The organism is Oscillospiraceae bacterium NTUH-002-81, assembly GCA_032620915.1.
GTDB lineage: Bacteria > Bacillota > Clostridia > Lachnospirales > Lachnospiraceae > JAGTTR01.
The window spans coordinates 155,001-212,671 of sequence record CP136052.1; the positions used below are offsets into that span (position 1 = coordinate 155,001).

53 protein-coding genes, 3 tRNA genes, 1 rRNA gene, 1 pseudogene and 2 riboswitches (2 of these 60 cut by a window edge) are annotated in these 57,671 nt (G+C 52.8%); of the genes and pseudogenes, 50 read left to right on the forward strand and 8 right to left on the reverse strand.

Annotation, left to right across the window (positions count from 1 at the left end; translation table 11 throughout):
• The 12 genes from RJD28_00770 to ribE form a co-directional block, all read left to right on the forward strand.
• Nucleotides 1–2,385: ribosomal RNA gene (locus tag RJD28_00770) — 23S ribosomal RNA — on the forward strand; it begins 510 nt to the left of the window's first position.
• A gap of 259 nt (nt 2,386–2,644) precedes the next feature.
• Nucleotides 2,645–2,716, forward strand: a tRNA-Asn gene (locus RJD28_00775).
• 135 nt (nt 2,717–2,851) lie between these two features.
• Nucleotides 2,852–2,981, forward strand: a riboswitch (NiCo riboswitch).
• 104 nt (nt 2,982–3,085) lie between these two features.
• Nucleotides 3,086–4,285: a cation diffusion facilitator family transporter gene (locus tag RJD28_00780; protein WNV58134.1), complete on the forward strand. Its 1,200-nt coding sequence runs from the start codon at nt 3,086–3,088 to the stop codon at nt 4,283–4,285.
• Between the two features lie 128 nt (nt 4,286–4,413).
• A tRNA-Glu gene (locus RJD28_00785) sits at nt 4,414–4,485 on the forward strand.
• A 4-nt stretch (nt 4,486–4,489) separates the two neighbouring features.
• A tRNA-Cys gene (locus tag RJD28_00790) sits at nt 4,490–4,560 on the forward strand.
• 178 nt (nt 4,561–4,738) lie between these two features.
• Nucleotides 4,739–4,990, forward strand: coding sequence for a kinase to dihydroxyacetone kinase (locus tag RJD28_00795; protein ID WNV58135.1), 252 nt, complete (start codon nt 4,739–4,741; stop codon nt 4,988–4,990).
• Between the two features lie 9 nt (nt 4,991–4,999).
• On the forward strand, nt 5,000–5,608 hold the full coding sequence (locus RJD28_00800) for a hypothetical protein (GenBank protein WNV58136.1): 609 nt from the start codon (nt 5,000–5,002) through the stop codon (nt 5,606–5,608).
• A gap of 110 nt (nt 5,609–5,718) precedes the next feature.
• Nucleotides 5,719–6,342, forward strand: coding sequence for a hypothetical protein (locus tag RJD28_00805; GenBank protein ID WNV58137.1), 624 nt, complete (start codon nt 5,719–5,721; stop codon nt 6,340–6,342).
• Between the two features lie 189 nt (nt 6,343–6,531).
• A riboswitch (FMN riboswitch) is annotated at nt 6,532–6,671 on the forward strand.
• 252 nt (nt 6,672–6,923) lie between these two features.
• Nucleotides 6,924–8,009 (forward strand): bifunctional diaminohydroxyphosphoribosylaminopyrimidine deaminase/5-amino-6-(5-phosphoribosylamino)uracil reductase RibD, encoded by a 1,086-nt coding sequence (gene ribD / locus RJD28_00810; GenBank protein ID WNV58138.1) that lies wholly within the window; start codon nt 6,924–6,926, stop codon nt 8,007–8,009.
• Nucleotides 8,010–8,657: a riboflavin synthase gene (locus RJD28_00815; GenBank protein WNV58139.1), complete on the forward strand. Its 648-nt coding sequence runs from the start codon at nt 8,010–8,012 to the stop codon at nt 8,655–8,657.
• A gap of 58 nt (nt 8,658–8,715) precedes the next feature.
• Nucleotides 8,716–9,951, forward strand: coding sequence for a bifunctional 3,4-dihydroxy-2-butanone-4-phosphate synthase/GTP cyclohydrolase II (locus RJD28_00820; GenBank protein WNV58140.1), 1,236 nt, complete (start codon nt 8,716–8,718; stop codon nt 9,949–9,951).
• A gap of 145 nt (nt 9,952–10,096) precedes the next feature.
• Nucleotides 10,097–10,558: a 6,7-dimethyl-8-ribityllumazine synthase gene (gene ribE / locus RJD28_00825; GenBank protein WNV58141.1), complete on the forward strand. Its 462-nt coding sequence runs from the start codon at nt 10,097–10,099 to the stop codon at nt 10,556–10,558.
• Here ribE and RJD28_00830 read toward each other — a convergent pair.
• Nucleotides 10,542–11,192 carry an HAD family phosphatase gene (locus tag RJD28_00830; GenBank protein ID WNV58142.1) on the reverse strand — a complete coding sequence of 217 codons (651 nt, stop codon included), beginning with the start codon at nt 11,190–11,192 and terminating at the stop codon, nt 10,542–10,544. The genes ribE and RJD28_00830 overlap by 17 nt on opposite strands.
• A gap of 169 nt (nt 11,193–11,361) precedes the next feature.
• On the opposite strand from RJD28_00830, the gene RJD28_00835 reads away from it, so the two are divergent.
• The 12 genes and pseudogenes from RJD28_00835 (at nt 11,362) to RJD28_00890 (ending at nt 21,025) form a co-directional block, all read left to right on the forward strand.
• A complete protein-coding gene (locus tag RJD28_00835) occupies nt 11,362–11,763 on the forward strand; it encodes a hypothetical protein (GenBank protein ID WNV58143.1) in 402 nt (133 codons plus the stop codon).
• Nucleotides 11,672–12,439 carry a class B sortase gene (srtB, locus tag RJD28_00840; GenBank protein WNV58144.1) on the forward strand — a complete coding sequence of 256 codons (768 nt, stop codon included), beginning with the start codon at nt 11,672–11,674 and terminating at the stop codon, nt 12,437–12,439. The genes RJD28_00835 and srtB overlap by 92 nt, the downstream gene beginning before the upstream one ends.
• Before the next feature lie 192 nt (nt 12,440–12,631).
• Complete coding sequence (locus RJD28_00845) at nt 12,632–13,351, forward strand: NAD-dependent protein deacylase (GenBank protein WNV58145.1); 720 nt, start codon at nt 12,632–12,634, stop codon at nt 13,349–13,351.
• 143 nt (nt 13,352–13,494) lie between these two features.
• Complete coding sequence (locus tag RJD28_00850) at nt 13,495–14,322, forward strand: NAD-dependent protein deacylase (protein ID WNV58146.1); 828 nt, start codon at nt 13,495–13,497, stop codon at nt 14,320–14,322.
• A 19-nt stretch (nt 14,323–14,341) separates the two neighbouring features.
• Nucleotides 14,342–14,525, forward strand: a pseudogene (locus tag RJD28_00855) (DUF951 domain-containing protein).
• Nucleotides 14,526–14,642: 117 nt separating this feature from the next.
• Nucleotides 14,643–14,930 (forward strand): 30S ribosomal protein S6, encoded by a 288-nt coding sequence (rpsF, locus tag RJD28_00860; protein WNV58147.1) that lies wholly within the window; start codon nt 14,643–14,645, stop codon nt 14,928–14,930.
• A 25-nt stretch (nt 14,931–14,955) separates the two neighbouring features.
• Nucleotides 14,956–15,399, forward strand: coding sequence for a single-stranded DNA-binding protein (locus RJD28_00865; protein ID WNV58148.1), 444 nt, complete (start codon nt 14,956–14,958; stop codon nt 15,397–15,399).
• Nucleotides 15,400–15,465: 66 nt separating this feature from the next.
• Nucleotides 15,466–15,726 (forward strand): 30S ribosomal protein S18, encoded by a 261-nt coding sequence (gene rpsR, locus RJD28_00870; protein WNV58149.1) that lies wholly within the window; start codon nt 15,466–15,468, stop codon nt 15,724–15,726.
• Nucleotides 15,727–15,931: 205 nt separating this feature from the next.
• On the forward strand, nt 15,932–17,977 hold the full coding sequence (locus tag RJD28_00875; GenBank protein WNV58150.1) for a DHH family phosphoesterase: 2,046 nt from the start codon (nt 15,932–15,934) through the stop codon (nt 17,975–17,977).
• A 2-nt stretch (nt 17,978–17,979) separates the two neighbouring features.
• Nucleotides 17,980–18,426, forward strand: coding sequence for a 50S ribosomal protein L9 (gene rplI / locus RJD28_00880; protein ID WNV58151.1), 447 nt, complete (start codon nt 17,980–17,982; stop codon nt 18,424–18,426).
• A 227-nt stretch (nt 18,427–18,653) separates the two neighbouring features.
• Nucleotides 18,654–20,012 (forward strand): replicative DNA helicase, encoded by a 1,359-nt coding sequence (gene dnaB, locus RJD28_00885; protein WNV58152.1) that lies wholly within the window; start codon nt 18,654–18,656, stop codon nt 20,010–20,012.
• A 149-nt stretch (nt 20,013–20,161) separates the two neighbouring features.
• Nucleotides 20,162–21,025: a helix-turn-helix domain-containing protein gene (locus RJD28_00890; GenBank protein ID WNV58153.1), complete on the forward strand. Its 864-nt coding sequence runs from the start codon at nt 20,162–20,164 to the stop codon at nt 21,023–21,025.
• Nucleotides 21,026–21,166: 141 nt separating this feature from the next.
• Here RJD28_00890 and RJD28_00895 read toward each other — a convergent pair whose 3' ends face one another.
• The 5 genes from RJD28_00895 to pflB all read right to left on the reverse strand — a co-directional run bounded on the left by RJD28_00895 (nt 21,167) and on the right by pflB (nt 25,068).
• On the reverse strand, nt 21,167–21,337 hold the full coding sequence (locus RJD28_00895) for a 4Fe-4S binding protein (protein ID WNV58154.1): 171 nt from the start codon (nt 21,335–21,337) through the stop codon (nt 21,167–21,169).
• Nucleotides 21,338–21,477: 140 nt separating this feature from the next.
• Nucleotides 21,478–22,245 carry a pyruvate formate-lyase-activating protein gene (gene pflA / locus RJD28_00900; GenBank protein ID WNV58155.1) on the reverse strand — a complete coding sequence of 256 codons (768 nt, stop codon included), beginning with the start codon at nt 22,243–22,245 and terminating at the stop codon, nt 21,478–21,480.
• Between the two features lie 213 nt (nt 22,246–22,458).
• A complete protein-coding gene (gene grcA3, locus RJD28_00905; protein ID WNV58156.1) occupies nt 22,459–22,701 on the reverse strand; it encodes an autonomous glycyl radical cofactor GrcA3 in 243 nt (80 codons plus the stop codon).
• Between the two features lie 17 nt (nt 22,702–22,718).
• On the reverse strand, nt 22,719–22,985 hold the full coding sequence (locus RJD28_00910; GenBank protein ID WNV58157.1) for a hypothetical protein: 267 nt from the start codon (nt 22,983–22,985) through the stop codon (nt 22,719–22,721).
• Between the two features lie 37 nt (nt 22,986–23,022).
• Nucleotides 23,023–25,068, reverse strand: a complete 2,046-nt coding sequence (pflB, locus tag RJD28_00915; protein ID WNV58158.1) for a formate C-acetyltransferase — start codon at nt 25,066–25,068, stop codon at nt 23,023–23,025.
• A gap of 258 nt (nt 25,069–25,326) precedes the next feature.
• Here pflB and RJD28_00920 point away from each other — a divergent pair, with 258 nt between their 5' ends.
• The 12 genes from RJD28_00920 to RJD28_00975 all read left to right on the forward strand — a co-directional run bounded on the left by RJD28_00920 (nt 25,327) and on the right by RJD28_00975 (nt 38,496).
• Nucleotides 25,327–25,812, forward strand: a complete 486-nt coding sequence (locus RJD28_00920) for a MarR family transcriptional regulator (GenBank protein WNV58159.1) — start codon at nt 25,327–25,329, stop codon at nt 25,810–25,812.
• Nucleotides 25,802–26,404 (forward strand): MATE family efflux transporter, encoded by a 603-nt coding sequence (locus RJD28_00925; GenBank protein ID WNV58160.1) that lies wholly within the window; start codon nt 25,802–25,804, stop codon nt 26,402–26,404. Before RJD28_00920 ends, RJD28_00925 begins: the two co-directional genes overlap by 11 nt.
• Nucleotides 26,358–27,134 carry an MATE family efflux transporter gene (locus RJD28_00930; protein WNV58161.1) on the forward strand — a complete coding sequence of 259 codons (777 nt, stop codon included), beginning with the start codon at nt 26,358–26,360 and terminating at the stop codon, nt 27,132–27,134. The genes RJD28_00925 and RJD28_00930 overlap by 47 nt, the downstream gene beginning before the upstream one ends.
• A 163-nt stretch (nt 27,135–27,297) precedes the next feature.
• Nucleotides 27,298–29,136: a glycosyl hydrolase family 18 protein gene (locus tag RJD28_00935; protein WNV58162.1), complete on the forward strand. Its 1,839-nt coding sequence runs from the start codon at nt 27,298–27,300 to the stop codon at nt 29,134–29,136.
• Between the two features lie 111 nt (nt 29,137–29,247).
• Entirely contained in the window at nt 29,248–30,114 is an 867-nt protein-coding gene (metF, locus tag RJD28_00940) for a methylenetetrahydrofolate reductase [NAD(P)H] (protein WNV58163.1), read from the forward strand.
• 20 nt (nt 30,115–30,134) lie between these two features.
• A complete protein-coding gene (locus RJD28_00945; GenBank protein WNV58164.1) occupies nt 30,135–30,803 on the forward strand; it encodes a vitamin B12 dependent-methionine synthase activation domain-containing protein in 669 nt (222 codons plus the stop codon).
• Between the two features lie 199 nt (nt 30,804–31,002).
• On the forward strand, nt 31,003–33,402 hold the full coding sequence (locus RJD28_00950; protein ID WNV58165.1) for a homocysteine S-methyltransferase family protein: 2,400 nt from the start codon (nt 31,003–31,005) through the stop codon (nt 33,400–33,402).
• Nucleotides 33,399–34,391 carry an N-acetylmuramoyl-L-alanine amidase gene (locus tag RJD28_00955; GenBank protein WNV58166.1) on the forward strand — a complete coding sequence of 331 codons (993 nt, stop codon included), beginning with the start codon at nt 33,399–33,401 and terminating at the stop codon, nt 34,389–34,391. The genes RJD28_00950 and RJD28_00955 overlap by 4 nt, the downstream gene beginning before the upstream one ends.
• Nucleotides 34,392–34,603: 212 nt before the next feature.
• Nucleotides 34,604–35,458 (forward strand): shikimate dehydrogenase, encoded by an 855-nt coding sequence (locus RJD28_00960; GenBank protein ID WNV58167.1) that lies wholly within the window; start codon nt 34,604–34,606, stop codon nt 35,456–35,458.
• A gap of 63 nt (nt 35,459–35,521) precedes the next feature.
• Entirely contained in the window at nt 35,522–36,220 is a 699-nt protein-coding gene (locus RJD28_00965) for an N-acetylmuramoyl-L-alanine amidase (protein WNV58168.1), read from the forward strand.
• A 76-nt stretch (nt 36,221–36,296) separates the two neighbouring features.
• The gene (locus RJD28_00970; protein WNV58169.1) at nt 36,297–37,811 is read left to right on the forward strand and encodes an L-threonylcarbamoyladenylate synthase; all 1,515 of its coding nucleotides are present in this window, start codon (nt 36,297–36,299) and stop codon (nt 37,809–37,811) included.
• A 199-nt stretch (nt 37,812–38,010) separates the two neighbouring features.
• A complete protein-coding gene (locus RJD28_00975; protein WNV58170.1) occupies nt 38,011–38,496 on the forward strand; it encodes a dCMP deaminase family protein in 486 nt (161 codons plus the stop codon).
• Nucleotides 38,497–38,668: 172 nt separating this feature from the next.
• Here the strand turns inward: RJD28_00975 and RJD28_00980 are convergent, their stop codons facing one another.
• Nucleotides 38,669–38,911, reverse strand: a complete 243-nt coding sequence (locus RJD28_00980; GenBank protein ID WNV58171.1) for a TIGR03905 family TSCPD domain-containing protein — start codon at nt 38,909–38,911, stop codon at nt 38,669–38,671.
• A 203-nt stretch (nt 38,912–39,114) separates the two neighbouring features.
• On the opposite strand from RJD28_00980, the gene RJD28_00985 reads away from it, so the two are divergent.
• From RJD28_00985 to RJD28_01030, 10 genes are all read left to right on the forward strand, one after another.
• Nucleotides 39,115–39,816, forward strand: a complete 702-nt coding sequence (locus RJD28_00985) for a 5'-methylthioadenosine/adenosylhomocysteine nucleosidase (protein WNV58172.1) — start codon at nt 39,115–39,117, stop codon at nt 39,814–39,816.
• 223 nt (nt 39,817–40,039) lie between these two features.
• On the forward strand, nt 40,040–41,023 hold the full coding sequence (locus RJD28_00990; GenBank protein WNV58173.1) for a hypothetical protein: 984 nt from the start codon (nt 40,040–40,042) through the stop codon (nt 41,021–41,023).
• Between the two features lie 82 nt (nt 41,024–41,105).
• Entirely contained in the window at nt 41,106–42,452 is a 1,347-nt protein-coding gene (locus tag RJD28_00995; GenBank protein ID WNV58174.1) for a glucose-6-phosphate isomerase, read from the forward strand.
• A 371-nt stretch (nt 42,453–42,823) separates the two neighbouring features.
• Complete coding sequence (locus RJD28_01000) at nt 42,824–43,777, forward strand: D-2-hydroxyacid dehydrogenase (protein ID WNV58175.1); 954 nt, start codon at nt 42,824–42,826, stop codon at nt 43,775–43,777.
• Nucleotides 43,778–43,810: 33 nt separating this feature from the next.
• Nucleotides 43,811–45,265: an MFS transporter gene (locus RJD28_01005; GenBank protein ID WNV58176.1), complete on the forward strand. Its 1,455-nt coding sequence runs from the start codon at nt 43,811–43,813 to the stop codon at nt 45,263–45,265.
• A gap of 154 nt (nt 45,266–45,419) precedes the next feature.
• Nucleotides 45,420–47,111 (forward strand): ATPase, T2SS/T4P/T4SS family, encoded by a 1,692-nt coding sequence (locus tag RJD28_01010; GenBank protein WNV58177.1) that lies wholly within the window; start codon nt 45,420–45,422, stop codon nt 47,109–47,111.
• A gap of 16 nt (nt 47,112–47,127) precedes the next feature.
• Nucleotides 47,128–48,195 carry a type IV pilus twitching motility protein PilT gene (locus RJD28_01015; GenBank protein ID WNV58178.1) on the forward strand — a complete coding sequence of 356 codons (1,068 nt, stop codon included), beginning with the start codon at nt 47,128–47,130 and terminating at the stop codon, nt 48,193–48,195.
• Nucleotides 48,196–48,224: 29 nt separating this feature from the next.
• A complete protein-coding gene (locus tag RJD28_01020; protein WNV58179.1) occupies nt 48,225–49,439 on the forward strand; it encodes a type II secretion system F family protein in 1,215 nt (404 codons plus the stop codon).
• 349 nt (nt 49,440–49,788) lie between these two features.
• Entirely contained in the window at nt 49,789–50,241 is a 453-nt protein-coding gene (locus tag RJD28_01025) for a prepilin-type N-terminal cleavage/methylation domain-containing protein (GenBank protein WNV58180.1), read from the forward strand.
• A gap of 93 nt (nt 50,242–50,334) precedes the next feature.
• Nucleotides 50,335–51,069, forward strand: a complete 735-nt coding sequence (locus RJD28_01030; GenBank protein ID WNV58181.1) for a prepilin peptidase — start codon at nt 50,335–50,337, stop codon at nt 51,067–51,069.
• 115 nt (nt 51,070–51,184) lie between these two features.
• Here RJD28_01030 and RJD28_01035 read toward each other — a convergent pair whose 3' ends face one another.
• Nucleotides 51,185–51,373 (reverse strand): hypothetical protein, encoded by a 189-nt coding sequence (locus RJD28_01035; GenBank protein WNV58182.1) that lies wholly within the window; start codon nt 51,371–51,373, stop codon nt 51,185–51,187.
• Here RJD28_01035 and pilM point away from each other — a divergent pair.
• The 4 genes from pilM to RJD28_01055 all read left to right on the forward strand — a co-directional run.
• Complete coding sequence (pilM, locus tag RJD28_01040; protein ID WNV58183.1) at nt 51,354–52,976, forward strand: pilus assembly protein PilM; 1,623 nt, start codon at nt 51,354–51,356, stop codon at nt 52,974–52,976. The two genes, RJD28_01035 and pilM, sit on opposite strands and share 20 nt — an antisense overlap.
• 12 nt (nt 52,977–52,988) lie before the next feature.
• On the forward strand, nt 52,989–53,810 hold the full coding sequence (locus RJD28_01045; GenBank protein ID WNV58184.1) for a hypothetical protein: 822 nt from the start codon (nt 52,989–52,991) through the stop codon (nt 53,808–53,810).
• A gap of 85 nt (nt 53,811–53,895) precedes the next feature.
• Nucleotides 53,896–55,476, forward strand: a complete 1,581-nt coding sequence (locus RJD28_01050) for a prepilin-type N-terminal cleavage/methylation domain-containing protein (protein ID WNV58185.1) — start codon at nt 53,896–53,898, stop codon at nt 55,474–55,476.
• On the forward strand, nt 55,476–57,671 hold the 5' portion of the coding sequence (locus tag RJD28_01055; protein WNV58186.1) for a hypothetical protein. The gene runs 228 nt beyond the window's last position; 2,196 of the gene's 2,424 nt are visible here — the first part of the coding sequence; it begins with the start codon at nt 55,476–55,478; the stop codon falls past the right edge of the window. Before RJD28_01050 ends, RJD28_01055 begins: the two co-directional genes overlap by 1 nt.

Below are 57,671 nucleotides of genomic sequence, written 5' to 3' on the forward strand. Positions count from 1 at the left end.
AAAAGGACCCCGGGAGGGGAGTGAAAGAGAACCTGAAACCCTGTGTTTACAAACTGTGGAACCGCTTTATATGCGGAACCGCGTACTTTTTGTAGAACGGTCCGGCGAGTTACATGATCTGGCAAGGTTAAGCACTTAAGGTGTGGAGCCGAAGGGATACCAAGTCTTAATAGGGCGTCAAGTCAGATCAAGTAGACCCGAAACCGGGTGATCTATCCATGTCCAGGCTGAAGTTGCCGTAAAAGGCAATGGAGGGCCGAACCCACATCCGTTGAAAAGGGTGGGGATGAGGTGTGGATAGGGGAGAAATTCCAATCGAACCCGGAGATAGCTGGTTCTCCTCGAAATAGCTTTAGGGCTAGCCTCATACAAGTCTTGCGGAGGTAGAGCACTGAATTTCCTAGGGGGCGTCAAAGCTTACCGAAGAATATCAAACTCCGAATGCCGTAAAGATGGTGTATGGGAGTCAGACTGCACGAGATAAGTTGGGTAGTCAAAAGGGAAAGAGCCCAGACCTCCAGCTAAGGTCCCAAAGTGCGTGTTAAGTGGAAAAGGATGTGGGATTTCAAAGACAACCAGGATGTTGGCTTAGAAGCAGCCATACATTAAAAGAGTGCGTAATAGCTCACTGGTCGAGAGGTCCTGCGCCGAAAATGTCCGGGGCTAAAACACGACACCGAAGCTGAGGAATGATACTTTTAGTATGATTGGTAGAGGAGCATTGCATGCGAGACGAAGCAGTACCGTAAGGAGCTGTGGATTGCATGGAAGAGAGAATGCCGGAATGAGTAGCGAGAAGAAGGTGAGAATCCTTCTGGCCGAATATCTAAGGTTTCCAGAGTAAAGCTGATCTGCTCTGGGTAAGTCGGGGCCTAAGGCGAGGTCGAAAGACGTAGTCGATGGATAACAGGTTGAAATTCCTGTACCTCATAATAACAGAACTGTGGGGACGCAGAAAGAGAGCACGGGCCGGGGATGGAAGAACCGGTACAAGCGAGGTAGGAGGTTTGTTGGAAAATCCGCAAATCAATCCGAAGGCGTGATGTGGACCGAAATCTAGTAGGGAAGCGTGTGAGCTGGCTGCCAAGAAAAGCCGCTATTGTTTATTATGAGCCCGTACCGTAAACCGACACAGGTGGATGAGGAGAGAATCCTAAGGCCGACGGGAGAAGCATTGTTAAGGAACTCGGCAAAATGACCCCGTAACTTCGGGAGAAGGGGTGCCTCTGTAACAGGAGGCCGCAGAGAATTGGCCCAAGCAACTGTTTAGCAAAAACACAGGTCTATGCAAAACCGCAAGGTGAAGTATATGGGCTGACGCCTGCCCGGTGCTGGAAGGTTAAGGGGAGGGCTTAGCGTAAGCGAAGGTCCGAACTTAAGCCCCAGTAAACGGCGGCCGTAACTATAACGGTCCTAAGGTAGCGAAATTCCTTGTCGGGTAAGTTCCGACCCGCACGAAAGGCGTAATGATTTGGGCACTGTCTCAACAATGGACCCGGTGAAATTGAAGTACCAGTGAAGATGCTGGTTACCCGCGCCAGGACGGAAAGACCCCATGGAGCTTTACTCTAGCTTGATACTGGGATTCGGTATTGCATGTACAGGATAGGTGGGAGGCTATGAAAGAAGGACGCCAGTCTTTCTGGAGCCGCTGTTGGGATACCACCCCTTGTGGTACTGGGTTTCTAACCTGCCGCCATGAACTGGCGGAGGGACAATGTCAGGTGGGGAGTTTGACTGGGGCGGTCGCCTCCGAAAGGGTATCGGAGGCGCTCAAAGGTTCCCTCAGAATGGTTGGAAACCATTCGTAGAGTGCAAAGGCAGAAGGGAGCTTGACTGTGACACCGACGGGTGGAGCAGGTACGAAAGTAGGACTTAGTGATCCGGTGGTATAAAGTGGGATTGCCATCGCTCAACGGATAAAAGCTACCCTGGGGATAACAGGCTTATCACTCCCAAGAGTTCACATCGACGGAGTGGTTTGGCACCTCGATGTCGGCTCATCGCATCCTGGGGCTGTAGTAGGTCCCAAGGGTTGGGCTGTTCGCCCATTAAAGCGGTACGCGAGCTGGGTTCAGAACGTCGTGAGACAGTTCGGTCCCTATCCGGCGTGGGCGTAGGATATTTGAGAGGAGCTGTCCTTAGTACGAGAGGACCGGGATGGACTGACCTCTGGTGCATCGGTTGTTCACCAAGAGCATGGCCGAGTAGCCAAGTCGGGACGGGATAAACGCTGAAGGCATCTAAGCGTGAAGCCCCCCTCAAGATGAGATATCCCAGCGAAAGCTGTAAGACCCCTTGAAGACGACAAGGTAGATAGGGCAGAGGTGGAAGTGCGGTAACGCATGCAGCTGACTGTCACTAATAGGTCGAGGGCTTGACCAAAGAACTTGGAGAGCGGCATGGAGCAGCTGGAGGCGGAGAAGAATGTTTACATTCTGAGACGCTGACAGATGGGACATGACATTCGCGAAGCGAAAGGCAGCGAGAAGAAGCGAAGCGGATTCGAGCTGACCGCCGCGGAGTGTTCAAAGAGTGCGTTGGTCGTTCGAACGAATGAAGATGAGTTCGAACTTCCGACAGTGGTTCAGGAAAAACGGATGTAATACAATATGTGGTTTTGAAGGTACATGCCTTTTTATATTCCTCGATAGCTCAATGGTAGAGCATTCGGCTGTTAACCGAAGGGTTGTTGGTTCGAGCCCAACTCGGGGAGCTAAAGATTCGATCATATGGTCGGATCTTTTTTTATTGTCATAAACAAAGCAAGATCTGCAATTACAGTTAGTGTTGACTTAAACGACTTTTCTATGCTACCATTCATATAGCACATTTGCACTGCATAACCGCTACAGTACAAACTGAGCAGGCGACAAGAACTTCACAGATACAGGGAAGCTCCTGTTGGCCGGGCCATATATGGCAGCAGATGAATTTATTTTTGCATATTTTCGGAAAACAACAGCATCTGTGGGACAGTAGTTACGATTGTTCCATGGGTGTTTTTTTTATACAAATATATAAAAATATAGTGGAATCATGACGGGGAAACAGCAATATATTTATATTCATTGGGGGACTAAAAATGGGAAAGAATCATATACTAAATCGACTGATCCATCTGGCGGTAAAAGACAGCGAGGATATACAGGATCCGAAAGCACGGCTGGCTGTGGGAAAACTGTCCGGCGCCATAGGCATTGTGTGCAATCTGATCCTGGCAGGCAGTAAGCTGCTGGTGGGGATGCTGGCGTCTTCCATGTCTATCATGGCAGATGGCCTGAATAATCTGTCTGATGCGGCCAGCTCCATCGTGACACTGATCGGCTTCCGGCTGGCAGAGAAGCCTGCGGATGCAGACCATCCCTACGGGCATGCCAGATACGAATATCTGTCCGGCCTGGCGGTGGCCGTGATGATCATTCTGATCGGATTTGAGCTGGCGAGAAACTCTGTTGAGAAAATTTTGCATCCGACGGCGGTGGAATTTTCTCTGGTAACTGGCGTCGTGCTGATTTTCTCCATTCTGGTAAAATCCAGCATGTTCTGGATGAATGAAAATCTGGGAAAAATGATCCACTCCAACACGTTGGCAGCGACCGCTGCGGACAGCCGCAACGATGTCATCACCACCGGTGCGGTGCTTCTGGCTTCCCTGGTGGAAGTTTTTACCGGATTCCAGATTGATGGATTTATGGGATTGGCAGTTGCGCTTTTCATTCTGTACAGCGGTGCCAACCTGGCGAAGGAAACGATTTCTCCGTTGCTGGGAGAGGCGGCCAACCCGGAACTGCAGAAAATCATCGTGGACTGCGTGACATCCTGTCCGAAGGTGCTGGGCTGCCATGACCTGATGGTGCATGATTATGGCCCGGGCCAGCGTTTTGCCAGCGTGCATGTGGAGATGGACAAGGACGAGGATCCATTGGTATGCCATGAGCTCATCGATGGTATGGAGCGGGATTGCCTGAACAATCACGGCATTCACCTTGTCATTCACTACGACCCGGTGGTAACGGACAATCCGCAGCTGGAACGGATGAAAGAGATTGTGGCATCTATACTGAAAGTGCGCGATACGCATATGACGATCCATGATTTTCGGATGGTGCCGGGAGAAAAGCATATCAATCTGATTTTTGATATTGCGCTGCCCACAGAACTGCAGGGAAAGGAAAAAGAAATCCAGGGTGCGCTGGAGGAGGCACTGAACAATTTGGGAGACAGTACTTATCAAACCGTCATTACCTTCGATCCCATCGCTTTTAACGGTGGAGAAGCATAAAAAACGGGTCAAAAAACGCAGGGAAAATAATTGGAAAATCCCTTGCAAATACGCAAAATATATGATATGATAATGTCTGCTGTGACGGAAAGGATTGTGTTAGATTTTCTTCGTTTTGGCAGACATATGGCTCCATGGTCAAGCGGTTAAGACACCGCCCTTTCACGGCGGTAACAGGGGTTCAAATCCCCTTGGAGTCACTGTGGCGACATAGCCAAGTGGTAAGGCGTGGGTCTGCAACACCCTGATCACCAGTTCAAATCTGGTTGTCGCCTCTCGAAAACCTCGATAAAATCGGGGTTTTTTTGTACTTAAAATGTATGTAAGTGTATGTAACCCTCAAATGATAAAACTTCAGCGATGTTTTTTCATGCGTGTCTTTCCTGTAAAGACATAGCGTGCTATAATAAACGCAGAGTGTTTTGGCAAAGGATGCCAGAAAGGAGAACAACGATGCTTGAATTTCGATATGACACACAGCTGCTGATCGAGGGCGAAGGCCTGGACGAGGATGTGATCAGCGATTATTTTACAGAGAATTTCAAAGGGGATTGCCTGCTGGCAGTGGGCGATGAGGATCTGATCAAGATTCATTTCCACACAAATGAGCCCTGGAAGGTGCTGGAATACTGCGCAACACTGGGTGAGATTTACGATATTGTGGTGGAAGATATGGATCGTCAGGCGAGAGGACTGAAAGGATAGGAGACACGTATGGCAGAAATAAATGAGAATGAAGTATTATATATGCTGACCATTCCGCGGTTTAATATGCCGGACTTCGGCTCTCTGGACGAGGATTATCTGTGTCGGGAGGATCAGCTGACCTGGTATGTGAGTGAGGATGATCTGGAGTGGCTGGAGCCTGTGGAGGTGCTGGCGAGAAGTCAGGTGAGCGCTGCAGATCTGGACTGCGAGTATGTGGACGGCGAATTTGAGACGTGGAATTTCTGGGTAGGGGAAGCTGATGCCCAGTGCGTATATATCCAGCAGGATGAGACGTATTTCCGCTATGTGAAAGTGGATGCCAGGGACGTGCTGATGATCCATCGCCCGGAGATTGAGACAGACAGTGTGGAGGCGAAGCGTTTCGCGTTCCGGCGTATCGGCGAAGTGTCCGGTTTTTCCGGCATTTTTGAGCTTTCGGAGATCTCTGACCGGGAGTGGGCCGGAGAGAAGGAGAGCCTTCATAACCGGATTTCTTCGAACCTGTACTATATGGAGCGGGAATTTGAGACTCTGCAGGAGATGCTGGAGGATGTCAGACAGCCTCGCCCGGTACAGCTGCGGAGATTTTTTGAAGACATTCTGGAACAAAAATAATTTATGAATTTTTAGAATTAATTAATGATTTAGTCAAAAAACCTTCAATATCTTTTGTTATACTGATTTTGCAAATGAGGGAAAACAAAGGGTATTGGAGGATTTTTAATTTGAGTTATACAACCTATTATGAAAGACGACAGAAGATCGCGAAGCACGAGGCAGAGCAGCTGGAACATCTGCTGGAGAAGCAGGCGATGCCGGAGCAGAGAAATCTGGTGACGAGACGGCTGCGTTTTGAGAATATGATCGAGAAAACACCCCAGGGGCGTTACAGCATCTGCATGTTGAATTTTGACCCGGAGCAGATTTATCTGGAGTTCAAACACCTGCAGCGGGGCATTACCTACAAGAAGATCAGCCGGATTTCCAAAGAGGATTGTCTGCGGATCTTGGAGGGTGACGTGGACTGGATGGCGGACAGCAAGGATAAGCTGTATCAGGAATTTTGCCGCCAGGTGCAGCTGAACTGCATTCGCCAGGGCAATGTGGTGGAGACGTGCAAGACCGTTTATCAGTGGAAAGCGGATTATATTTGCCTGAAACGTTCCATCAGAAGCATCCGCAGCAACGGCTACAGTTTTCTGGATCCGGATGTTTACATGATCTCCTGCCTGGACTGCAGTGAAGTGGAGCTGACCCAGAAGAAGGCGGTGACGCTGCCCCGGTACATTGAGTCGGTGATGCATGGAAATGATGTGGAGCAGCAGGACGGCGTGGCGTTTGTTCTGTAAAAGAGATGTAAGAATCGCGAATTTTTCGCTTTTCGCTGCTACGCAGCTGCTTTCTGCTCATGAAAAGGCGCTCCCTTCGTCTGTTCACAAGAACAGACAAGTGAACTGTAATCATGTTGAGAAAAAAATTTCTGTACAAATGGTAGAAATAGTGTTATACTTCATTCGTAATCAAGTTAATAGAGAGAATAAATTCTTCAGGGCAGGGTGCAATTCCCTACCGGCGGTATAGCCCGCGAGCGGTCTGCGCCAGCAGATGCAGCAGATTCGGTGACTGTGTGAACAGAACTCCGAAGCCGACAGTATAGTCTGGATGAAAGAAGACGGAAGCTGAACAAGCTTTATTTATTCGCGTTCCCGGTGTCAGAACCAAGTGTTTGGCATCGGCCCATTGTTGTATGATTGCCGACTGTGGTATTTGGATCACCGCATAAGCAAGGATGACAGCTGGAATAGATTGATAGAACGTTGAAGCCCTGAACGAAAGTGTTCAGGGCTTTTTTGCTGTGTAAATGCAGCATTTTGGAAAAGCCTCCGAACACATGTCAAGGGAGGCGAAGAATATTCAGAAGGAAGATTACATGCGGCGGGCCCTGGTTTTGGCCGGGAACGGCTGCGGGCACACGTCACCGAATCCGATGGTGGGGTGTGTGATTGTAAAAAATGATCGGATCATTGGGGAAGGCTGGCATGCATACTGCGGTGGCCTGCATGCAGAGCGAAATGCGCTGAAAAACTGTACAGAGGATCCGTCAGGCGCAGATCTGTATGTGACGCTGGAACCCTGCTGTCATTACGGCAAGACCCCACCGTGCACAGAGGCCATTATCCAAAACAAAATCCGAAAGGTGTATGTGGGATGTATGGATCCCAACCCGAAGGTGGCAGGCAAAGGTGTGGAGATTTTGAGAAAGCAGGGCATTTTGGTGGAAACCGGGGTGCTGGAAGCGGAGTGTCTGCGGGCAAACGAGGTGTTTTTCCATTATATCACGACGAAAACCCCGTTCGTGGCCATGAAATATGCCATGACACTGGATGGGAAAATTGCGGCAGTGACCGGAGATTCCAGGTGGGTGACCGGGGAAGCGGCGCGCAGCTATGTGCATGCGTTGCGGAAACGCTATACCGGCATCATGGCAGGTATCGGGACAGTGATGGCGGATGATCCGCTGCTGAACTGTCGGACGGAGGCGGGTGTGGATCCGGTGCGGATCATCTGTGACAGCTGCCTGCGTATCCCGCTGGACAGCCAGCTGGTGAAGACAGCCGGAAAAATTCCTCTGATCGTGGCAGGAGTGCCTGCACGCTGGACGGAAGTGCAGCAGGAGAAAGAAAAGGCGTTGCTGGCAGCGGGCGTGACTGTTCTGCATTCACCCGGAGAAAAGACAGTGGATCTGCCGTGGCTCATGCGGGAACTGGGAACCCGGGACATAGACGGTATTTTGCTGGAGGGCGGCGGCGAGCTGAACGGGGCTGCGCTGGAAGCAGGCATTGTACAGAAGGTATATGCCTTTATTGCTCCGAAGCTGATCGGTGGTACGGGAGCCAAAGGTCCGGTGGGCGGCCTGGGACTTAAGAAAATGTGCGAGGCCAGAGCGCTGACAGACATAGAAATACAACAGCTGGGGCAGGACATCTGCATCAGTGGGCGACTGGGAGGCGTGTAGATGTTTACCGGAATTGTGGAAGAGATCGGAACCATCCGTTCTGTCACGAAAGACAGCAAACGGTTTGTATTGGATATTGGTTGCAGCAGGGTGCTGGAAGGCACAAAGAAAGGCGACAGCATCGCAGTAAACGGTGTTTGCCTGACTGTGACAACCCTGCACATGGGTGGCTTTACGGCAGACGTCATGCCGGAAACGGCACACAGGAGTAATATTTCCCGGATGAGCGGCGGTACCCGCGTCAATCTGGAGCGGGCCATGGCGGCAGATGGCCGGTTTGGCGGACATATTGTATCCGGTCATGTAGATGGCATGGGAACGATCCGACAGGTGGAGGAAGATGCGAATGCGGTGTGGTATACGGTGGATGCCCCTCCGGAGCTTCTCCATTATATCGTGGAAAAAGGCTCCATCACCATCGACGGCATCAGCCTGACGGTGGCTTATGTGGATGATGCGTGCTTCCGGGTGTCCATCATTCCCCACACACGGGCGGTGACGATCCTTGGTGCGAGAAAGCCCGGGGATATCGTCAATCTGGAAAATGATATTATCGGAAAATATGTGGAAAAGCTGATGAAGCCGATGGAAACAAAGAAGACCGACAGCGGGATCACGGAAGCGTTTTTGCTGGAAAACGGATTTTAAAATCAGATGGAATAAGAACAATCCCTGTCTGAAAGGGAAAAGGAGGAACAGACAATGAATGAGAATAAAAAAGGAAATTGCAACGGTGGAGGAAGCGTTAGAGGACATCCGGGCAGGAAAAATTATTGTGGTGATCGATGACCCTGACCGGGAAAATGAGGGAGACCTGATCTGCGCGGCAGAATTTGCCACCCAGGAAAATGTAAACTTTATGGCCTGCTATGCCAAGGGGCTGATCTGCATGCCCATGAGCCGGGAACTGTGTGAAAAGCTGGGACTGGAGCAGATGGTATCCGTGAATACAGATAATCATTCTACTGCATTTACGGTTTCTATTGACCATGTGGACACTACCACCGGTATTTCTGCTTATGAGCGTTCTGTCACTGCCATGAAAGCAGTGGAGGATGACGCAAAGCCCGGAGATTTCCGGCGGCCGGGACATATGTTCCCTCTGCAGGCCAGAGAAGGCGGCGTGCTGAAGCGCACCGGCCATACAGAGGCAACCGTGGACCTGATGAAGCTGGCGGGACTGAAGCCCTGCGGTCTGTGCTGCGAGATCATGCGGGAAGACGGTACCATGATGCGCACATCCGAATTGCTGGAATTTGCGGCGGCTCATGAGCTGACCGTGATCACCGTGGCAGACCTGGTAAGATACCGGATGAAGACCGACAGCCTGGTACGCAAAGCGGCACAGGCGAAAATGCCGACCAAATACGGTGAGTTCACCATTCACGGCTATGAAAACACCCTGAACGGTGAGCATCATGTGGCGCTGACCATGGGGGATATTGACAATGGCGAGCCGGTGCTCTGCCGGGTACATTCCGAGTGCCTTACCGGAGATGTATTTGGTTCCAGACGGTGCGACTGTGGTGAGCAGCTGGATGCAGCTCTCCGCCAGATCGCCAAAGAGGGCCGGGGCGTGCTGCTGTACATGCGTCAGGAAGGCCGGGGCATTGGCCTTATCAACAAGCTGAAAGCCTATGCACTGCAGGAACAGGGCTATGACACTGTGGAAGCGAATATCAAGCTGGGATTCCCCGCAGACTTGCGCGATTACGGCATCGGTGCCCAGATTCTGGCTGACCTGGGAGCAAAGCGGCTGCGCCTGCTTACCAACAATCCGAAAAAAATCAGTGGCCTTGCAGGTTATGGCATTACCATCGAGGAGCGCGTGCCCATCGAGATGACAGCCAACAAGGACGACCTGTTCTATCTGTACACCAAGCAGAACCGGATGGAGCACATGACCAATTATCAGTACCATAAGAAAACAAAAAGTGTATAATTCCACAGAAAACCTGATGAACAGGGCGGATCTGGTTGTAATACCTTATGAAAAACAGTCCATGTGTCTCGTTTAATGCGGGATTTGAAAATAATCTTGTGAGAAAAAAATAAAAATACGCAAAAAAGAATGGGAGGATATCATAATGAGAAAATTAGAAGGAAAAGTTGTAGGAAGTCAGATGAAGATGGGCATTGTTGCTGCCCGGTTTAATGAGTTTATCGTATCCAAGCTGGTGTCCGGAGCGGAGGATGCACTGGTGCGTCACGGTGTAGACACCGACGATGTGGACATTGCATGGGTGCCCGGCGCCTTCGAGATTCCGCTGATCGCCCAGAAAATGGCAAAAAGCGGAAAGTATGACGCGGTGATCTGCCTGGGTGCAGTCATCAAGGGTTCCACCAGCCACTATGATTACGTGTGCGCAGAGGTTTCCAAGGGCGTGGCCCAGGCAGGACTGAATACCGGTGTACCGGTGCTCTTTGGTGTGCTGACCACAGACAACATCGAGCAGGCCATCGAGCGCGCAGGCACCAAGGCAGGCAACAAGGGTTACGATGTGGCATGCACCGCCATCGAGATGGTCAACCTTATGAAAAATATGTAATCACGTCGCGGGCGCTGCCTGCGATATACACGGCGTAATCCCGGTATTGTGCGGCTGGATATTTCATATCCGGAATGCAGATGGCCGGGATTTTCCCGTTGTGGGCAGCCAGCAGGCCGTTCTCGGAATCCTCCAGCACCAGGGCGTCCTCCGGGGCAATGTCGAAATGGCGGCAGGACAGCAGAAAGATCTCCGGGTCCGGTTTGCTGTGGCTCACCTGATCCCCGCCGGTGATCCTGGAAAAATAGCGGGCCAGACCGGCCTGTTCCAGATAGCGGTTCACGTGGTCGGTAGGGGTGGAAGAAGCCACGCAGCAGGGAATCTGCCGGGCGGTGAAAAATTCCAGCAGTTCGGGAATCCCTTCTTTGACGGGAATGGTGTGGTGCTCCGTCCAGTCGTTCATGGCCAGACGGGCCCTGCGGCTGACCTCCCGATGCGGATAATCCGCCCCATAGATTTCCCGTACCCGCGCGGCCAGGGTGTCGCCGCCCACGCCCAGCGTCAGGGCATATTTTTCCGGTGTGATCTCATAGCCGAGATCAGCAGCTGCCTTTTGCAAAAATCCCATAAACAGGCGTTCAGAATCAAAAATCAGGCCATCCATATCGAAAATGGCAAGCTTGGGAGTGTTCATAGGTTGTGTCCTCCTTTGGTATTGCCTTCATTTTAGGGGATAACGGTGAAAATGTAAAGCTTACAAAAATGAACGGCAAAGCATCGAAGATGAAAAAAGATCATACCCAGTGAAAAAGATTGTGCTATAATGATGACAGGATCATAAAGAAAGTAAAGATAGAGGAGGCATGGAATGGAAGAAATACACACATCGCCGGAAAAGCCGAAGAAAAAAAAGGCCGGTGAGTGCAGATGGTCAGGAGCGTCCACGAAAGCGCCCGGCGGATGAAGGAGATGCCCCGAGACCGCGCAAGCGTCCGACAGATGGCGGAGATACACCAAGATCAAAGAAACGAGAAACGAATCGAGACGGGCAGGAAGAATTGCGTCCACGAAAACGCCCGACAAATATAGAAGGATCTGTAAAGCCGAAGAAACATGCTTCGCAGGGAGAAAGGAAGTCAGGCAAGAAGCGCCGCAAAAAAAAAGAAACAGCGGATGGACACGTTGAGTCTGGTGCTTCTGCTTGTGGCCATCGTGGTATTTTGTTTTTCGGCATTTTCGCTGATCCGCATTGGGCTGAATTATAAAAAAGGAACAGACACGTACCAGGAGCTGGAGGCAGCAGTGGTGACGGAGGCGACCCCGGACGGCACAGAAGCGCAGCCGGACAACGCCGATACCCGGGCCATGGCCTATACGCCTCCTTACGTGAATTTCGATAACCTGCTGCAGATCAACCCGGAGACGGAAGCGTGGATTTTGCTGCCGGACACGAAGATCAATTACCCCATCGTGAAGCACACGGACAACGCCTATTATCTGAATCATATGATTGACGGCACGTCCAACAGCGCGGGTACATTGTTTATCGACACGAACAACAGCAACAACTTTGCTGATCAGAATACCATCGTCTACGGCCACAACATGAAGAACGGTTCCATGTTCGGCCAGCTGAAAAAGTACGGCAAGGAAGATTTTTACAAAGAGCACCCGTGTTTTTATCTGTACACGAAGGATGGCGTGTGGCAGTATGACATTTTCTCTGTCCGTGTAGTGGATGAGCTCAGCGACAGCTATACGATGACCTTTGCATCCACCGATGCGTACCGCAGCTATCTGGATCAGGCTGTGCGCAAGTCCATGTACGACACCACGGCGACGGCAGATGTGACGGATTCCATCATCACGCTGTCCACCTGCACCAGCAAGGACACCGACCGACTGATCGTGCAGGCTGTTAAAGGAGAACAGATTCGCTGATTAGATGATGAAGGTGTTGCAAATTGCCAGATAGAAAAATTCTGAGAACAAAATGGAAAGATTGGTGGACAACACTGTCATTCATAAAAAATCAGATGTCAGTATTTGAAAAATGTAAGAAGACAGATGAATATGTGAAAATGACGGCAGATTGACATGTGACATTATAAAAGAGAGAGGAGGCAGTCTGATATGACCCCAGAAGAAAAATTACAGGAGCTGATCTCCGGTTCGAATAACATTGTATTTTTTGGCGGCGCCGGCGTATCGACGGAGAGCGGCATTCCGGATTTCCGCAGCGTGGATGGCCTGTATCATCAGAAATACGACTATCCGCCGGAGGAAATTTTGAGCCATTCCTTTTTCCTGTATCATACGGAAGAATTTTACCGGTTTTACAAAGATAAAATGCTTTGCCTGGATGCCAAGCCCAACCGGGCCCATGAGAAGCTGGCCGAGCTGGAAGCGGCGGGCAAGCTGAAAGCGGTGGTGACCCAGAACATCGACGGGCTGCACCAGATGGCGGGAAGTAAGAAGGTGCTGGAGCTGCATGGTTCGGTGCACCGCAATTACTGTCAGAAGTGCGGCAAATTTTACGATGCGGCGTACATGCTCCATGCGGAAGGCATTCCTCGGTGCAGCTGCGGCGGCACCATCAAGCCGGATGTGGTGCTTTACGAGGAAGGCCTGGACAACGGCATTTTGTCCGAGGCGGTGCGCTGCATTTCCGAGGCAGATGTGCTGATCATCGGCGGTACGTCGCTGGTGGTGTATCCGGCGGCGGGACTGGTGAATTACTACAACGGCCATAAGCTGGTGGTGATCAACAAATCGCCGACGCCCATGGACCGCAAGGCTGACCTGGTCATTGCGGGCAGCATCGGGGAAGTGCTGGGCAATATCCGCGTGTAACTGTTGAAGATTCGTTACAGTTCACTCGTATATTTCTGTGAACAGATTTCATGCTCGCATGAAAATCTGAATGCAGGAATATACGAATGGCGCTTTTGAACTGTGACGATCATGTCTTTGAGGGGAGAAAGAGAGCATGAAGAATGGATTTGGAAACTGCGGCAATGCTGCAAAAGATGGTTGATGAGAGTGACCATATCGTGTTTTTCGGCGGAGCAGGCGTATCCACGGAGAGTGGCATCCCGGATTTTCGAAGCCGTGATGGTCTGTTTCGGCAGAAATATAAATATTCACCCCAGAAAATTTTGAGCAAACCTTTTTATAAGGAGAAACCCGAAGTTTTTTATGAATTTTACCGGGAAAAAATGCTCTGGCCGGACGCCTGTCCCAATGCGGCCCACAAAAAGCTGGTGGAGCTGGAGGAGGCAGGCAAGCTGTCTGCTATTGTGACCCAGAACATTGACGGGCTGCATCAGAAGGCGGGAAGCAAAAAGGTGCTGGAGCTGCACGGGTCTGTGCATCGGAACTACTGTACCAGATGCGGGAAATTTTATGATCTGGATACGATGCTGCATACCGAGGGCATTCCCCGGTGCAGCTGCGGCGGCATGATCAAGCCGGATGTGGTGCTGTACCAGGAAAAGCTGAAAATGGACGTGATCATGGAGGCTGCGAAGGTCATTTCCGAGGCAGATATGCTCATTATCGGCGGCACCTCCCTTTCGGTGTACCCGGCCAACCGGCTGATCAAGAATTTCAAGAAGCCCAACCGGGTGCTGATCAACAAAAATATCGCAGGCATGGAGTACCGGGCCAGACTGGTCATCGCGGACAGCATCGGGGAAGTACTGGGCGGTATCCAGGTAAAAAAGGAGCAGGAGGGGCAGGCAGAGCCCCCACAGCAGGAGAGCGACAGGCGGGACCGGCAGAGTCTCCATAAAATAGGAAGAACAGCGTGGAGCCACGCATAGGCTCCGGAAAGGAAGTGCGATGGAATACGAGGTTGGCGATATCGTCAAACTGAAGAAAAAAGCACCCCTGCGGGAGCTTTGAATGGGAAATCCTCCGTGTGGGTGCGGACTTTCGTCTGAAGTGCACCGGCTGTGGCCATCAGATCATGATCGCCCGCAAACTGGTGGAAAAAAATACAAGAGATTTGCGAAAAAAGCCTTGAAAAAAGGCTTTTTTTATGTTATCATCAATATTCGTGATATATTAACTGCTCGCATCAGGGCAGCAATCCTTGCTCCCATCAGATGGGGAGCCAGAGACCATAAGGAGGTAAAACAGCATGACAAAATATGAATTAGCTCTTGTTGTGAATGCAAAACTCGAAGATGAAGAGAGACTGGCAACAGTCGAGAAAGCCAAGGAGTACATCACACGTTTCGGCGGCGTGATCACCAACGTGGATGACTGGGGTAAGAAGAGACTTGCTTACGAGATCCAGAAGATGAAAGAGGGCTTCTACTACTTCATCCAGTTTGACGCTGAGACATCCGCTCCGGCTGAGATCGAGAAACACGTTCGCATCATGGAGAATGTTATCAGATATTTATGCGTAAAGCAGGAAGCATAGGACCCAGACAGAAGAAGGAGATTCAATGAACAAAGTAATCTTAATGGGGCGTCTGACAAGAGACCCGGAAGTAAGATATTCTCAGGGCGAGAACGGAAGCGCAGTTGCACGTTTTTCCCTGGCTGTTGACCGGAGATTCAAGAGAGCCGGAGATGCAGAGGCAGATTTCTTCAACTGTACGGCATTTGGCCGTCAGGCAGAGTTTGTTGAGAGATATCTGAAGCGGGGAACAAAGATGGTTGTGACCGGCAGAATCCAGAACGACAACTACACGAATAGAGATGGCCAGAAGGTCTACAGCGTGCAGATCATCGTTGAGGAACTGGAATTTGCTGAGAGCAAGGCAGCAGCAGGCAGCAATGATGGGGGTTATCATCAGCCTGCAGACAGACCTTCACCGGCCGCTGCAGTTGGCGATGGCTTCATGAACATTCCGGACGGAATTGATGAGGAGCTGCCATTTAACTAAACAATATTTCAGTGTTTTCCTATAATAATGTTTTATAACAGGAATCCGAACAGGAGGTAAATAATCATGGCATTCAAAAATGATAGAAGCGATTCTCCGATGAAGAGAAGAGGCGGACGCAGAAGAAAGAAAGTTTGCGTATTCTGTGGCAAAGAGAACAACGAGATCGATTACAAGGACGTTAATAAGTTAAAGAGATATGTCTCCGAGAGAGGCAAGATTCTTCCGAGAAGAATCACCGGCAACTGTGCAAAGCATCAGAGAGCACTGACCGTTGCGATCAAGAGAGCAAGACATATCGCAATTATGCCTTACGTTCAGGACTAATTTTGAACAGTCACGGAGCTGTTGCAATGCAGATGAGCAGTCATTTGCGGAGCAGCGGCTCCTTTTCGTTTCGTATACATATCTTACAGACAAATTCTATCGTTTTTTTCCGCTTCCCCTTTACATACAAAGATGGTATAATAAAAGCTGTTCATTTATCGTTATTTCCCGCCCCGGTCAGGTGCGGGACACCGGAGGAACAGGTATGAAGAAAAAGTTAAAGCTTAAGGGACAGCTTCGTTCTTATATGCAGTGGCCGATCATGCTGACGGTGCTTCTGGCCGCCATGAATCTCTGGATCTATGTGATGGATGTACGCATTGGTATGGTGATGAGCGTTTTCATCGGGATCTATGTGGTTACGGTCATTATTCTTTATGTATATAACAAGCCGCTGATTTTGAATGAGCTGATTTCCTTTGCCACACAATATGGGCAGGTGCAGAAGTCCCTGCTGAAGGAGCTGGCAGTGCCTTATGCGCTTCTGGACGACCAGGGGAAGATGGTGTGGAGAAATGAAGCGTTTATGGATGTGGTAGGCGCGGACAATGCGCGGAAGAAGTCGATCTTCGCTATTTTACCGGAGCTTCACCGGGAGGATATGCCCGATGAGGAAGGCGTGAAGAGCTGCCATATCCACTATGAAGACCGGGATTTCCGGGCAGATTTCCGTAAGATCACCATTGACGGCATGCTGGAAAACAACAGTCTGGTGGACACCACCGATTACGAGGGGTATCTGGTGGCGCTCTATCTTTTTGACGAGACGGATCTGAACATCGCTATCCGGGAAAATCGGGAGCAGCGCATGGTCAGCGGCCTGATCTATATTGACAACTACGATGAGGCACTGGAGAGCATCGAGGAAGTGCGGCAGTCTCTGCTGGGTGCGCTCATCGAGCGAAAGATCAACAAATACATTGCCGGTGTGGAAGGCATTGTGAAAAAGCTGGAGAAGGATAAGTATTTCGTGATCTTCAAGTACAAGTATCTGCGCCAGCTCAAGGAACAGCGTTTTGACATTATGGACGATGTGAAAACGGTGAATATCGGCAATGAGATGCCCATCACTCTGAGTATTGGTATCGGTATCGGCGGCAGCACGTATGCCCAGAATTACGAGTATGCCCGCACGGCCATCGACCTGGCACTGGGCCGGGGCGGCGATCAGGCGGTGCTGAAAGAGGGCTCTTCCATTTCCTATTACGGCGGCAAGAGCAAGACCGTGGAGAAGACCACCCGTGTGAAAGCCCGTGTGAAAGCCCAGGCGCTGCGGGAGATCATTCAGACGAAGGATCGAGTCATCATCATGGGGCACAAGCTGTCGGATGTGGACGCGTTCGGCGCTGCAGTAGGTATTTACCGGGCCTCTGTGTTCCTGAATAAAAAAGTAAATATCGTGGTCAATGAAGTAACCACTTCCCTCCGTCCGCTGATGGACAGCTTCCTTGCCGGTCAGGACAAGGCGGAGGATATCGTCATCAAGAGCCCCCAGGCCATTGAACGGGCCGACGGCAGCACGGTGGTGGTTGTGGTGGATACGAACCGGCCCAGCTACACCGAGTGTCAGGAGCTTCTGAACAAATGCAAGACCATTGTGGTGCTGGATCATCACCGCAGAGGCGGCGAGGTCATCGAGAATGCGACGCTGTCGTACATCGAGCCCTATGCATCCTCTGCCTGCGAGATGGTGGCAGAGATCCTGCAGTATTTTGACGATGGCCTGAAGATCAAACAGTCCGAGGCTGACTGCCTGTATGCGGGCATCATGATCGACACGGACAACTTTATGAGTAAGGCAGGCGTGCGTACCTTTGAGGCAGCAGCCTTCCTGAAGCGGAGCGGCGCGGATATCACCAGGATCCGAAAACTGCTTCGCTATGACATGACGGAATATAAGGCGCGTGCTGAGGTGGTACGCAAGGCGGAGATTTATCAGGGCGTATTTGCCATTTCCGTATGCGAGGGCGACGGGCTGGAGAGCCCCACCATCGTCGGTGCCCAGGCGGCCAACGAGCTGCTGGATATCATCGGTGTGAAGGCGTCCTTTGTGCTGACCCAGTACAATCATACGATTTATGTCAGTGCCCGCGCCATCGATGAAGTGAATGTACAGATTATTATGGAACGGCTGGGCGGCGGTGGCCATATGACCATTGCCGGTGCGCAGCTGGGAGATGTGACTCTGGATGAGGCCAAGAGCATTTTGAAGGAGACACTGAATAAAATGCAGGAAGAAGGAGCGTTATAATTATGAAGGTTATTTTATTACAGGATGTCAAAGCCCTTGGAAAAAAGGGAGAACTGGTCAATGTCAATGACGGCTATGCGAGAAACTTTATCCTGCCGAAGAAGCTGGGCGTGGAGGCCAACAGCCAGAACATGAACGATTTGAAGCTGCAGAAGGCCCACGAGGAGAAACGGGCGCAGGAGATCTACGAGGAAGCCAAGGAATTTGGTGCAAAGATCGCAGCCTCCAGCGTGCGGGTAACGATTAAGACCGGCGAGGGCGGCAAGATTTTCGGTTCCGTTTCCTCCAAGGAGATCGCACAGGCAGCACAGGAGCAGCTGGGCATGGACATCGATAAGAAGAAAATGCAGCTGGCAGCACCCATCAAGTCTCTGGGAACCCACATGGTGCCGGTGAGACTGCATCCCAAGGTGACAACGGAGCTGAAAGTTATCGTGACCGAGGCGTAAGTTGAAAGCTACCTGTCTGGGCAGCCTGTGAGTGGGTGCTGGATCAGGCGGTGGAACGATTTTGTGTGCGGAATCGGAGTCGTACATCAGCCTTGGCTGAGTAGTACATGAGAGAGCTTGAGATTTGTACGCAATGAAAACAGAGTGATAACGAAGGGATAAGGGCGGGCTGCTGCAGGAGAATGCAGCTGTCCGCCTTTCTGGATAAAAAGGATGGAGGGTGAACTGTGGAAGAGGCCGTAATCAAGCGGATCATGCCGCACAGCGAAGAGGCGGAGCAGTCAGTGGTCGGTTCCATGCTGATGGACAAGGATGCCATTCTTGTGGCGTCGGAGATCATCACCGGGGAAGATTTTTATGCAAAACAGTACGGCATCGTCTTTGATGCCTGCGTGGAACTTTATAATGAAGGTAAGCCGGTGGATCTGATCACGCTGCAGGATCGTCTGCGGGAAAAAGATGTGCCGCCGGAGGTGAGCCGCCTGGAGTTCGTCCGGGAACTGCTGACCTCGGTGCCCACCTCTGCCAATGTCAAATATTATGCGGAAATTGTGCGGGAGAAGTCTATGCTGCGCCGCCTCATCAAAGTGACGGACGAAATTTCCAATACGTGTTATGCGGGAAAAGAGAAGCTGGAAGACATTCTGGAAACGACGGAGAAAAAGGTGTTTGACCTGGTGTCCAAGGGCGATACTGGCGAGTTTGTGCCCATCCGTCAGGTGGTCATCAACGCGCTGGACCGTATCGAGGCGGCCTCCAAGACGAAAGGAAACGTCACCGGCGTGGCCACCGGCTTCATTGATCTGGACTACCGGACAGCAGGGCTGCAGCCCTCTGACCTGATCCTGATCGCCGCCCGTCCTTCCATGGGAAAAACGGCGTTTGTGCTGAATATCGCTCAGTATGTGGCCTTTCGGAGCAACATCACCGCGGCTATTTTCAGTCTGGAGATGTCCCGGGAACAGCTGGTGAACCGCCTGCTGTCCCTGGAGTCTCACGTAGACGCCCAGGCCATCCGTAACGGTAATCTGGCGGATGCAGACTGGGAGAAGCTCATTGAGGGCGCGGGCATCATCGGCCGGTCAAACCTGATCATTGACGACACTCCCGGCATCAGCGTGGCAGAGCTGCGTTCCAAATGCCGGAAATACAAGCTGGAGCACAATCTGGGCATTGTCATCATCGACTACTTACAGTTGATGTCCGGCGGCGGCAGAAGCACCGATTCCAGGCAGCAGGAGATTTCCGATATTTCCCGTTCCCTGAAAGCACTGGCCAGAGAACTGAACGTGCCCGTGGTGGCGCTGTCTCAGCTGAGCCGTGCGGTAGAGCAGCGGCCGGATAAGCGGCCCATGCTGTCCGACCTTCGAGAATCCGGCGCCATCGAGCAGGATGCCGATGTGGTTATGTTCATTTACCGTGATGAATATTATAACAAGGACTCTGAGAAAAAGGGCCTGGCCGAGATCATCATCGCCAAGCAGAGAAACGGCCCGGTGGGCACCATCGAGCTGGCATGGCTGCCGCAGTACACCAAGTTCGGTAATCCAGAGCGGGATGTGTCCGGCGGTTATGGTGGAGAGTGATGTGTATCAGGTTCGACAAAAAAATGTAGTTGTGGCGAACGTTGTCAATGAAAAACTGGAAAATTCTGGAAATAATCATTGTTCCATCATTTCCGGTGCGCTATAATAGCACTGATGAATGATAAGAATTATTTTCAGGAGGGGAAGTCATGAGTGAGATACGCTATATGATTTCAGAGACAGCGAAGCAGGTGGATGTGGAAGCGCATGTCTTACGCTATTGGGAAGAAGAACTTTCACTCCCTATCGACAGAAATGAGATGGGACACCGGTACTATACAGAAGATGACATTACTCTTTTTAAAAATATCAAGGAACTGAAGGAGCGGGGCTTCCAGCTGAAAGCCATCAAAATGCTTCTGCCGGAGCTGAGGAGAAATGGCAGGCTGGACATGGACAAGCTGCTGAAACAGCGGGAGGCGCTGAACCAGGCGGTGGAGGAGGCGGAAACGCCGGATTCCTCCCAGATGCAGACAGTCTCGAAAGCAGCGACAGGTCAGAAAACACAGGCTATCCCAAAGGCGCAGGCTACTCAGAACGTGCAGATGACAGAGAGCAACACGCAGGAAACCATTGAGGGAAAACGAAAGACCAGAGCGGATTCGGAGAAAAATACCGGAGAACAGATAAAAAGTGAGGAGTTGCCAGCTGAAGAGGCGCAGGTAACCGCGCCGACAGCGCCAGCGGAAGGGGATCGCATGCAGCAGTTCCAGATGATCCTGGGAAATATCGTGCTGAAAGCATTACAGGAGAATAACCGGGAACTGAGCCGTTCGGTCAGCGATCAGGTCAGTGACCAGGTGAGCGACAATGTGCTGAAGGAAATGGATTATCTTATGCGTGTCCGGGAAGAACGGGAGGACGAGCGGTTCAAGAAGCTGGATGAAACCATCCGTCTGACCCAGCGCTCCAGAAAGGAAGCGGCAGCGGCCCGGGTGGAGGCCAGAAGGCTCAAAAAACTGGAAAAGAAAGAGAAGAAAAAGAGCCGGGGCGGACTGTTTGCGAAGCGTTGAGCTCATGCCAGCATGACGCACGCTTTTGCCTGAAAATCTGCTTGGCTCTGAACGGATCAAAATAATAAAGGGTGCTGCAAGTCATCGGGATTGATGACGGGCGGCACCCTTTATTATTCAAATGAAGCCTGGGCGAGAAGATTACTCCTGCTCAATAGCTCCGGTCGGGCAAGAACCTGCACATGCACCACAGTCGATGCAAGCGCTGGAATCGATCTCGAATTTGCCTTCGCCCTGAGAAATTGCTCCAACAGGACATTCTCCCTCACATGCTCCACAACATACACAAGTGTCATTGATAACGTATGCCATAATAGTCTCCTCCTTAAAAATAAATAAATTAGATGCTAATATTATAGCGTAGAAGTCTGTCCCTCCTGCGCTATGCTTTATTCTAATACAAAAACCCGGATTATACAAGGGGAAAATTTTCAAAAAATGTGATTTTTTTATCAATTACAAAATGAGCTGCGAAGCTCCGCGCGTCGCTGTTTTACTCCCCTGATGATTTCGGCCCGCAGCTCGGGAGCCCGGGCTTTGTCCATGGGCGGGATACCCTGCAGCGGATAATCAATGCCCAGCTGCTCGTATTTGGCAATGCCCATGGTGTGATAGGGCAGCACATCCAGTGCCCGCAGGGTTCGAAGACCGCCGATGAAATATCCCAGACGGTACAGGGACTCTGCGTCGTCGGTGATGCCGGGAACGACCACATGGCGGATCCAGATGGGAATTTTCTGATCGGACAGGTACCGGGCAAAAGCCAGAATACCGTCGTTGGGCTGTCCGGTGAGGATGCGGTGTTTCTCGGGATCGATGTGCTTGATGTCCAGCATGACCAGATCGGTGGACTGCATCAGGCGGTCAAAGGCTTCCATCCGGGTCGGGTTATCCGGCTGAAAGGTGATGCCGGAGGTGTCCAGGCAGGTGTGGATGTCCTTTGCTTTGGCTTTTTCGAAAAGCTCGGTGACAAATTCGATCTGCAGCAGCGGTTCGCCGCCGGTGACGGTAAGGCCGCCGTTCTGATAGTAGACCCGGTTGCGCTCGTAAGCGGCCAGAATCTCGTCCGTGTCCATCATCTGGCCGATGGCCGGTGTCCATGTATCGGGATTGTGGCAGTACTGGCAGCGCATGGGACATCCCTGCACAAATACCACATAGCGGATGCCGGGGCCGTCTACCGTGCCGAAGCTTTCCTGTGAATGTACATAACCTTTCATGATGGCAGTCTCCCTTCGAAAGAGAATGCCTGCCAATGCGCCGTTGGACGCAAAAGCAGGCTGTTCTAAGTTATAAATATTCTGCGAGGTGCAAGAGCGCCGGCAGCGCCCATCATGCACTAATGAGAAGCTGCACAGCGTCATAGAACCCCGTATCGCAGCTGCATTCCGGCGCTGTCTGTCCGACAACAGTCGAAATGCATTATGAAAATTTTACAGAGATTCGTGCATGGTTCTTGCGATTACCTCATCCTGCTGTACCTTTGTCAGCTTGATGAAGTTTACGGCATATCCGGATACACGGATGGTAAGCTGCGGATATTTCTCCGGGTGTGCCTGTGCGTCCAGAAGGGTCTCTCTGTTTAATACGTTTACATTTAAGTGGTGGCCGCCTTTCTGTGCGTAGCCGTCCAATAAACCAACCAGGTTATCAACCTGTGCCTGTGTTGCTGCCATAGTGAAGTCCTCCTTGTCTATTTTTCTTTGCGGATCGTCTCGTCAATCGCGTCATCAATGGTCGGAACCTTGCAGGCGATATTTCCCTTGGCGCAGTCCATACAACCGGTGTCTACGGTGCGGGAAATGCTGCTGCCTGCACTCTGGTTGACTTCCACGCCCAGATGCCCTGCGCCTTTGGCGGCGGAGCCATCCAGGAAAGCGATGATGTCGTCCAGTAATTTATCGTTGTCGATATTTTCCATGATAAAATCTCCCCTGTCATTCGGTGATCTGTTTTCCATAGCCGGATCACCTGTTTATGAGTAGATTCCCTTTTTATTATTTATCCAAACCCAAATCAATGTCAAGGTCTCCGGCGATGACTTTGTCATCCTTGCCCAGCGCCCCCGGAATGATGGAGAAGGTGTTGGAAATTCCATCCTGGGAATCCAGGAACGGCAGTTTGGCAACAGAGGACAGGGATGCAACGGCACCGTGGCTGTCTCTGCCGTGCATCGGGTTGGCACCCGGTGCAAATGGAACGCCCTTCTGACGGCCGTCCGGTGTGCTTCCGGTATTTTTACCATATACCACGTTGGAAGTGATGGTAAGGATGGAAGTGGTGGGGAAACCGTCTCTGTATACGTGATGTTTGCGGATCATATTCATGAAAGTGGTGACAAGCTTCTTTGCCAGTGCGTCCACACGGTCATCGTCGTTGCCGTATTTCGGGAAATCGCCCTCGGTCTCAAAGCCGGTAACAATGCCGTCCTCATCCCGGATGACTTTGACCTTCGCATATTTGATGGCGGACAGGGAGTCAGCCACTACGGACAGGCCTGCGATACCGGTTGCAAAATATCTCTTTACATGCTTGTCATGCAGTGCCATCTCCAGACTCTCATAGCAATATTTGTCATGCATATAGTGGATAATGTTCAGGATGTTGACATACACGCCGGCCAGCCATTCCATCATATCCTCATACTTGTCCCAAACATCGTCGAAGTCCAGATATTCGCCGGTTACCGGTCGGTATTTCGGGCCGATCTGCTTCTTGGTCATCTCATCCACACCACCGTTGATCGCATACAGCAGGCACTTTGCCAGGTTTGCACGGGCACCGAAGAACTGCATTTCCTTGCCGACTCTCATGGAGGATACGCAGCATGCGATGGCATAATCGTCACCGTGGGTCACACGCATCAGGTCATCGTTCTCATACTGGATGGAAGAGGTGTTGATGGAAGTCTTCGCACAGAACTTCTTGAAGTTCATCGGAAGTCTGGTGGACCACAGCACGGTCAGGTTCGGCTCGGGAGCCGGGCCCAGGTTGGTCAGGGTGTGCAGGAAACGGAAGGACATCCTGGTTACCATGTGGCGTCCGTCAATGCCCACGCCGCCGATGGACTCGGTTACCCAAACCGGGTCGCCGGAGAACAGGTCGTTGTACTCGGGGGTACGTGCGAATTTGATCAGACGCAGCTTCATGATGAAGTGGTCGATGAACTCCTGGATCTGCTCTTCTGTGAAGGTGCCCTCTTTTAAATCTCTCTGTGCATAGCAGTCAAGGAAGGTGGAAGTACGTCCCAGGGACATAGCCGCACCGTTCTGCTGCTTGACAGCTGCCAGATAGCCGAAGTAAACGGCCTGGATGGCTTCCTGTACGTTGGAAGCGGGCTTGCGGATGTCACAGCCGTAAATATCGCCTAATTTAATCAGCTCTTTCAGGGCCTTGATCTGCTCGGACAGCTCCTCTCGGTCACGGATCACATCGTCGGTCATGATGTGGGAGGTGGAGTCCTTCTGGGCGATCTTGTCCTCGATGAGGCGGTCAACGCCGTACAGTGCGACCCGGCGGTAATCGCCGATGATACGTCCGCGGCCGTAAGCGTCCGGAAGACCGGTAACGATGTGGGCGGAACGGCAGTCTCTCATCTCCTGGGTGTAAGCGTCAAATACACCGGCATTGTGTGTTTTTCTGTGGATGGTGAAAAACTCAACAACCTCCGGGTCCAGCTCATAGCCGTTGTCCTCGCACGCCTTCATGGCCATACGGATTCCGCCGTAAGGCATCATGGCACGCTTGAAAGGCTTGTCTGTCTGGAAACCAACGATGGTCTCTTTATTTTTGTCCAGATACCCTGCTGCGTGAGAGGTGATGGTAGATACCACCTTGGTATCCATATCCAGCACGCCGCCTGCCTCCCGTTCCTGACGGGAAAGATCCAGTACCTGGTCCCATAAATCTTTGGTGTTCTGTGTAGGGCCTGCAAGGAAAGCGTCGTCTCCGTCATAAGGCTCGTAATTCTTCTGAATGAAGTCTCTGACATCAACCTCGGTTTCCCATGCGCCGCCTGTGAAATTTCTCCACTCTGGTCTCATTTTTAATACCCTCCTGTTTGTTTGAAAAGTTTTGCTGTTTCTGTGCCCTCATTATATGCAGAAATGCCTGTTAGCGTCAAGCAACTGTGTGTACTTTTTGAAATACAAAGTATGTTTTTTTTAGTTTCAAAACCGATTGTTAAAATAAAAACATTGACAAAAGTCTGAAATCGGACTAAACTGTAAAAAGTCTGAAATCGGACTTTTTAAATGTGGGGAATGGAAGAACTGAGAAACCAATGGAAACGGAGGAAAATCATGGAAATGGGTGCAAGAGGAGCTCTTGTGGAGTTTAACCGGATATGTAAGGAAAATAATGAGATTTATCACGGGGTGACCCGGGCTCTGGGATTGACGGACTGTGCGTTCTGGATCCTGTACACGCTGCGGGAGTCGGAAGGGGAATATACCCAGAGAGATTTGTGTGCGGTATTGTGTGAGCCCAAGCAGACGGTGAATTCCGCGTTGAAAAAGCTGGAGCAGGAGGGGCTTTTAGAGCTGCGCCCCATGAGTGACAAGCGGAGCAAACGGGTGCACCTGACGGTAAGGGGGCGGCATCTGGCTTCCCAGACGGTGGATCTGGTGCTGGAAGCAGAGTATGACAGTATCGGGGAGCTTTCCGCGAAGGAACAGAGCAACCTTCTTTATTTATATAAGAAATATACCCGTCTGCTGGCTTTCCATATGGGAAAGCTGACGGAGGCATTGGAAGAGGAAAAGGAGAAGAAAAAGCATGAGGATTAAATTATCGGATCATTTTACGTATGGCAGGCTCATCCGTTTTTGCCTGTCTCCGATGATCATGATGATATTTACGTCGATTTACGGCGTGGTGGATGGGCTGTTTGTGTCAAACTATGTGGGGAAAATCCCCTTTGCGTCCATCAACCTGGTGATGCCCTTTCTCATGATGGTGGGCGGCATCGGGTTTATGCTGGGCACCGGCGGCAGTGCGCTGACGGCTATGACACTGGGAGAGGGAGACCAGGAGCGGGCCAACCGGTATTTTTCCATGATCGTGCTGTTTACGGTGATCTGCGGCATTTCTGCCACTGTGCTGGGCATTGTATTTCTGCCGGATATCGTGCGGCTGCTGGGCGCAACGGAGGTGATGATGGAGGACTGTCTGGTGTACGGCCGGATTTCCATGGCATTTACGACGCCTTTCATGCTGCAGAGCGTGTTTCACACCTTTCTGACCACAGCAGAAAAACCGAAACTGGGGCTGATGGCTACGGTGGCTGCCGGAGTGACCAACATGGTGCTGGATGCTCTGTTTGTGGCGGTCTTTGACTGGGGGTGTGGCCGGTGCGGCGCTGGCCACCGGGATCAGTGAATCCGTGGGCGGTTTCCTGCCGCTGGTGTATTTTCTCCGGCCCAATGACAGTCTGCTGCGGCTGCGGCGTGTCCGGCTGGAGCTACGACCCCTGGTGCTGTCCTGTACCAACGGTGCCTCCGAGCTCATGTCCAGCATTTCCTCTTCGCTGGTGGGGGTGGTGTACAACTATCAGCTGCTGCGGTTTGCCGGGGAGGACGGCGTGGCTGTGTATGGCATCCTCATGTATGTGCAGTTTATTTTCGTGGCGATCTTCATCGGCTACACCATCGGTACGGCGCCGGTGGTGGGCTATCATTACGGGGCGGATAACCGGGAGGAACTGAAAAACGTGCTGCGCAAAAGCGTCTGTCTCAATGGATTGGCCGGTGTGGTCATGCTGGTGCTGGGCAGAACCGGTGCGGGTCTGTTTGCCCGGATCTTTGTGGGGTATGATGCCGGGCTGGTGGACATGACCGTCCATGCGTTCCATATTTTCGCCTTTGGCTTCCTGCTGGCAGGATACAATATTTTTGTCTCGTCCTTTTTCACTGCGCTGAACAACGGCGCCGTGTCAGCGGCAGTATCCTTCCTGCGGACGCTGGTTTTCCAGATGCTGGCGGTCATCGTGCTGCCCATGCTCTGGGAGGTGGATGGCATCTGGTGGTCCGCACTGGCGGCGGAGATCGCGGCATTTGTCATTTCCACGATGTTTTTGCTGGGGAAGAGAAAACGATATGGGTATTTGTAGGCGCTCTCTTCGAGTGAACTGTTTTTGAAAAATTTAAGAAAATTGCATAATGACGGGGCACTAAATTATTGCTATAATAGTTAAGATATCAGGATTGCGAAAGATATCGGAGCAATCTGTAGGTATGATAACAGAAGAGGATCAAAACTAAGGAGGTGCCTGCATGGCGAATCGCACAAGCAGCAGGAACAATTATAATAGAAGCAGCAACAGGAACAGGCGCAGGAGACGGCGTTCCCGGAACCGGAGACGGCGGATGATGCCGGTGCTGGCAGGGGTACTGTTTATCGTTCTGGTGCTGGCGGTGGTGCTGATCGCGGGTGTGATCCGCAAGTATTCCCTGTCCGATGAGCGGGCAGATCAGATGGCGTATTTCGGTCTGGAGGCGGACGATGAGGTGGCAGTGATCCTGCAGAACGAGCAGGCAGAGCTGCACGGATTGCTTATCGACGGACAGCCGTATGTGAATTTTGAGACGGTGCAGAACAGCCTGAACTCCCGTTTTTACTGGGATGCCAATGAGAATCAGCTGCTGTATGCGCTGCCGGACAATCTGGTGAAGGTGCCGGTGGGCTCTTCCGAATATTATATCGGCAAGGACCGGCAGAATTTCAACTATAATATTGTAAAAACCGAGGGCAACGATACGTATGTGGCGCTGGACTTTGTGAAGCAGTATACCGATCTGGAATATCAGCTCTATGACAGTCCCAACCGGGTGGAGATCCTGTATCAGTGGGGCACCCAGAATGTGGCGACGCTGAAGGATGATGAGGCGGTACGGCAGAAGGCAGGCATCAAGAGCCCGATCCTGACGGACGGCAAGAAGGGGGATACCCTGACGGTGCTGGATACCGAGGAGGGCATTGAAGACTGGACGAAGGTGCGCACGGCGGACGGTTATATCGGCTACGTGCGTAACAAGCGGCTGGGCAGTGTGGAGGCGCAGGAGCTGGCGTCCTCCGGGGATTTCCAGGCGCCGGTTTACACGAACATTTCCAAAGATTATACGATCAACATGGCATGGCATAACGTGACGACGGCAGCAGCCAACGACACGGTGCTGAGCACCATTGCCTCCACCAAGGGGCTGACCACCATTTCTCCCACCTGGTTTACCATCGGGGACAATGACGGCAACCTGGATTCCATCGCTTCTGCGGAGTATGTGAATTACGCCCACCAGAGCGGCCTGGAAGTGTGGGGCATGATCGACAATTTCAAGGAAGGTGTGGACACCTATGAGGTGCTTTCCTATACCTCCAAGCGGGAAAATCTGATCAATCAGCTCATTGCCCAGGCGATCCAGTATGGTCTGGACGGTATCAACGTGGATTTTGAGAAGCTGAGCAGTGAGACCGGCATTCATTTTATCGAGTTTGTACGGGAACTGTCCATCAAGTGCCGGAGCAACAATCTGGTGCTGTCTGTGGACAACTATGTGCCCAAGGCTTATTCTTCCCATTATTACCGGGCGGAGCAGGGCGTGGTGGCAGATTACGTGATTATCATGGGATACGATGAGCATTTCGCAGGCTCCGAGGAAAGCGGTTCAGTGGCTTCCATCGGTTTTGTCCGGGACGGCATTGAGCAGACGCTGGCAGAGGTACCGGCGGAGAAGGTCATCAATGCGGTGCCGTTCTACACCCGTCTGTGGCAGGAGACGCCGAAGACCGAGGAGGAGATCGCCGCAGAGGACACCACGGCAGTGGATTACAAGTACATTCCGTACAAGCTGAGCAGCCAGGCACTGGGCATGCAGGCGGTGGAAGATGTGCTGACGGCCAACGGCGCGACCCCGACCTGGGATGACACGACGGCGCAGTATTATGCGGAATTTGAAAAAGATGGCTCCACCTTTAAGGTGTGGATGGAGGAAGAGAAGTCCATCGAGGAAAAAGCAAAGCTTCTGAAAGAATATAACCTGGCTGGTATTGCCGAGTGGAAACTGGGCCTTGAAAAATCTTCCATCTGGGATATAATCTTGAAGTATGTCAATTAAAAAAGTGCAGAAAGTTTTGCAGGAAAGAGAAATAAAAGACAGGGCGTGAACCGGATGCAGAAAAGGGACACGCCCTTTTCTTAAAATGAAGAACATCTGAAGGAGAAAAGCATGAAGATCAGAGACATTTTGCAGAAAGACCGACCGACCATTTCTTTTGAGGTATTCCCTCCGAAAACCATGGACAACTATGCTTCCGTGGAAAAGGCGACCATGAAGATCGCAGAGCTGCAGCCGGATTTTATGAGTATTACCTACGGCGCAGGCGGCGGCACCAGCGCCTACACCATTGATATCGCAGCCAATCTGATGAAAACCTACAACACACCGGTGCTGACCCATCTGACATGCGTATCTTCTACCAAAGAGAAGGTGCATGAGGTGCTGGGCCAGATGAAGGATCACGGCATTGAGAACGTGCTGGCACTGCGGGGCGATATCCCGGCAGCCTCCGAGTTCCCCCTTCCGGGCCAGTATCATTATGCGGCAGAGCTCATTGAGGATATCAAGAGCCAGGGCGATTTCTGTATCGGCGCAGCCTGCTATCCAGAGGGACATGTGGAGGCCCCCAACCAGCGGGAGGACATGCGCCATCTGAAAGAAAAGGTGGACGCAGGCTGTGATTTCCTGACGACCCAGATGTTTTTTGACAACAGTGTGATGTACAGCTTCCTGTATCAGATCCGGGAAATGGGTATCACCGTGCCGGTGCTGGCCGGTGTTATGCCGGTGACGAACAAAAAACAGATCAAGAGAAGCTGTGAGCTGTCCGGCACTTACCTGCCCACCCGGTTCAAGCGGATGGTGGACAAGTTTGGGGACGACCCGGCTTCCATGAAGCAGGCAGGTATCGCCTATGCCACCGAGCAGATCATTGACCTCATTGCCAACGGCGTGAAGGGCATTCATGTATATTCTATGAACAAGCCGGAGATCGCCCAGGCAGTGATGCATAATTTATCAGAAATTCTGAAATAAGCCGGAAAGCGGTGAGGACGTTGAAAGATCGGCAGAACTTGAATGAGCGGGAAATTTTGCGCTATCTGGGCTACAAAAGCGGCCAGGAGGCGGATGCCCGGACCCTGCAGCTCATTGCCCAGGAAGAGGAGGAGCTTTTCCGGACGGCGGAGTTCCGGTCTGTGTACCGGATCTTTCCGATCAGACAGGTGACGGAAGACGCGGTGGATTTTGGGTTTACTTGTATCCACAGTCGAAATCTGGCCAAAAACTTAAAGGGCTGCGGACAGGCGGCATTTCTGGCGGCCACGCTGGGCAGCGGGGTGGAGCATCTGCTCTGGAAATACAACCGGCTGCAGGTGAGCCGGGCGGTGGTGCTCCAGGCCGTATCGGTGGAAGCCATTGAGGAATACTGCGATGCCTGCGAGGAGGAGATCCTGGCGGCGCTTTCTTCCGGCGGGGAAGGGCCTTACTATCTGCGGCCCCGTTTCAGTCCGGGGTACGGCGACCTGCCGCTGGAATTTCAGAGAGAGTTTTTGCAGATCCTGGAGACGCCGAAGAAAATCGGTGTGACGCTGACGGACAGCCTGCTGATGATGCCCTCCAAATCGGTGACGGCTATCATCGGCATCAGCCGGGAGGACAGCCACTGCATTCGGCAGGGGTGTGAGAGCTGCGCGCATACGGACTGCGCATATCGGCGCAGCTAGAACGAGGCCAAAGACGCAGACAGGACAGACATCATGAATGGAAGAATGTCAAAGCTGCGAGCGGAACGGATGTTGCAAGTGGCATGACAGCACGGGCAAATGGCGAATCGCGCCAATACAAGCGGGCTGGGGGCAGACTGGTGAAATGGCAGATACGAAAGATAAAAAAGAATCAAAGCCCACAGGAGGAAAGTAAGTTATGGATATCATGAAAGAGATCGACCGGCGGATCGTATTCTGGGACGGCGGTATGGGAAGTCTTTTGCAGGAGCGGGGGCTTCAGCCCGGAGAACTGCCGGAGACATGGAATATACTGCACCCGGACATTGTGACGGAGATCCACAGGGAGTACATCGAGGCCGGTGCGGACATTATCGATACGAATACCTTCGGGGCAAACCGGCTGAAATTCCCGGACGACGGGGAATTTCCAGTACCGGAGCTGGTACGCGCGGCGGTGAAAAACGTGCGGGAGGCGGAAAAACTGGCGGGCAGAAAGGTGTTTGCGGCGCTGGATATCGGCCCCACCGGAAAGTTGTTAAAACCGCTGGGCGACCTGGGTTTTGAGGAAGCCTATGACCTGTTTGCCCAGGTGGTGCGTGCCGGGGAGGAAGCCGGTGCAGACCTGGTGCTGGCAGAGACCATGAGCGACAGCTACGAGGTGAAAGCGGCCATTCTGGCGGCCAAGGAAAACAGCCATCTGCCGGTGATGGCGACGATGATTTTTGATGAGAAGGGCAAGCTGCTCACCGGAGGAAATGTGGCGTCCACGGTGGCGCTGCTGGAAGGACTGGGCGTGGACGCTCTGGGCATCAACTGTGGTCTGGGCCCGGTACAGATGGAGGGCATTTTGCTGGATCTGCTGCAATATGCTTCCGTGCCGGTGATCATGAACCCCAATGCAGGCCTGCCCAGAAGCGAAAACGGCAAGACCGTGTATGACATCAATGCGGAGGAATTTGCGGAGGTTATGGAGCGGATGGTGCGCCATGGCGTGCGGGTGGCAGGCGGCTGCTGCGGTACGACGCCGGAGCACATCCGGCAGCTGCGCAAGCGGTGCGAGCATCTGACACCGGTGCCGGTGGTGCCCAAGAACAGAACCTTCGTGTCCTCTTATGCCAACGCGGTGGAGATCGGCCCCAAGCCGGTGATCATCGGTGAGCGCATCAACCCCACCGGTAAATCCAAGTTCAAGCAGGCGCTGCGGGATCACGACATGGACTACATTTTAAAGGAAGCAGTGACCCAGCAGGATGCGGGGGCGCACATTCTGGATGTCAACGTGGGCCTGCCGGAGATCGACGAGCCGTCCATGATGGAGGAGGCCATCCGGGAGCTGCAGACGGTGACCGACCTGCCGCTGCAGATCGATACGTCTGATTTCACCGCCATGGAACGGGCCATGCGGATTTATAACGGAAAACCGCTGATCAATTCTGTCAACGGCAAGGATGAGGTGATGGACGCGGTATTTCCGCTGGTGAAAAAATACGGCGGCACAGTGGTAGCCCTGGCCCTGGATGAGAACGGCATCCCGGACAATGCGGACGGGCGGATCGCCATTGCCAGACGGATTTATGCAAAAGCGGCTTCCTACGGTATTGCGGCCAAGGACATCATCATCGACGGCCTTGTCATGACCATCAGCTCTGACAACCGGTCGGCGCTGGCGACGCTGGAAACGCTGCGGCGCGTCCGGGATGAGCTGGGCGGCCATACGATCCTGGGCGTGTCCAACATTTCCTTCGGACTTCCGGCCAGACCGAACATCAACGCGGCATTTTACACCATGGCCATGCAGAACGGCCTGAGCGCCGCCATCATCAACCCCAATTCCGAGGATATGATGCGGGCGTATTTCAGCTACTGTGCGCTGGCCGGGCTGGACGAAAACTGCCAGGACTATATTGCCCGGTATGCGGGCCAGACGACGGCGGCACCGGCAGCAGCCAAGGGCGACCTGCCCCTGCAGGAATGTATCCGCAAAGGGCTGAAAGAACAGACGGCAGCAGCCACCGCAGCGCTTTTGAAAACCACGGCGCCGCTGGATGTGATCAATCAGGAACTGATCCCGGCGCTGGATGTGGTGGGCAAGGGGTTCGAGAAGGGCACCGTATTCCTGCCCCAGCTGCTTATGAGCGCCGAGGCGGCCAAGGCAGCCTTCGATGTGATCAAACAGCAGATGGCGGACAGCGGCGTGGTGCAGGAGAAAAAAGGCAAGATCATTCTGGCCACCGTCAAAGGTGACATTCACGATATCGGCAAAAACATTGTAAAGGTACTGTTGGAAAATTACAGCTATGACGTCATTGATCTGGGCCGGGATGTGCCGCCGGAGACCATCGTGGAGACGGCGCTGGCGCAGCAGGTGAAGCTGGTGGGCTTAAGCGCCCTCATGACCACCACTGTGCCCAGCATGGAGGAGACCATCCGTCAGCTCAACGCAGCTGATCCCACCATCAAGGTCATGGTGGGCGGTGCGGTGCTCACCCAGGAATACGCGGACACCATTCACGCCGATGCCTACTGCAAAGACGCAATGGCATCCGTCAACTACGCCGGACAGGTGCTGGGGCGTAAAGAGGGACAGGGAGTATGAAAAAGAGAAAAATAGCCGGAGCCTTGCTGGCGCTGGCACTGTTGGCGGGGCTGTGCATAACAGGCTGTGGAAGTTCCGCGGGCGACGATAAGGGAGATGTCAGAACCGGGACAAATGCGGAAGTGCAGACAGATGAGGCGGATTCCGGCGTGTCAGATACAACAGATGTAGACGAGATTGCTGGGAATGCCCCGGATTTATCCGTGGGCGGCGGCTCGTTAAATGAGAAGCTGAACAGTGATGCGGTGCAGTCTGCACTGGGAAACGAAAACGGCTCTGAAACTGCAGAAAGTCAGGATACTTCCGTGCAGAATGGGGATGCCGTTCCGGCAGAGAACAGCAATGCGGCGGGCAGCGGCAACGGTCATCTGGTGGCCATAGATGCCGGGCATCAGGCCAAGGGCAACAGCGAGAAGGAGCCCATTGGCCCGGGGGCTTCCGAGACGAAGGCCAAGGTGGCGGGCGGCACCTCCGGCAAGGCCAGTGGTCTGGCAGAATACCAGCTGACGCTGCAGGTGGCGCTGAAATTGCAGACAGAGCTGGAAAGCCGGGGCTATCAGGTGCTGATGATCCGTACCCAGAACGATGTGAACATCAGCAACAGCGAGCGGGCACAGATGGCAAACAATGCAGGCGCGGACGCTTTTGTGCGCATCCATGCCAACGGTTCCGACAACACATCGGTGAAAGGGGCCATGGGCATCTGTCCTACCAGCAAGAATCCCTATTGCGCCAACATTTATGCCAGCAGCAGAAAGCTGACGGACTGCATCATGAATGCTTTTCAGGCAGCCACTGGCGTTTCCAAGGCGACGGTGTGGGAGACGGACACCATGAGCGGCATTAACTGGTGCCAGGTGCCGGTGACCATCGTGGAAATGGGCTATATGTCCAATGCGGAGGAAGATGCCCTCATGGCGACAGAGGATTATCAGGCAAAAATGGTACAGGGCATGGCTAACGGGCTGGATCAATTCTTTTCGCAGTAAGAAGAGATAAGACATCACAGCACGCTTTGAAGCAGGAAAAGGAATCGATGATCTGCTGGATAGGATAGAAGATATCAAGTGTCACAGAACGAGCCGAAACAAGGCAGGGGATTGCTGACCTGCCGGAAGGAATAATCCATTCGTGTGCCATGCATGAATACGGATGTGAAAAAGATTTGTTATGCAGCAGATAGGGATGTAGGAGGAAAGAGATGCAGAATATTACAGGATATACGAAGGTGTACGGGATCATCGCGGACCCGATCCGCCACAGCATTTCTCCGCTGATGCACAACACCGCTTTCGGGGCGCTGGGCATCGACGGCGTGTATGTGGCCTTCGAGACGCCGGAGGAGCAGTTTGACGCGGGCGTGCGGGGCTTAAAGGCGCTGGGCATCCAGGGCTTTAACGTGTCCATGCCTTACAAACGGCGGATCATGGATTATCTGGACGAGATTTCCCCGGCGGCCCGGCTGGCCGGAGCGGTGAATACTGTGGTGCGGGAGGGCGATCGCTATGTGGGATACCTCACCGACGGTACCGGATTTTTGCAGGCGCTGGCCACAGAGGGCATCGACATTGCCGGGAAAAAACTGGTGATCCTGGGAAAAGGCGGCGCAGCCACGGCCATCAGCGTGCAGGCGGCGCTGGACGGGGCGGCGAAGATCACCATTTTCAACCGGTCAGACGCTTCCGAAAATGCTGAACTGATCCGCAAAGCCACCGGCTGTCAGGCGGAGGCGTATTCCATCGCGGACACCACCACGCTGCGGCAGAAGCTGGAGGAGGCAGATCTGCTGGTAAATGCCACCAATGTGGGTATGGGCAATCTGCAGGGGCAGTGCCTCATCCCCGATGCGTCCTATCTGCATCATGGGCTGTTTGTGGCAGACATCATTTACAATCCGAAGAAAACGGCGCTTCTTGCCATGGCAGAGCAGGCCGGACTTCCCACTGCCAACGGGCTGGGTATGCTGCTTTATCAGGGCGCCGAGGCGTTCCGCCTGTGGACAGGGCAGGATATGCCGGTGGATGTGGTGAAGCGGACGGCTTTTCCGGAATTATAACAACCCGAATAACCCATTTCCCCGGGGCATATACTTTTGTGAGTGTATGACCGGGGATTTTTTATGAGAAAAAATAAGCTGGAACTGCTGATGAGCCTTCTGATCCTGTTGGCGGCCTGGGTGCTTTCCCGGGAGGCGGCCCAGACGGCGGTGTCCGCGGATGCGGTGAAAAACGGAGCGCAGACATTTGTGGTGGTCATTGATGCCGGGCACGGCGGGGAGGATCCGGGAAAGGTGAGCGGGAGCGGCACGCTGGAAAAGGACATCAACCTTGCCATCGCCCTGCGGCTGGAGCGGATGCTGCAGGCGGCGGATGTGAAAACGGTGATGACCAGACGGGCGGACGAGGGGCTGGACAGCCGGAAAAACGGCAGCAAAAAGGTGGAGGATCTGAAAAACCGCTGTGCGCTGATCAGTAAATCGAAACCGGACTGTGTGGTAAGCGTGCATCAGAACAGTTATCAGGATGCGGCTATCCGCGGGGCGCAGACGTTCTATTATGCGGACTCGGCGGAGGGCAAACGGCTGGCCCAGCTCATCCAGCAGCAGCTCATTTCCCATGTGGCGCCGGATAACCACCGGGAGGCGAAAGGCAATAAAAGTTATTACCTGCTGAAGAAAACAGACGCGCCCATCGTCATCGCAGAATGCGGTTTTTTATCAAATCCCGAGGAAGAAAAACTGCTGAAAACGGCGGAATATCAGGAAAAAACAGCCTGGGCAATTTATATGGGCGTGATGGCGTTTCTCAATGCCGGATAAGGAAAAGTATTTACTTTATTTTCTAAAATGTTTATAATGAAATAACTCCAAATAGTAGACGGGAGGAATTTTCTGAATGAATACAACAATACTTAATGTGAGCGGAGATTCCGCGGACGACGTTAAGATTGAGGCGGCAGGCAATCTTCTGAAGGAAGGCAAGCTGGTGGCGTTCCCCACAGAGACCGTGTACGGGCTGGGCGCCAATGCGCTGGACGAGGAGGCCGCTGCCAGAATATACAGTGCCAAGGGCCGGCCGTCGGATAATCCGCTGATCGTGCATATCGCGGACTGGGATGCGCTGGGGCTGATCGTCAAGGAGATTCCGCCGGAGGCGAAGCTTCTGGCTGATAAGTTCTGGCCGGGCCCGCTGACGATGATTTTCAAGAAAAGTGACCGGGTGCCGTATGGAACCACCGGCGGTCTGGAGACGGTGGCCGTGCGCATGCCCAGCCATCCGGTGGCCATGAAGCTCATCCGGGCAGGCGGCGGTTACATTGCAGCGCCCAGTGCCAACACGTCAGGGCGTCCTAGCCCCACCCGGGCGGAGCATGTTAAAGAGGATCTGGACGGACGGATCGACATGATCCTGGACGGCGGCGAGGTGAACATCGGCCTGGAATCTACCATTGTGGATCTCAGTGAGGGCGTGCCCACCATTCTGCGTCCGGGCTACATTACGAAAGAGATGCTGGAAGAGGTGCTGGGAAAAGTCGAAGTGGATCAGGCTATCATCCGGGACGATTCCAACATCGTGCCGAAAGCGCCGGGCATGAAATACCGCCATTATGCGCCCAAGGCCGATCTGGTGGTGGTGGAGGGCGAGCAGGCCCTGGTCACTGCACGGATCAATGAGCTGGTACAGGAAAAACAGGAGCACGGCATGCGGGTGGGCGTCATCTGCACCGAGGAGACGAAAGATCTGTACAATGCGGACGAGATCCGTTCCGCAGGCAGCAGGCAGGATGAAGAATCCATCGCCCGCCATCTGTTTGCGGTGCTGCGGGAATTTGATGAGCTGGACGTGGACTGCATTTACTCGGAATCCTTTGAGGGGCCGGGACTGGGACAGGCCATCATGAACCGCCTGTTAAAAGCCGCTGCCCATCAGGTGATCCATATCAACAAGCGGGGCGTCAGCCGTCTCAACCGTATTTTGTTTGTCAGCAACAGCGCCAACATCATGGGCCCCATGGCGGAAGGCATCGCCAGACGGGAGCTGGAGGGCGTGAATATCGAGGTGCGAAGCCGGGGACTGGTGGTACTTTTCCCAGAGCCGGTGAACCAGAAGGCCGAAGCGGTGATGATCAGCAATGGCATCCGCATGGACGGCTATATGTCCAAGCAGCTGACCCGGGAGGACATGGGCGACGCCTGTCTGGTGCTGACCCTGAATGAGAAGCAGAAAGAGCGGATCAACGAGGAGTACCCGGAACAGAAGCAGGTGTACACGCTGAGCGAATTCAGCGGCGTGGAGGACACCCAGAACCCCTACGGCGGGGAGCTCACCGACTATGGGCGCTGTTTTGAACAGGTGGAAAAAATGGTGAAGCGGACGATTGCCCGGCTGAGAAGAGAACACAGTATTTAACAGTTGGAAGATGCACCAGTGAAAAAGCGTGCAGAGGGATAGCGAGCAGTACAGGCGTGTCGATGCCATGCGTTGTGCGAGGTACAAATGAATAGAGCGCTGTGCAGACGAGCTGACACCGTACGGTGTGCATAGTGGAATGGTGAATCGGCAGGCGGCATGTAAGCAGAATAGAAAAAAGAAACGGAGGAGTACACAGATGAGCGATAAGAGACAGGATTATATTACCTGGGATGAGTATTTCATGGGCGTGGCCAAGCTTTCCGGCATGCGTTCCAAAGACCCGAATACGCAGGTGGGAGCCTGCATCGTCAGTGACAGCAACAAGATTCTGTCCATGGGCTACAACGGCTTCCCTGTGGGCTGCTCCGATGATGAATTCCCGTGGGCCCGGGAAGGGGAACCGCTGGACAACAAATATCTGTACACAACCCACAGTGAGCTGAACGCGATCCTGAACTATCGCGGCGGCAGCCTGGAAGGGGCGAAGTTGTATGTGACGCTCTTCCCGTGCAACGAGTGTGCCAAAGCCATCATTCAGGCGGGCATCCGCACGCTGATCTACGACGATGACAAATACATGGACACGCCGTCCGTCATTGCGTCCAAGCGGATGCTGGACGCAGCCGGTGTGCGGTATTATAGATATAAACGGACAGGAAGAGAGATTTCCATGCAGCTTTAACACATTCTATGTAGCGACAGCTGCGAGGGTGATGTGAGATTTGAAGAGGTTGAGAACTTAAAAAGAAGAACTGTCAGCTTCCCATAAAAGAAGTGACAGTTCTCATGTGTTGTTCTGCATGTGAATAAAGTTTCTGCTGGCAAGGCTTGTGCGTTTGCAGAGGATTGTTTATTTACTCTCCGATGGCCTGTTTGAGTGCCTTGGACAGCTGGTCAGGGCAGGAAGTCGGGCGGGGACCGCAGTGAATGCCTTCCAGACGGCGGATGGCTTCATGCACGTCCATGCCCTCCACGAGCGCAGCCACACCCTGGGTGTTGCCGTTGCATCCGCCGACGAACTCGACAGATGTCACGATGTTGTTTTCAACTTCTACGTTGATGAGCTGGGAACAGACGCCCTTTGTCTTATATACCATAATCTTTTCCTCCTAAAGTATGTTTTGTATCAAAGCCTATCCATATTCACAAAGCGATCGTGCATAAGAAATCCCATGATGGCGATATGCCTCAAAGAGGTTTCCTATGAAAAGCGATGTGAAGAGATGAGACTTTCAAGATAGTATAACACCGAAGGAAAAATTTTTCTATAAAAAATCAAGAAGAAAAGGATGAACAAATCATGAAACGAATTGGAATTATCGGTGCAATGGAAGAAGAAGTTGCACTGTTGAAAGAACAGATGCAGATCGAGAAAAGGGTGGAGAAAGCGTCCATGGAATTCTGTGCCGGAAAATTAAACGGTCAGGAGGCCGTGGTGGTGCGCAGCGGCATTGGCAAAGTCAACGCCGGTATCTGCACTCAGATTCTAGTGGATCTGTTCGAGGTAGATGCGGTGATCAACACCGGAATTGCCGGTTCTCTGGATGCCAGAATCGACATCGGCGACCTGGTGATCTCCACGGATGCGCTGCATCACGACATGGATGCGGTGAACTTTGGCTATGCGCTGGGGCAGATTCCACGGATGGACACGCTGGCATTCCCGGCAGACGAGAAGCTCATCGAGACAGCGGCCCGGGTATGCGCAAAAGTGAACCCGGACATCCGCACCTGGACAGGCCGGGTGGTCAGCGGCGACCAGTTCATTTCTGACAAGGCCACCAAAGACCGGATCATCAGCAATTTCGGCGGCTTCTGTACCGAGATGGAGGGCGCAGCCATCGCCCAGGCTGCTTACCTAAACAAGATTCCGTTTGTGATCCTGCGGGCCATCTCCGACAAGGCGGATGACAGCGCCACCATGGATTACCCGGCATTCGAGAAAAAAGCCATCGAGCACAGCGTGCGACTGGTGCTGGGCATGATGGAGGCTCTGGCGTAAAACTGTAGAGGGTGAACGATGGCGCTGCTGGAATCATATTTGTTCAGACACTGTCTGAATGCGCAGAATATGAGGACATTTTATCTTGCGTATCCAATTTTCCAGACAGTGTCTGTTAAATTGATGAAAGTTGTCGATGAATTGTGCGGCTCCTTCTCTTTCCATTTTTTACCAGTTCATGTATAATAACTGTAAAAATCTGGAAATGGAAGGAGCGTTTTTTATGCTTGAAAAAATGACGGATCTCCAGTTTGTACTGTACGTGCTGGCCGGGATCAGTGCTGTCGTTTTGTTACAGAAGATAATCGTATCCTTGATTTACAGACACCTGAAGAAAGAGACGGATGGGCTGCCCACCGTCAATGATCGCTGGATGAAGCAGCTGAAGCTGAAATACGAAAATACATACAAGATCAACAGCCACATGGCGGATACCCGGCTGTACGTGGACAGGCAGGTAGAGAAGCTGAAATTCTTTCACGCCCATCTGGCGGGGATGAATTCATTTTACCGGAAAGCGCAGCTCATCTGTATTTTGCTGGGCGGGACAAGCTATGCGCTGGCGGTCCGGGCCGGGCGCACCGTGGCCGATTGTCACCTTTTTTTCGTCATGGGCATTTTGGCGGCGGTGTTTTTGCAGCTGCTGGATTGTCTGTCGGGCAATGAACGCTCCGAAAAAATTGTAAAACAGAACATCACGGATTATTTTGTCAATATTCTGGAGCCCAAGCTGGTGGAGCCGGAGGCATTTGCCGGGACACAAGTGTTCGGCAGTGCCGGATACCGGGGAGAAAGATTTGCAGATGTGCAGCCACAGCGCGGAGCAGAAAATGGGAGAAGTGCCGGGGAAGGATATGCCGGGGGAGTCACTGATAAAAGAGTGGCAGAAAGTACAGGAGATCAGGAGTTGCGAAATAGAGAAATGCTATCGGATATGCAACAAAAAGAAGAAACTGGATCGATGGCCCGTGAAAAAACGGCGGCTGCCCGTGCGTCCGGTCGGTGGCAGTCGTTGAAGCCTTCTTACGGAAACGGCTGGGAAGATTTCCCGGAGGAAAACGCTTTTGCCGCAGCTGGGAGCATTTCCGACGTGGACGGACAGGTTTTTTCGGCTGGGGAGAAGGAGCTGGCAGCAGGCGGACAGTGTGTTTCTCGGGAGGAAGAGGATAAGATCGTCCGGGAAGTGCTGAAAGAATTTTTGGCGTGAATGCTCTTGATATATGAAAAACGATTTGATAGAATGAGAGCAGAACAGGGAAAGGGTACCTGTAGAAGAAGGAGTGAATCACATGGATAAAGTGACATTTGACTATTCCAGAGCGGAAGCGTTTATCAATCCCCATGAAGTGGCTTATATGGGACGTCTTGCAGAGGACGCAAGGAAGCTTCTGCTTTCCAGAGAAGGCGCCGGGAATGATTTCCTGGGATGGCTGGATCTTCCCGTAGATTATGATAAGGAAGAGTTTGCACGGATTCAGAAAGCAGCGAAGAAGATTCAGGAGGATTCCGAGGTTCTGATCGTCATCGGTATCGGCGGATCTTACCTGGGCGCGCGGGCTGCCATTGAATTTTTAAGACACAGTTTTTATAACAACGTATCCAAAGAGATCCGCAAGACGCCGGAGATCTATTTCGCAGGCAACAGCATCAGCGGCAGATACCTGAAAGGCCTCATCGATGTGCTGGGAGACCGGGATTTCTCCATCAACGTGATTTCCAAGTCCGGCACCACCACGGAGCCTGCCATCGCTTTCCGTATTTTCAAGGAGATCCTGGAGAAAAAATATGGCAAAGAAGAGGCTGCCAAGAGAATTTATGCTACCACAGACAAGGCAAAGGGCGCTTTGAAAAATCTGTCCGACAGCGAGGGCTACGAGACTTTCGTTGTACCGGATGATGTGGGCGGACGTTTCTCCGTTCTGACCGCAGTTGGACTTCTTCCCATCGCAGTCAGCGGCGCAGATATTACCAAACTCATGGAGGGTGCCGCTTCCGCAAGAGAACGTGCCATCCGCGACGGTTTTGAGCAGAACGATTCCATGAAATATGCGGCTGTCCGCAATATTTTACACAGAAAAGGCAAGAGTATCGAGATCTTGGCAAACTACGAGCCCAGCATCCACTATGTATCCGAGTGGTGGAAACAGCTGTGCGGCGAGAGCGAGGGCAAGGATCACAAGGGCATTTACCCGGCATCTGTTGACCTGACCACTGATCTGCATTCCATGGGACAGTTCATCCAGGACGGCTCTCGCGTCATGTTCGAGACCGTGCTCAGCGTGGAGGACTGCGACGATAAAGTGATGATCAATGAGGAAGCCGTGGATCTGGACGGCCTGAATTACCTGGCTGGCAAGGATATGGATTTCGTCAACAAGAGTGCCATGACAGGAACGATGCTGGCGCACACCGACGGCGAGGTGCCGAACCTGCTTGTGACCGTACCGAAGCAGAACGAATTCTTCCTCGGCGAGCTGTTCTATTTCTTCGAGTTTGCCATTGCCATCAGCGGCTACCTGAACGGCGTGAACCCGTTTGACCAGGAAGGCGTGGAGAGCTACAAGCGCAACATGTTTGCCCTTCTTGGCAAGCCGGGATATGAGAAACAGAGAGAAGAGATTCTGAAGAGACTGTAAGCGCGGCGTTTCCTGCGGCGGGGGATGACCTGCGGCGGCAGAAAACACTGTGGTTGAGAAAACCGGCCAAGATGCTGTTCCGTTGCGGAAAGCATTTAGGCCGGTTTTTTGCGCGAGCGACGAGCCAAAGTCTGTGTTTACACGAGGTTCTGGCGTTGCTAAGTGCTAGTGGAACTTGCTCATGTAGGATGCGATCAGAAAATATGGTTAGAGTAGTCGTCAAAATAAGTTTAGAACAAATACAGTTCATAATAGAGTCAGAGAATTTGCGTTGGACTGTATTCGGAATGGATGATCGATCGTAGTTTTTTGTAAGTGGAACTGAGATTATGAATATTTTTGCCAGAAAGAGAAAAGGAGTTGGAAAAGAAATGAAAATCGTTATGCTGGAAAAAACATCCTTAGGGGATGATGTCAATATTTCTGCGCTGGAGCAGCTGGGAGAACTGGTGGTTTACGATACCTCCACGGAGGAGGAGACGAGAGAGAGGGTGGCGCAGGCCGACGTGATCCTGGTGAACAAGGTGCCCATGAATGCCCGCACGCTGGAAAAAGCGGCCCACGCGAAGCTGCTGTGTGTGACGGCCACGGGAACGAACATCGTGGACATGGATTACTGCCGCAGCCGGAATCTGCCGGTGACGAATGTGGCCGGGTATTCCACAGACTCTGTGGCACAGCACACCTTTGCGCTGCTGTTTTATGTGCTGGAAAAGCTGAACTGGTATGATGCTTATGTGAAATCCGGCGCTTACAGCCGCAGCGGCATGTTCTGCTGTCTGGATGAGAAGTTTTTCCAGTTAAAAGGAAAGACCTGGGGCATCATTGGTCTGGGCACCATTGGCCGGGAGGTGGCGCGGATCGTGGAGGCGTTTGGCTGCCGAATCCTGTGCTATTCTGCAACAGGCCGGAAATATGACACGCCCTATGAGCAGGTGGATCTGGAAACGCTGCTGGGCGAGTCGGATGTGGTATCCATCCATGCGCCGCTGAATCCGGCCACGGAAAATCTCATGACGAAAGAAAAATTTGCCATGATGAAAAAGAGCGCCATCCTCATCAATGTGGGCCGGGGCCCCATCGTCAATGAAAAGGATCTGGCGGAGGCGCTGAACGCGGGTGTCATTGCCGGTGCCGGACTGGATGTGCTGAGCGCGGAGCCCATGAAAGCGGACAATCCGCTGCTGGCGGTACAGGACAGCCGGAAATTGGTCATCACCCCGCATATCGCCTGGGCATCGGTGGAAGCCAGACAGAAGCTGGTGGACGAAGTGGCGGAAAATGTGCGGGCATGGATGAACGGAACGCCGCGGAATCTGGTATAGAAGTTGATAGAGATGGAGAGGAACGGAAGGGGAATGGACAAGCAGAGTTTGACGCGGCTCCAGCGGCAGCTGACCGGAAAATATGTGGCGACCAACGGATTGTTCTGGATGGCTTACGTGTGCATCTGGGGCTTCGGTGCGGTCTATCTGAAAGGAAAAGGCTTTTCCAGCACGGAGACGGGCATCATCACCGCGCTGGGCGGCCTGATCTCTGTGGTTTTTCAGCCATTGCTGGCGGCCAGGATGGAAAACGGCGGCCGCCTGTCGGTGCGGCAGGCGTTCATGCTCTGCCTGGGGGCAGCCTGTATTTGTGATGTGGTGCTGCTTGTGTGCCCGGCAGCGGCGGCGTTGGCGCTGGCCTGCCTGTTCCTGGCAGTGATGGCGCTGTTTCAGATGAATTCAGCGGTGCTGAATTCTCTTGGCATGGAATATGTGAACCTTGGCATACCGGTGAACTATGGTCTGGCCAGAGGGGCAGGCTCCGTCTGCTTTGCCCTGCTGTCACTGGCACTGGGATTTGTGACGGAGCGCTTCGGTGTGGATGCGCTGATTGTGCTGTCACTGGTATTCAGCCTGTGCCTCATCGGACTGCTGGCGACATACCAGAGTACCCGTAAGTTGAAGGAAATGTATGGGCTTGGCAGCCGAGTGCCTGAAAAAGTCAATTCAAGTTCTCCCCAACCGGAGGATTCTTCTCATCCAATAGATTCGACGAAATTCGACGCTGACAGTTCACAGAAGGCAGAGGCAGGCAATGTTGCACCAACAGCTATGCCACCAACAGAGAATTCGTCAGCGAGCACAACCGCAACAACACATCTATCAGCAACCGCAACTCCGGCGTCAGAGATTGACTCCATCGCAGCCCGGCGCACACGGGAGCAAGACGCATCAGTCCCCTCCCCCGGCATGCGCGCCATGTTCGCCGCTGACCGGGGGCTTCTCATCCTGCTCCTGGGCTTTTTCCTGATTTTTGTGGGCCATTTCATGAACAATACCTACATGATCGACCTGGTGGGGCGGTTTGGCGGTTCGGATGCGGACATGGGCATCGCCACGGCGTTTGCGGCGTCCCTGGAACTGCCCGCAATGATTTTGGTAAATTTTCTTGTGAAACGAATTTCTTCGGCCAATGTTTTGCGGATCAGTGCTGTTTCCTATGTGATGAAAACCGTGATCCTGCTGGGGGCTGTGAACATGCCGGTACTGCTGCTGTCCCAGCTGTGCCAGTTCGGGGCCTATGCGTTCTTTGTTCCGGCCTCCGTGTACTACATCAACGAGCGGGTGCCCGATCAGTACAAAGTCACGGGCCAGTCGGCGCTGGGCATGGCGACCATGGGGCTGGGCGGCGCTGTAGGCAACTTCCTGGGCGGCCGGGTGCAGGATGTGTTCGGTGTCTCCGGCATGGTGGTGGTCTGCGTGACCTGCACCATTGTCGGGGCGATGTTTACTTTTGCCGGATTGGGAAAAAACCACGCCAAAAATTAAAAAGAAAATTAGAAAATAGGGAAATTTCCTTGACTGCCTCCAAAGGATATCTTATATTTATGGCAGGTTAGTCTTTTTAAATGAGACCTGCCGCAGAAGGAATGTCCTGTATTGCAGCATTCTTTTTGGCGGGCAGGCAGAAGGAAGCGAAAAAATGGCTTTACGACGAGAGAGAATGCGTCTGGGTGACATTCTTGTCAAACAGCACGTGATCACAGAAGAACAGCTGAAACAGGCGCTGGATCTGCAGAAGGGAACGGGCAAGAAGATCGGTGAAGTGATGGTGGACAGTGGCATCATCACAGACGATATGATCGTCAATGCCCTTCACATGCAGCTGGGGCTGAAGATCGTGCGCCTCACCGGCGTGGTGATCCCCAGGGAAGTGCGGGATCTGGTCAATGTCAGCCTGTTGAAAAAATATGAGTGCATCCCCTTTGAGCTGGATGCCTATAATGCGAATATTTTACATCTGGCCATGGCAGACCCCATGGATATGGCGGCCATCGATGATATTTCCATCGTGACGAATCTGCAGATCGAGCCGTACATTGCTTCGGCGAAAGAGATTCGGGCGGCCATCGACCGGTGCTATGGAGCCATGGAGACCATGGACGCAGCCAACCGTTTTACAAGAGAGCGGGCCATGCTGCGGGGAGAGACCGACGAGATCGAGGAAGCCGATGTCAGTGACGCGCCTATCGTACAGCTGGTGCGTTCCCTCATCGAGCAGGCCATCCGACAGAGAGCCAGCGATATTCATATAGAAGCGCTGGAAGAGAAGGTGCGCGTCCGTTATCGAATCGACGGTGCCCTTTATGAAAAAATGGTATACGACAACAGTCTGCTTCCGGCCATTGCGACCCGTATCAAGATCATGGGCGGCATGGACATTTCCGAGAAGCGCAAACCCCAGGATGGCCGTATGACCGTGACGGTAGACCGGCAGGAGTACGACATCCGTATTTCTTCGATCCCCACGGTACACGGGGAGAAGATCGTGATGCGTCTTTCTTCCAAATTAAGCTTGACCCGGGAGAAAAAGCAGCTGGGCCTTTCCGAGGAGGAGCTGGCACATTTTGATCATATGATGTCCAGCCCTTACGGCATTATTTTCGTCACGGGCCCGACCGGAAGCGGTAAATCCACGACGCTGTACACAGCGCTCAGTGAATTAAATAAAGAAGCGGTCAACATTGTCACTGTCGAAGACCCGGTAGAGGCGGACATTGACGGCATCAACCAGATTCAGGTCAACCCCAAGGTGGATCTGACATTTGCGTCTGCTCTTCGTTCCATCCTCCGTCAGGACCCGGATATCATCATGATCGGTGAGATCCGTGACCAGGAGACGGCGTCCATTGCTGTGCAGGCGTCCATCACCGGCCATCTGGTGGTGTCCACCATGCATACGAACAATGCCGTGGGAACGCTGAACCGTATCGCGGACATGGGCATTGAGCGGTATCTGGTGGCCGATTCCATGATCGGTGTCATCGCCCAGCGTCTGGTGCGGAAGCTTTGTCCCCATTGCCGGAAAAAACGGCTGGCAACGGTGGAGGAAAAGCGGCTGCTGCGGGTGGCGCCGGAGGCGGAGACGGAAGTGTATGAGCCGGTTGGCTGTAATTTCTGCAATCACACCGGTTACTTTGGCCGGATAGGTGTCTTTGAGATCATGGAAGTCAATGAGGAGATCCGTACCCTCATCAGTACCAATGCCGGGACGGAGGAGCTGATCGCCGCTGCCAAGCGCAATGGCATGCGTACCCTGCGGGAAAACGGCATCCGCTATGTGCTGGACGGCACTACGTCCATGGACGAGATGCTGAAAGCTTCTTACGAATAGGAAAGAAAGATACAATATGTACATATTAGATGATATTTTGAAACAATCGGTATCCGCAGGCGCTTCCGACATTCATTTCAGTGTGGGACGCCCGCCCTATTACCGGATTGACGGTGTGCTCTCCCCTGCGGGGGAGGAACCGCTGATGCCCCGGGAGCTGAGCGATCTGCTTCTTGGCATTCTGGACGAGGCACACCGGCAGGAACTGGGACAGACCGGACAGACAGACTTGGCCTACGCCATTTCGGGCGTCGGTCGGTTTCGTGTGAACATTTTCCGGCAGAGGGGAACGTACGCGGCGGCCATGCGCTGTCTGCCTTTTACGATCCCTGACGCGGACAGTTTGCACATTCCGCCCCAGGTACAGGGGCTGACGGAGAAGCGGCGGGGGCTGGTTCTCGTGACCGGGCCCACCGGAAGCGGCAAGTCTACCACGCTGGCTTCCCTGGTGGACATCATCAACCGGAATTATCCGTATCACATCATCACGCTGGAAGATCCCATCGAGTATCTGCACAGACACCAGAAGTCCATCGTCAACCAGCGGGAGATCGGCAGTGATTCCCAGAACTACGCCCAGGCACTGCGGGCGGCTCTCCGGGAAGACCCCGATGTGATCCTGGTGGGAGAGATGCGTGACCTGGAGACCATTTCCACGGCGCTGACAGCGGCGGAGACCGGCCATCTGGTATTTTCCACGCTGCATACCATCGGCGCGGCCAAGACCATTGACCGGATCATCGATGTATTCCCGCCGGATCAGCAGCAGCAGGTGCGGATCCAGCTGGCGTCCGTATTGGAGTGCGTCATTTCCCAGCAGCTCCTTCCGAAGGCAGACGGCCATGGCCGGAGAGCGGCGCTGGAGATTCTGTTTGCCAATCCCGCTGTGCGGAATCTGATCCGGGAAAATAAATCCTTCCAGATCACGTCCTTCATGCAGACCGGGCGAAAATACGGTATGCAGACCATGGACGATGCCATTTATGACCTGTTTCTGGGCAGGGAGGTGGACGCGGAGACTGCGATCTCCTATGCGCAGGATCCGGTGGCCATGACTGAAAAGGTAGATTTTAAAGAATTTTGATAGATATTTTACAGAAAGGGCGGTAAAACATGCCGGGATTTTCTTATGTGGCAGTCGATCAGACTGGCAGAGAAACAAAGGGCAGTATGGATGCCGAGAACCGGGAACGGGCGGCGGAGCAGATCCGCAAAAGCGGCCTGGTGCCCCTGTCCATCAAGGAACAGGGCGTCCTGAACAAAGAAATAGATTTTTCTCTGGGCAGAAAAGTAAAGCCCAGGGATCTGAGTGTGTTCTGCCGTCAGTTCGTCAGTATCACCCAGGCAGGCGTGCCCATGAAGGAAGCGCTGCAGATGCTGGCGGAGCAGACAGAAAACAAATGGCTGAAACGGGCGATCTTCGATGTGCTGACCAACGTGGAGAAGGGTAATACCCTGGCGGATTCCATGATGGCTTATCAGGATATTTTTCCGGGCATCATGGTGAGCATGGTGCGGGCCGGAGAGTCCTCCGGTAACCTGGAGATGGCGTTTTCCCGTATGGCCGTACATTTTGAAAAGCAGGCCAAGTTAAAGGCCACCATCCGCAAGGCCACCATTTATCCGATCATTCTGATCTGTGCGGCCATCGGTGTGGTAGCGGTGATGCTGCTGTTTGTCATTCCCATCTTCATCGACATGTTTGCCGATCTGGATGTGGAAATGCCGGCGCTGACCATGGCGGTCATGAACACCAGTGAATGGACGGCGTCCCACTGGTACGTCATCCTCATTGTCATTGTGGCGGTGGTGGCTGCCTACCATGCATTCTACCGTACCGACGACGGGCGGCGGATCATCGACGAGATCAAGATGCACATGCCGCTGTTCGGTAAGCTGACGGTGAAATCCGCCTGCGCGGAATTTGCCCGTACCATGAGCACCCTGCTGGCGGCAGGCCTGTCCACGGTAAGCTGTCTGGACATTGTATCCGGCATCATCAAAAACATTCATTATGTCAACGCGCTGCAGAAGGCAAAGGAAGAGATCATGAAGGGTATCCCGCTCTCCGAACCGCTGCAAAGCTCCGGCATCTTTCCGCCCATGGTTTATCACATGACCGGCATCGGTGAAGAGACCGGTAACATCGAGGACATGCTGTCCAAGCTGGCCGACTACTACGACGAGGAAGTGGAGATCACCACCCAGAGTATCCTGGCGGCTATGGAACCGCTGATCATCGTTTTTATGGCAGTCATTGTCGGTACGCTGGTGATTGCCGTTATCCTGCCCATCGGTGCCATGTATGAGGGACTGGATAAGCTATAGCACAAGTTCAGCCATGGTTTGGAATCGGGCTGCGTTCGTGCTCGCACGAAAAGCAGACGATGACAAAGCATGAGGTGAGCGCCAGATTATGAGCAAAAAGAGCTGCGAAGCAGCGGGAAGCGCTGGAAGCGCGTTTTGCGAATGGCGCGTCTGAACTTCGTGCGAGACAGCCAGCCATGCGAATGGCGCGTCTGAATTTGTTACATACCCGCTCCTGCGATTGGGAACCGCATAAAAAGTTTCCGCACGCATTTATTTACGGATGTGCCGCGGCCTGATAGGGGGACTGCGATCATCATATACACTCTCGGTATATAGAGAAAAATGATCAAGAAGGAGATTGAAAAACATGTTTAAGTCACTGAAGAAGAAAAACAACAAAGGTTTTACTCTGGTAGAGCTGGTTATCGTAGTAGCAATCCTTGCTATCCTGGTAGGTATCCTGGCACCCCAGTATACCAAGTACGTGGAGAAGTCCAGAAAAGCTGCTGACGCAAGCAACCTGGAGAACCTGGTAACTGTAGTGAAGACTGCCGCAGCTGACAGTACAGATACGATTCCTGCTGATACCTATACAATTAGCATTGGAACTACAACAACGGTAACTGCTGGTCAGACTGCAAGCAAGACTGCAATTGAAGCAGCATTGACTGAGTTTGCTGGAGGAGACTGGGCTACTACAGCGCTTAAATCTAAAAAATGGAATCAGGATACTATTAGTGCAACAATTGTTGTTGATGATAATGGTGCTGTTACTGTTACATACAGCCCCGATACTCTCAAAAATACAGCTGGTAACTAATTCCGGCCACAGTTAATCTGTATCCCAACCCGCAAATTCAGGCACGAAAGAAAGGAATCCCCTATGCTTCTTTTCCTGGAAATGATTCCATACATGGTCATCTTCATATTCGGTATCGTCATCGGCAGCTTCTTAAATGTATGCATTTACAGAATGCCGTTGCACGAGTCCATCATCACCGCGCCTTCCCACTGCATGACCTGCGGCGGGAAGCTGCACTGGTATGATATGGTACCGGTATTCAGCTGGCTTTGTCTGAGAGGAAGATGCCGAAACTGCGGAACAAAGATTTCCGTACAGTACCCTGTGATTGAGGCACTTAACGGTGTTCTTTATGTGGTTGTATTTGCGGTCAATGGACTGAACGGCGTCAGCGGCCTGTACTGCCTGATGGCATCAGCGCTGCTGACGCTCAGTCTGATTGACTGGAGAACGTATGAGATTCCATTGCCCATCAATGGTGTCCTGTTCGTTCTTGGCATTGTGGAAACCGGACTGGATAGCGCCCACATTTTGTCCCATGTCATCGGCGCACTGTGCGTCAGCCTGGTGCTGGAGCTGATTTTTATCATCAGCGGCGGTCGGGCCATCGGCGGCGGGGATGTGAAGCTTATGGCAGCCTGCGGGCTGATCCTGGGCTGGAAGCGCATCATCCTGGCCTTTGTACTGGGCTGTATCATCGGTTCGGTGGTACATCTCATCCGCATCCGTGTCAGCGGTGCAGGTCATATGCTGGCCATGGGTCCTTATCTGTCGGCAGGGATATTCCTGGCGGCACTGTGGGGGGAACAGTGGATCAATTGGTATATGAGCATCTGCGGACTGTAGGCAGATGCGTAACGGAAACAAAGAGGAAGGTTCCGTTATGAAACTATGTCTTTCGGAAGAAATGCCGGAAGGTATATTTTTGTAACTGAACGTGATGATACCAGGGGCGAAAGGCCTACATCCACGCGAGTTTACTCGTAAGTGGATGAAAGGCTTTGAGACCCGCCACGACATGAGCATAAAAGTGGGATGTTAATCCCACGATATGCGAATGTTGGGGAGAATTGTGGGAGTGCGTAGCACGGAACAATTCGTAGGTATCATAGATAATGGAGGAATGATCAGTGGGAAGATTTATCGGCATTGAGATAGATTCCGCCAGACTTCGGGTGGCGGAGATTGAAGAAAACGGAAAGAAACAGCGGATGCTCCAGTGTTTCAGCTTCCCTGTGCCCCAGGGCATGGTGGAGGACGGTGAGATCCGTGACACGGGAAATGTGGCAGATCTGCTGCTGGATGGCCTGGAAGCCCATAACATCCGGACGAAGAAGGTGTTTTTTGTGGCAGGCTCTTCCCGGATTGCCAACCGGCGTCTGAAGATCCCCATGGTAAAGAAAAAACAGATCCAGTCTCTGCTGGAGGAGAACAGCAGCGAGTATTTTCCGATCGATCTGTCCAAATATGTGCTTTCCTATACGATCATGCGAGAGATCACAGAGCCTGCAGAGGGCAACAAACCGGCGGTTCGTCAGTATGTGCTCATGGCCTGTGCGGCCCCCAAGAGCATTTCCACCTCCTGCCGGGAGACAGCGGAGCTGGCAGGGCTGACCATGATCGGCATCGGATACACCGGTGACAGTGTATACCAGGCCGTGAAAGAAAAATATGCTTCCGGTGTCCATCTGCTGGCCAAGATCGAGATGGATCACTCTACCATCAGCATCATCCGGGACGGCGATCTGGCATTGCAGCGGACAGTCAGCTACGGCGTGGACGGCGCATTGGATGCCATGATGCAGGCGTCGGCCTTCGGAGAATTCCGGGATGAGTGGAGAGCTTACGAGCGTCTGCGCAGCAAGACATGTATCAACAGCCGCCTGGAAGAGACGGAAACGCCGCCGGACACAGATCCGGCACTGGCAGAAGCGCGGGCAGATGTGACGGAAAGCTTTCGGTACCTGATCGGAAATATTTCCCGTATCATGGACTACTATATTTCCCGTAATCCGGGTGTGACCTTTGATTCTGTGGATTGCTGCGGACTGGGCGCCGGGGTTAAGGGACTGGCCAAGCTGTTCAGCTATGAGCTCACCCAGCAGGTAACGGTGCTGAATAAGCTGGATGGCTACCCGGAACCGAAACTGGAAGGAAAGGACAGCCTGTATCTGTATCTGTCCCTGGCTATGCCTTCGATTTCCGGCATCAACCTGATGGAGAAAATTTCCAAAAAGGAGCAGAAGGATCGGGATTCCTTAAGCGGAGCGCGGCTGATTTTTGTGGTCGGAACGGCGGCGGGGCTGCTTTTGCTGGCAGTGGGACTGGGCAGCGTGATTTACCAGAGGGCGGCGAAAGCCAGCCTGGAGAGCCGGATCGCTTCCAAACATGAGGTACAGGATATTTTTGATGCCTATACGGCAGCCAAAAATAAAGCAGACAGCTATGACCGTCTGTATGCTTACACCGAGACCCCCAATGAGAACCTGCGGGCATTTTTGGAGGAAATGGAGCAGAAGATGCCATCCAGCGTGGTGCTTGGCAGCTTCACGGCTACAGGCACGGATGTGACCTTCCAGCTGTATGCGGCAGATAAAGAGGAAGCGGCGCAGGCCCTGATCCAGATGCGCACCTTTGAAAGCCTGGATACGGTGAGCACATCGGGACTGGAGGAAATGGAGAACGGCGAGGTGACCATGACGGTGGTGTGCACGTATGCAGAACCGGCGGTATTGGATAAGACTTCGAACTAAGGAGCGCGAAAGATGAGCCTGATAAAGACAAATATATCAACAAGAGATAAAAAACTGATCCTGATGTTCTCAGGCGTTGCCATCTTTGCCCTGGGATATTTTGTGGCGTTTCGCCCGCTCATGAGCAAAGCGGATGAGATGAAGACGGCCAACGAACCGCTGGAAGCCAAGCTGGCCCAGCTGGAAGAGATTGAGGAAAATAAAGATTACTATATTTCGGAAACTGAGAATTATAACCAGAAGGTAACGGATTATACGGTCATGTTCCCGGCAGATGTGAAAGAAGAGGATGCCATCATCCTGGCCCGGGACATGGAGCAGAAGACAGGTATCCGGGCATTCCAGCTGGATATCTCGCCCCAGGAGCTGACCTCTTCCCTGACGCTGGATGATTATGATGAGGACTTCAATGAGATCGAGCAGGAGACAGATGTGCAGCAGCTGGTGGCAGACAGCAGCGGGATGGAGCTCTACCGGATGCGCAATTCCTTTGATTTCAACGGTACCTATGATGCGGTGAAAAATGTCATTGATGCGCTGATGCAGGATGGCAGGCGGATGACCGTTGACAGCCTGGACATTGATTTTTCCGCCTCCACCGGAGACGTGGGCGGCACCATGGTTGTCAATATGTATTCCATGACAGGAACCGGCCGGGAATACACGGCACCGGATACCGGCGTAACAAGAATGGGAAGCAGCAACCTGTTCGGCACGATTTCTTCCGCAGTGGGAGCGGATGCGGCAGAGGAACAGGACGGCACCGGCGCGGATAACAGCGCGGATGCGGGAACCGCAGGCAATGCGGACAATACAGATCATACAGCACAGTAGTAACAGTAGAGGGGAGTGGTTTTGGAGCCCCTCTATCTGTGCTTTTCGGAAGATGCAAAAAGAGAGGGAAAGGAGGGGACAGCCGGTGGACAGAAAATCAAATAATCGTGGTTTCAGCCTTCTGGAGCTGATCATTGCAGTGAGTATTTTTGCCATTGCGGCAGCCATCCTTCTTCAGGCATTTGTGACCTCCGGCAGGATCAACCGCAAGTCAGGGGTCTACCTGGACGCGTCCACAGCAGCCCAGAATGTGATGGAGGAAATCAAGTCAAAGCCTTTTGAGGAGGTTGCGCTGGCTTTTGATTATCCGGTGGATGCGGTGAACGGTGGTCTGCGGCTGGGATTCCTGGCGGATCAGCAGAACCGGTATACAAATGGGGACCTGACCATCAGAGAGGCCTTGAAAGACGGGGACACCTACCGGGATGTCCGTCTGTACCATCCGGCGGATCAGGATACTTCGCTGGTGACTGCCTCTATCATTTCTGAGGATAACGGAAAGACGTGGACTTTCAACCCGCGTACCACGGGAAAAAACAAGTCTCGCTATTATTTTGAGATCGCGGGGCTGCAGAGCGGTTCGGAAGAATTTGACGCACTGGTGACCTTTGACGGCAGCACGGATTCCGGCTACAGTACAAAGACGGCCAGCAAGGCGGGAACCGGGAAAAATGATTATGAGGTGCCCAATATTTCCCATCTGGACACAAAGACCAATGCGTTTCTCATCATGCCCATGAACTGGGATGAGACGGCCATGGAAACCATTGCTTCCCTGCAGCTGGAACAGGCCAGAAAACGCTGGACAGAGGAAAATGGATCGGCGACAGAAGAACCGCAGCGTCTGGATCCGTCTGATATTTATCAGCAGACGAAGCGGACACTGTATATCAAGGTAGAGGAAAGCGGCGGCACCATCAAGGCAGAAGCCAAGTATACGCTGAATACCAACAGCTATGTGAAAACAGGCGGCGGCAAATATGCGCGGATGGATATCTGCCCCTGTAACGGCAGGGCAGATGGCCAGAACGGCTGTTTTTGCACTTATGAGAGTGCTTACATGCCGTTTTACAGTTCCGAGGCAGGCAGTGAGCTAAAGAATCTGTTTGTATTTTATTATCCGAACTATGCGTCCACCAGCTCGGCGCATCCACTGGATGAGATTGTGTTTGAAAATACATCCAACTATCCGCTGCAGCTGTACGTGACCAAACAGCGGCCGGAGAATCAGGATGGCCAGGGAGGAAACACATCCCTTCCCACGGCTGCCCAGGAACAGAGATATCATATGGCACTGACGGTGAAGGAGAACCCGTCGGCGCTGGGACAGTCAAACTGGAATACCAATCCCAGCCTGTACCGGGCAAAAACGGTGCTGCGCACCAATCTGGATACGAACATCAGCAATACCGCTGATGTGCTGAACCGTACAGCGGTCAACCAGATGAAGCTGGTCTACCAGGCTGTGTCGGGCACAGGCACCAATGAAAAAAGAGTAAGCGGCAGAAGTGCCAAACAGGTGCTTTCTGTCAATGGACTGGATGACAGAGAACAGGCGGACCGGATCTATACCGCCCGGGTAGAGATTTACCGGGCCGGTGCGGCAGCCCGGAATTTTCCGGAGAGTGAACGGCTTGTGGTTCTGGAGGGAGCGAAAGAGAACTGATGCGGAAGGATAAACAACAGTTTTTTGAAAAAAAGGACAGCGGTTTTTCGCTGATCACGGTGATGGTATCGGTATCCTTTATTGCCATCATGGGATTGCTGGTGCTGTATCTTTCGCTGAACAATTTTCAGATGAAACACACCGACATCAAGGGAAAAGACAGCTTCTATACGGCGGAGCAGGCGCTGGAGGAGATCCGGCTGGGACTGCAGCAGGATGTGGGAGATGCTATGTCCCGGGCATATATTAAAGTTATGGAGACGTATAACCGGGAGTCTTCCACAGATGCTGTACTGGATGAGGTGCGGCAGCAGGATTTTGAGGCGGAATTCCTGGCACAGATACAGAAATTGCTGCGGGGCGGGGAGGATGACAATTCTCCCACACTGAAGAAGGGATATTATTCTCTCAGCCATTTGAAGGATTATCTGGATCTGCCCCATAACAGCGCCTTTGATCCGGAAAAAGAGACGCTGCTTGTAACAACCCCCGCCTCTTCCGGCGGCTACAGCAGAGAGCCTCTGATGGAAGTGGCAACGACGGCACAGGCAACGCGCCAGAATTTGACGGCGGGCATTTTGCTGCGGAACCTGAAGGTGGTCTATGTGGATCCCCAGGGGCTGGCTTCTATCATTGAGACAGATATCGCACTGGGCATTCCGAAGGTGCAGTTTCCGACACCGTCCACGCTGCCTGACCTGATGAATATGATCATTGTGGCCAATGGCGGCATCATATGCCAGGGAAAAAAGGGCGCACAGACAACCATTTCCGGCAGCATTTATGCAGGAACCATCACAGGGGAGACTGCACTGGCCAAAGAACCGGACACCTCCCTCTGGCTGCAGCCGGATGCCGATCTTGCCATCACGGCCGGAGACAAGGTGGTGACGGAGAATGAGATCCGCGCGGATAAGGGCAGCAGTTTTGCTGCCCGGACCGGTGTGAACCTCTGGGCAAAAGGGCTTCGTCTGTCCAGCGCCAGCGTACAGCTGCTGGGAACTACTTATTTTGCAGACGACCTGACGGTGGAACGGGGAACAGGAAGCACAGTGACGATCCAGGGCGAGTATTACGGATATGGGTATCCCACCACTGCCCGGGCGGACAGCAGCCGGAATAAGAACCGGTACGACAAACTTTCTGATGCGGATGTGAGCAGCGCCATCATTGTCAATGGCAGAGATACCACGCTGGACCTGTCCGGTGTGCAGAAAATGCTGCTGGCAGGACGCAGTTACGTGTCATCTTCTGCGTACAGCAGCGCCAACCGGCAGAATGCGGACGTGATGACCGGTGACAGCATCACGGTAAAGGGAACCCAGCTGGCGTACCTGGTGCCGTCTGCTTTGCTGAAAACAGCAGGGGTAACTGCCGGAAATCCCATGAGCTACCAGGAATATCAGAACAGCGGCCTGTCCGGGAAAGACGAGACAGATATGGTGTACTGGGATGCACCGGTGAGCGCCTGGGGCGGCCAGACCTTAAGAGAGATCGGTGTGGACAGCGCCAAGCCCATCCAGACAGTTTTTTATAATGATAATGGCGGTTATGTTTATTTTTATCTGAATTTTACCGATGATCAGGCAGCATCGGATTTTATGCAGCAGTATTACGGACAAAATGCATCCCAGAAGGCGAAGATGGATCGCTATCTGTCCTTTTACTTCGGGGAAAATGCCGGGGTGACAGTGAAGGATCCGGACAGCTACCTGCGTTATGTGACCAATGGAAACGTGCTGACCTATGACGGAAACCATGCAGAAGGAAATCTTCTGGATGCCACAGATGCAGCAGGCAGCGATAAGCTGACCCAGGAGGAAATCAATCTGCAGAACAGCTGGTATGCGTTGAACCGCAAGATGATCACCAGCGCGGACCTGCTCAATGGCGCGGTGGATGAGGGCAATGGCAGATCCCATGATGAGACGGATGAGAGCCAGAGCGTGTTTGATAATCTGGTCAACGAGGCACAGATGAAAAAATTCCTGTCAGACAGGGAACCGGTCAGCCGGGTGTACACCTTTACCGCATCTGCAGACAATGGCGGTCTGCAGGCCATGTTCTGTGACAACAGCCAGACGCTGAAGATCAACCAGGCAATGGCAGACAAGCTTCGCCTTGTGATCACCACGGGAGATGTGCAGATCGGAGAAAATGTACAGTTCAAGGGGATCATTATGGCAAAAGGCCGG

Bases quoted from the DNA above. Each gene is read 5' to 3' on its own strand.
- RJD28_00780 (WNV58134.1), top strand. From the start codon at position 3,086: ATGGGAAAGAATCATATACTAAATCGACTGATCCATCTGGCGGTAAAA.
- RJD28_00795 (WNV58135.1), top strand. From the start codon at position 4,739: ATGCTTGAATTTCGATATGACACACAGCTGCTGATCGAGGGCGAAGGC.
- RJD28_00800 (WNV58136.1), top strand. From the start codon at position 5,000: ATGGCAGAAATAAATGAGAATGAAGTATTATATATGCTGACCATTCCG.
- ribD (WNV58138.1), top strand. From the start codon at position 6,924: ATGCGGCGGGCCCTGGTTTTGGCCGGGAACGGCTGCGGGCACACGTCA.
- RJD28_00815 (WNV58139.1), top strand. From the start codon at position 8,010: ATGTTTACCGGAATTGTGGAAGAGATCGGAACCATCCGTTCTGTCACG.
- RJD28_00820 (WNV58140.1), top strand. From the start codon at position 8,716: ATGAGAATAAAAAAGGAAATTGCAACGGTGGAGGAAGCGTTAGAGGAC.
- ribE (WNV58141.1), top strand. From the start codon at position 10,097: ATGAGAAAATTAGAAGGAAAAGTTGTAGGAAGTCAGATGAAGATGGGC.
- RJD28_00830 (WNV58142.1), bottom strand. From the start codon at position 11,192: ATGAACACTCCCAAGCTTGCCATTTTCGATATGGATGGCCTGATTTTT.
- RJD28_00835 (WNV58143.1), top strand. From the start codon at position 11,362: ATGGAATGGAAGAAATACACACATCGCCGGAAAAGCCGAAGAAAAAAA.
- srtB (WNV58144.1), top strand. From the start codon at position 11,672: ATGGACACGTTGAGTCTGGTGCTTCTGCTTGTGGCCATCGTGGTATTT.
- RJD28_00845 (WNV58145.1), top strand. From the start codon at position 12,632: ATGACCCCAGAAGAAAAATTACAGGAGCTGATCTCCGGTTCGAATAAC.
- RJD28_00850 (WNV58146.1), top strand. From the start codon at position 13,495: ATGGATTTGGAAACTGCGGCAATGCTGCAAAAGATGGTTGATGAGAGT.
- rpsF (WNV58147.1), top strand. From the start codon at position 14,643: ATGACAAAATATGAATTAGCTCTTGTTGTGAATGCAAAACTCGAAGAT.
- RJD28_00865 (WNV58148.1), top strand. From the start codon at position 14,956: ATGAACAAAGTAATCTTAATGGGGCGTCTGACAAGAGACCCGGAAGTA.
- rpsR (WNV58149.1), top strand. From the start codon at position 15,466: ATGGCATTCAAAAATGATAGAAGCGATTCTCCGATGAAGAGAAGAGGC.
- RJD28_00875 (WNV58150.1), top strand. From the start codon at position 15,932: ATGAAGAAAAAGTTAAAGCTTAAGGGACAGCTTCGTTCTTATATGCAG.
- rplI (WNV58151.1), top strand. From the start codon at position 17,980: ATGAAGGTTATTTTATTACAGGATGTCAAAGCCCTTGGAAAAAAGGGA.
- RJD28_00890 (WNV58153.1), top strand. From the start codon at position 20,162: ATGAGTGAGATACGCTATATGATTTCAGAGACAGCGAAGCAGGTGGAT.
- RJD28_00895 (WNV58154.1), bottom strand. From the start codon at position 21,337: ATGGCATACGTTATCAATGACACTTGTGTATGTTGTGGAGCATGTGAG.
- pflA (WNV58155.1), bottom strand. From the start codon at position 22,245: ATGAAAGGTTATGTACATTCACAGGAAAGCTTCGGCACGGTAGACGGC.
- grcA3 (WNV58156.1), bottom strand. From the start codon at position 22,701: ATGGCAGCAACACAGGCACAGGTTGATAACCTGGTTGGTTTATTGGAC.
- RJD28_00910 (WNV58157.1), bottom strand. From the start codon at position 22,985: ATGGAAAACAGATCACCGAATGACAGGGGAGATTTTATCATGGAAAAT.
- pflB (WNV58158.1), bottom strand. From the start codon at position 25,068: ATGAGACCAGAGTGGAGAAATTTCACAGGCGGCGCATGGGAAACCGAG.
- RJD28_00920 (WNV58159.1), top strand. From the start codon at position 25,327: ATGGAAATGGGTGCAAGAGGAGCTCTTGTGGAGTTTAACCGGATATGT.
- RJD28_00925 (WNV58160.1), top strand. From the start codon at position 25,802: ATGAGGATTAAATTATCGGATCATTTTACGTATGGCAGGCTCATCCGT.
- RJD28_00935 (WNV58162.1), top strand. From the start codon at position 27,298: ATGGCGAATCGCACAAGCAGCAGGAACAATTATAATAGAAGCAGCAAC.
- metF (WNV58163.1), top strand. From the start codon at position 29,248: ATGAAGATCAGAGACATTTTGCAGAAAGACCGACCGACCATTTCTTTT.
- RJD28_00950 (WNV58165.1), top strand. From the start codon at position 31,003: ATGGATATCATGAAAGAGATCGACCGGCGGATCGTATTCTGGGACGGC.
- RJD28_00955 (WNV58166.1), top strand. From the start codon at position 33,399: ATGAAAAAGAGAAAAATAGCCGGAGCCTTGCTGGCGCTGGCACTGTTG.
- RJD28_00960 (WNV58167.1), top strand. From the start codon at position 34,604: ATGCAGAATATTACAGGATATACGAAGGTGTACGGGATCATCGCGGAC.
- RJD28_00965 (WNV58168.1), top strand. From the start codon at position 35,522: ATGAGAAAAAATAAGCTGGAACTGCTGATGAGCCTTCTGATCCTGTTG.
- RJD28_00970 (WNV58169.1), top strand. From the start codon at position 36,297: ATGAATACAACAATACTTAATGTGAGCGGAGATTCCGCGGACGACGTT.
- RJD28_00975 (WNV58170.1), top strand. From the start codon at position 38,011: ATGAGCGATAAGAGACAGGATTATATTACCTGGGATGAGTATTTCATG.
- RJD28_00980 (WNV58171.1), bottom strand. From the start codon at position 38,911: ATGGTATATAAGACAAAGGGCGTCTGTTCCCAGCTCATCAACGTAGAA.
- RJD28_00985 (WNV58172.1), top strand. From the start codon at position 39,115: ATGAAACGAATTGGAATTATCGGTGCAATGGAAGAAGAAGTTGCACTG.
- RJD28_00990 (WNV58173.1), top strand. From the start codon at position 40,040: ATGCTTGAAAAAATGACGGATCTCCAGTTTGTACTGTACGTGCTGGCC.
- RJD28_00995 (WNV58174.1), top strand. From the start codon at position 41,106: ATGGATAAAGTGACATTTGACTATTCCAGAGCGGAAGCGTTTATCAAT.
- RJD28_01000 (WNV58175.1), top strand. From the start codon at position 42,824: ATGAAAATCGTTATGCTGGAAAAAACATCCTTAGGGGATGATGTCAAT.
- RJD28_01005 (WNV58176.1), top strand. From the start codon at position 43,811: ATGGACAAGCAGAGTTTGACGCGGCTCCAGCGGCAGCTGACCGGAAAA.
- RJD28_01010 (WNV58177.1), top strand. From the start codon at position 45,420: ATGGCTTTACGACGAGAGAGAATGCGTCTGGGTGACATTCTTGTCAAA.
- RJD28_01015 (WNV58178.1), top strand. From the start codon at position 47,128: ATGTACATATTAGATGATATTTTGAAACAATCGGTATCCGCAGGCGCT.
- RJD28_01020 (WNV58179.1), top strand. From the start codon at position 48,225: ATGCCGGGATTTTCTTATGTGGCAGTCGATCAGACTGGCAGAGAAACA.
- RJD28_01025 (WNV58180.1), top strand. From the start codon at position 49,789: ATGTTTAAGTCACTGAAGAAGAAAAACAACAAAGGTTTTACTCTGGTA.
- RJD28_01030 (WNV58181.1), top strand. From the start codon at position 50,335: ATGGTCATCTTCATATTCGGTATCGTCATCGGCAGCTTCTTAAATGTA.
- RJD28_01035 (WNV58182.1), bottom strand. From the start codon at position 51,373: ATGCCGATAAATCTTCCCACTGATCATTCCTCCATTATCTATGATACC.
- RJD28_01045 (WNV58184.1), top strand. From the start codon at position 52,989: ATGAGCCTGATAAAGACAAATATATCAACAAGAGATAAAAAACTGATC.